General features: G+C 66.6%; 45 protein-coding genes (2 of these 45 only partly in view). 25 read left to right on the top strand and 20 right to left on the bottom strand.

Translation table 11 applies throughout. The annotated features are described in order from the left end of the window. From ACFFJ6_RS01290 to ACFFJ6_RS01250, 9 genes are all read left to right on the top strand, one after another. Positions 1-370, top strand: partial view of a Gfo/Idh/MocA family oxidoreductase gene (locus ACFFJ6_RS01290; RefSeq protein ID WP_378383543.1) — the 3' end only. Its footprint begins 590 nt before the window's first position; the window shows 370 of its 960 coding nt (coding positions 591-960); its start codon lies beyond the left edge, outside the window; the stop codon is at positions 368-370. Positions 371-625: 255 nt separating this feature from the next. After that, a complete protein-coding gene (locus ACFFJ6_RS01285; RefSeq protein ID WP_378383541.1) occupies positions 626-1,006 on the top strand; it encodes a hypothetical protein in 381 nt (126 codons plus the stop codon). Positions 1,007-1,107: 101 nt separating this feature from the next. Continuing rightward, on the top strand, positions 1,108-1,506 hold the full coding sequence (hisE, locus tag ACFFJ6_RS01280) for a phosphoribosyl-ATP diphosphatase (protein WP_378383539.1): 399 nt from the start codon (positions 1,108-1,110) through the stop codon (positions 1,504-1,506). Positions 1,507-1,578: 72 nt separating this feature from the next. Then, entirely contained in the window at positions 1,579-2,160 is a 582-nt protein-coding gene (locus tag ACFFJ6_RS01275; protein WP_378383537.1) for a YqaA family protein, read from the top strand. Between the two features lie 368 nt (positions 2,161-2,528). Then, the gene (locus tag ACFFJ6_RS01270) at positions 2,529-3,083 is read left to right on the top strand and encodes a hypothetical protein (protein WP_378383535.1); all 555 of its coding nucleotides are present in this window, start codon (positions 2,529-2,531) and stop codon (positions 3,081-3,083) included. A 132-nt stretch (positions 3,084-3,215) separates the two neighbouring features. Then, positions 3,216-4,187, top strand: a complete 972-nt coding sequence (locus tag ACFFJ6_RS01265) for an NAD(P)H-dependent flavin oxidoreductase (RefSeq protein ID WP_378383533.1) — start codon at positions 3,216-3,218, stop codon at positions 4,185-4,187. 148 nt (positions 4,188-4,335) lie between these two features. Further along, complete coding sequence (locus tag ACFFJ6_RS01260) at positions 4,336-5,109, top strand: thioesterase family protein (RefSeq protein ID WP_378383531.1); 774 nt, start codon at positions 4,336-4,338, stop codon at positions 5,107-5,109. 122 nt (positions 5,110-5,231) lie between these two features. Beyond that, a complete protein-coding gene (locus ACFFJ6_RS01255) occupies positions 5,232-5,471 on the top strand; it encodes a hypothetical protein (protein ID WP_378383529.1) in 240 nt (79 codons plus the stop codon). A gap of 144 nt (positions 5,472-5,615) precedes the next feature. After that, positions 5,616-6,371 carry a hypothetical protein gene (locus ACFFJ6_RS01250; RefSeq protein WP_378383527.1) on the top strand — a complete coding sequence of 252 codons (756 nt, stop codon included), beginning with the start codon at positions 5,616-5,618 and terminating at the stop codon, positions 6,369-6,371. A 1,074-nt stretch (positions 6,372-7,445) separates the two neighbouring features. Here ACFFJ6_RS01250 and ACFFJ6_RS01245 read toward each other — a convergent pair. Together ACFFJ6_RS01245 and ACFFJ6_RS01240 are read right to left on the bottom strand one after the other, a co-directional pair. Beyond that, on the bottom strand, positions 7,446-11,906 hold the full coding sequence (locus tag ACFFJ6_RS01245) for a cytochrome P450 (protein WP_378383525.1): 4,461 nt from the start codon (positions 11,904-11,906) through the stop codon (positions 7,446-7,448). A 42-nt stretch (positions 11,907-11,948) separates the two neighbouring features. Next, the gene (locus tag ACFFJ6_RS01240) at positions 11,949-13,466 is read right to left on the bottom strand and encodes a hypothetical protein (RefSeq protein WP_378383523.1); all 1,518 of its coding nucleotides are present in this window, start codon (positions 13,464-13,466) and stop codon (positions 11,949-11,951) included. A 490-nt stretch (positions 13,467-13,956) separates the two neighbouring features. Here ACFFJ6_RS01240 and ACFFJ6_RS01235 point away from each other — a divergent pair, with 490 nt between their 5' ends. Further along, positions 13,957-14,925, top strand: a complete 969-nt coding sequence (locus ACFFJ6_RS01235; RefSeq protein ID WP_378383521.1) for a S8 family serine peptidase — start codon at positions 13,957-13,959, stop codon at positions 14,923-14,925. Here ACFFJ6_RS01235 and ACFFJ6_RS01230 read toward each other — a convergent pair. The 5 genes from ACFFJ6_RS01230 to ACFFJ6_RS01210 form a co-directional block, all read right to left on the bottom strand. After that, positions 14,898-15,470 (bottom strand): DUF2478 domain-containing protein, encoded by a 573-nt coding sequence (locus ACFFJ6_RS01230; protein WP_378383519.1) that lies wholly within the window; start codon positions 15,468-15,470, stop codon positions 14,898-14,900. The genes ACFFJ6_RS01235 and ACFFJ6_RS01230 overlap by 28 nt on opposite strands. A gap of 144 nt (positions 15,471-15,614) precedes the next feature. After that, a complete protein-coding gene (gene modC, locus ACFFJ6_RS01225) occupies positions 15,615-16,745 on the bottom strand; it encodes a molybdenum ABC transporter ATP-binding protein (protein ID WP_378383517.1) in 1,131 nt (376 codons plus the stop codon). Beyond that, positions 16,742-17,428, bottom strand: a complete 687-nt coding sequence (gene modB / locus ACFFJ6_RS01220) for a molybdate ABC transporter permease subunit (protein ID WP_378383515.1) — start codon at positions 17,426-17,428, stop codon at positions 16,742-16,744. Before modB ends, modC begins: the two co-directional genes overlap by 4 nt. A 309-nt stretch (positions 17,429-17,737) precedes the next feature. After that, positions 17,738-18,544 carry a molybdate ABC transporter substrate-binding protein gene (gene modA, locus ACFFJ6_RS01215; protein ID WP_378385692.1) on the bottom strand — a complete coding sequence of 269 codons (807 nt, stop codon included), beginning with the start codon at positions 18,542-18,544 and terminating at the stop codon, positions 17,738-17,740. 99 nt (positions 18,545-18,643) lie between these two features. Next, positions 18,644-19,435, bottom strand: a complete 792-nt coding sequence (locus ACFFJ6_RS01210) for a TOBE domain-containing protein (protein ID WP_378385690.1) — start codon at positions 19,433-19,435, stop codon at positions 18,644-18,646. A gap of 99 nt (positions 19,436-19,534) precedes the next feature. Here ACFFJ6_RS01210 and ACFFJ6_RS01205 point away from each other — a divergent pair, with 99 nt between their 5' ends. Beyond that, positions 19,535-19,747: a TOBE domain-containing protein gene (locus tag ACFFJ6_RS01205; protein ID WP_378383513.1), complete on the top strand. Its 213-nt coding sequence runs from the start codon at positions 19,535-19,537 to the stop codon at positions 19,745-19,747. A gap of 204 nt (positions 19,748-19,951) precedes the next feature. Here the strand turns inward: ACFFJ6_RS01205 and ACFFJ6_RS01200 are convergent, their stop codons facing one another. Together ACFFJ6_RS01200 and ACFFJ6_RS01195 are read right to left on the bottom strand one after the other, a co-directional pair. Beyond that, positions 19,952-20,755, bottom strand: coding sequence for a DUF6662 family protein (locus ACFFJ6_RS01200; protein WP_378383511.1), 804 nt, complete (start codon positions 20,753-20,755; stop codon positions 19,952-19,954). A gap of 503 nt (positions 20,756-21,258) precedes the next feature. Next, positions 21,259-21,825 carry a DUF2478 domain-containing protein gene (locus ACFFJ6_RS01195; RefSeq protein ID WP_378383509.1) on the bottom strand — a complete coding sequence of 189 codons (567 nt, stop codon included), beginning with the start codon at positions 21,823-21,825 and terminating at the stop codon, positions 21,259-21,261. Between the two features lie 450 nt (positions 21,826-22,275). Here ACFFJ6_RS01195 and ACFFJ6_RS01190 point away from each other — a divergent pair, with 450 nt between their 5' ends. The 5 genes from ACFFJ6_RS01190 to ACFFJ6_RS01170 all read left to right on the top strand — a co-directional run bounded on the left by ACFFJ6_RS01190 (position 22,276) and on the right by ACFFJ6_RS01170 (position 35,209). Further along, a complete protein-coding gene (locus ACFFJ6_RS01190) occupies positions 22,276-27,264 on the top strand; it encodes a 2-oxoacid:acceptor oxidoreductase family protein (RefSeq protein ID WP_378383507.1) in 4,989 nt (1,662 codons plus the stop codon). Then, positions 27,261-30,089, top strand: a complete 2,829-nt coding sequence (locus ACFFJ6_RS01185; protein ID WP_378383505.1) for a sulfide/dihydroorotate dehydrogenase-like FAD/NAD-binding protein — start codon at positions 27,261-27,263, stop codon at positions 30,087-30,089. Before ACFFJ6_RS01190 ends, ACFFJ6_RS01185 begins: the two co-directional genes overlap by 4 nt. Positions 30,090-30,318: 229 nt before the next feature. Beyond that, positions 30,319-33,393: a DNA polymerase I gene (gene polA, locus ACFFJ6_RS01180; protein ID WP_378383503.1), complete on the top strand. Its 3,075-nt coding sequence runs from the start codon at positions 30,319-30,321 to the stop codon at positions 33,391-33,393. A gap of 322 nt (positions 33,394-33,715) precedes the next feature. Further along, on the top strand, positions 33,716-34,279 hold the full coding sequence (gene pyrE, locus ACFFJ6_RS01175) for an orotate phosphoribosyltransferase (RefSeq protein WP_378383501.1): 564 nt from the start codon (positions 33,716-33,718) through the stop codon (positions 34,277-34,279). 150 nt (positions 34,280-34,429) lie between these two features. Continuing rightward, positions 34,430-35,209 carry a DUF2865 domain-containing protein gene (locus ACFFJ6_RS01170; RefSeq protein WP_378383499.1) on the top strand — a complete coding sequence of 260 codons (780 nt, stop codon included), beginning with the start codon at positions 34,430-34,432 and terminating at the stop codon, positions 35,207-35,209. A gap of 37 nt (positions 35,210-35,246) precedes the next feature. Here the strand turns inward: ACFFJ6_RS01170 and ACFFJ6_RS01165 are convergent, their stop codons facing one another. Beyond that, complete coding sequence (locus ACFFJ6_RS01165) at positions 35,247-35,678, bottom strand: hypothetical protein (RefSeq protein ID WP_054163713.1); 432 nt, start codon at positions 35,676-35,678, stop codon at positions 35,247-35,249. A gap of 392 nt (positions 35,679-36,070) precedes the next feature. Between ACFFJ6_RS01165 and ACFFJ6_RS01160 the strand changes: the two genes are divergently transcribed. The 4 genes from ACFFJ6_RS01160 to ACFFJ6_RS01145 all read left to right on the top strand — a co-directional run bounded on the left by ACFFJ6_RS01160 (position 36,071) and on the right by ACFFJ6_RS01145 (position 42,540). After that, positions 36,071-38,587, top strand: coding sequence for a glycogen/starch/alpha-glucan phosphorylase (locus tag ACFFJ6_RS01160; RefSeq protein ID WP_378383498.1), 2,517 nt, complete (start codon positions 36,071-36,073; stop codon positions 38,585-38,587). Between the two features lie 258 nt (positions 38,588-38,845). Further along, complete coding sequence (locus tag ACFFJ6_RS01155; RefSeq protein ID WP_378383496.1) at positions 38,846-39,679, top strand: acyl-CoA thioesterase; 834 nt, start codon at positions 38,846-38,848, stop codon at positions 39,677-39,679. 89 nt (positions 39,680-39,768) lie between these two features. Then, a complete protein-coding gene (rocF, locus tag ACFFJ6_RS01150; RefSeq protein ID WP_378383494.1) occupies positions 39,769-40,755 on the top strand; it encodes an arginase in 987 nt (328 codons plus the stop codon). A 162-nt stretch (positions 40,756-40,917) separates the two neighbouring features. Continuing rightward, positions 40,918-42,540 carry an ABC-F family ATP-binding cassette domain-containing protein gene (locus tag ACFFJ6_RS01145; protein ID WP_378383492.1) on the top strand — a complete coding sequence of 541 codons (1,623 nt, stop codon included), beginning with the start codon at positions 40,918-40,920 and terminating at the stop codon, positions 42,538-42,540. 210 nt (positions 42,541-42,750) lie between these two features. Here ACFFJ6_RS01145 and ACFFJ6_RS01140 read toward each other — a convergent pair whose 3' ends face one another. Next, the gene (locus tag ACFFJ6_RS01140; protein ID WP_378383490.1) at positions 42,751-43,944 is read right to left on the bottom strand and encodes a DUF2125 domain-containing protein; all 1,194 of its coding nucleotides are present in this window, start codon (positions 43,942-43,944) and stop codon (positions 42,751-42,753) included. Positions 43,945-44,091: 147 nt separating this feature from the next. On the opposite strand from ACFFJ6_RS01140, the gene ACFFJ6_RS01135 reads away from it, so the two are divergent. After that, positions 44,092-44,670, top strand: coding sequence for a gamma-glutamylcyclotransferase (locus ACFFJ6_RS01135; protein WP_378383488.1), 579 nt, complete (start codon positions 44,092-44,094; stop codon positions 44,668-44,670). Positions 44,671-44,825: 155 nt separating this feature from the next. Here ACFFJ6_RS01135 and ACFFJ6_RS01130 read toward each other — a convergent pair whose 3' ends face one another. The 4 genes from ACFFJ6_RS01130 to ftsE form a co-directional block, all read right to left on the bottom strand. After that, positions 44,826-45,620 carry a lysophospholipid acyltransferase family protein gene (locus tag ACFFJ6_RS01130; RefSeq protein ID WP_378383486.1) on the bottom strand — a complete coding sequence of 265 codons (795 nt, stop codon included), beginning with the start codon at positions 45,618-45,620 and terminating at the stop codon, positions 44,826-44,828. Positions 45,621-45,632: 12 nt separating this feature from the next. Continuing rightward, the gene (locus tag ACFFJ6_RS01125) at positions 45,633-46,355 is read right to left on the bottom strand and encodes a YdcF family protein (protein WP_378385688.1); all 723 of its coding nucleotides are present in this window, start codon (positions 46,353-46,355) and stop codon (positions 45,633-45,635) included. Positions 46,356-46,511: 156 nt separating this feature from the next. Then, positions 46,512-47,492: a cell division protein FtsX gene (locus ACFFJ6_RS01120; RefSeq protein ID WP_378383484.1), complete on the bottom strand. Its 981-nt coding sequence runs from the start codon at positions 47,490-47,492 to the stop codon at positions 46,512-46,514. Then, positions 47,485-48,144 carry a cell division ATP-binding protein FtsE gene (ftsE, locus tag ACFFJ6_RS01115; RefSeq protein ID WP_378383482.1) on the bottom strand — a complete coding sequence of 220 codons (660 nt, stop codon included), beginning with the start codon at positions 48,142-48,144 and terminating at the stop codon, positions 47,485-47,487. Before ftsE ends, ACFFJ6_RS01120 begins: the two co-directional genes overlap by 8 nt. Before the next feature lie 144 nt (positions 48,145-48,288). Between ftsE and ACFFJ6_RS01110 the strand changes: the two genes are divergently transcribed. Both ACFFJ6_RS01110 and ACFFJ6_RS01105 read left to right on the top strand, forming a co-directional pair. Continuing rightward, complete coding sequence (locus ACFFJ6_RS01110) at positions 48,289-49,164, top strand: MJ0042-type zinc finger domain-containing protein (protein WP_378383480.1); 876 nt, start codon at positions 48,289-48,291, stop codon at positions 49,162-49,164. Between the two features lie 103 nt (positions 49,165-49,267). Then, on the top strand, positions 49,268-49,645 hold the full coding sequence (locus tag ACFFJ6_RS01105) for a response regulator (protein ID WP_378383478.1): 378 nt from the start codon (positions 49,268-49,270) through the stop codon (positions 49,643-49,645). 185 nt (positions 49,646-49,830) lie between these two features. Here the strand turns inward: ACFFJ6_RS01105 and ACFFJ6_RS01100 are convergent, their stop codons facing one another. Then, a complete protein-coding gene (locus ACFFJ6_RS01100; RefSeq protein WP_378383476.1) occupies positions 49,831-52,392 on the bottom strand; it encodes a TIGR02302 family protein in 2,562 nt (853 codons plus the stop codon). A gap of 156 nt (positions 52,393-52,548) precedes the next feature. Here ACFFJ6_RS01100 and ACFFJ6_RS01095 point away from each other — a divergent pair, with 156 nt between their 5' ends. Then, positions 52,549-52,929, top strand: coding sequence for a carboxymuconolactone decarboxylase family protein (locus tag ACFFJ6_RS01095; RefSeq protein ID WP_378383474.1), 381 nt, complete (start codon positions 52,549-52,551; stop codon positions 52,927-52,929). 27 nt (positions 52,930-52,956) lie between these two features. On the opposite strand, the gene ACFFJ6_RS01090 is transcribed toward ACFFJ6_RS01095, so the two are convergent. The 4 genes from ACFFJ6_RS01090 to argH all read right to left on the bottom strand — a co-directional run bounded on the left by ACFFJ6_RS01090 (position 52,957) and on the right by argH (position 57,475). After that, positions 52,957-53,523: a cytochrome b gene (locus ACFFJ6_RS01090; RefSeq protein ID WP_378383472.1), complete on the bottom strand. Its 567-nt coding sequence runs from the start codon at positions 53,521-53,523 to the stop codon at positions 52,957-52,959. Positions 53,524-54,488: 965 nt separating this feature from the next. Further along, positions 54,489-55,754, bottom strand: coding sequence for a diaminopimelate decarboxylase (gene lysA / locus ACFFJ6_RS01085; RefSeq protein ID WP_378383470.1), 1,266 nt, complete (start codon positions 55,752-55,754; stop codon positions 54,489-54,491). A gap of 6 nt (positions 55,755-55,760) precedes the next feature. Continuing rightward, positions 55,761-56,027 carry an LPS translocon maturation chaperone LptM gene (gene lptM / locus ACFFJ6_RS01080; RefSeq protein ID WP_378383468.1) on the bottom strand — a complete coding sequence of 89 codons (267 nt, stop codon included), beginning with the start codon at positions 56,025-56,027 and terminating at the stop codon, positions 55,761-55,763. 62 nt (positions 56,028-56,089) lie between these two features. Then, on the bottom strand, positions 56,090-57,475 hold the full coding sequence (gene argH / locus ACFFJ6_RS01075) for an argininosuccinate lyase (protein WP_378385686.1): 1,386 nt from the start codon (positions 57,473-57,475) through the stop codon (positions 56,090-56,092). Between the two features lie 125 nt (positions 57,476-57,600). On the opposite strand from argH, the gene tlpA reads away from it, so the two are divergent. Then, positions 57,601-57,671, top strand: partial view of a thiol:disulfide interchange protein TlpA gene (gene tlpA, locus ACFFJ6_RS01070; RefSeq protein ID WP_378383466.1) — the beginning only. Its footprint extends 595 nt past the window's final position; the window shows 71 of its 666 coding nt (coding positions 1-71); it begins with the start codon at positions 57,601-57,603; its stop codon lies beyond the right edge, outside the window.

Below are 57,671 nucleotides of genomic sequence, written 5' to 3'. Positions count from 1 at the left end.
CAACGCCGTGCAGGGCCCGATCCACAAGGATCTCGGCATCGCGATGGACATGTCGATCCAGCTCAAGGCCGCCAACGGCGCGATCTGCACGCTGTCGCTGTCGTTCAACAATGACGGCCCGCTCGGCACCTTCTTCCGCTACATCTGCGACAACGGCACCTACATCGCCCGCTACGACGATCTGGTGAACGGCAAGGAAGAGAAGATCGACGTTTCGAAGGTCGACGTCTCGATGAACGGCATCGAGCTGCAGGACCGCGAATTCTTCGCCGCGATCCGCGAAGGCCGCGAGCCGAATTCGTCCGTTGCCCAGGTGCTGCCCTGCTACCAGGTGTTGCACGACCTCGACCAGCAGCTCGCCCAAGGCTGAGCCTCAGCGCGTCATTGCGAGGAGCGCACGCGACGAAGCAATCCAGCCCGGAGCACGGAACTGGGTTGCTTCGCGGAGCCTGTCATCGGGCCGGCCAAAGGCCGAACCCAGTGGCTCGCAATGAGGAGGACAAATCTCTTCTGCTACTCCGTGACCCGGATCACGCCCGGGGCACCTGTTTCGGCGGGGAACCATCGGAAGCCCGTCAGGTTAGTTCCAGCATCGGCCGTTGCGTGGCCGGCGAGGAGGTAACCGATGTTCGAGCGTGGCATCAGGCGTTCCAGCGGCGTTCGCGCCGTGGCGATCGCGACCGTGGCGGCGATTGGGCTGGCCGGCTTGCAGCCGACCGTGGCCGTGGCTGCGCCCCAGGCAGCCGACAAGGCGCCGGCCATATCCCGGCACGACATCACCGATTTCAGCGCCCGCAAGAAGCGTTATGTGCGCCGGGGTGGCGGCGGCGGCAACGCTGCGGCAGCGGCGGCCTTTGCCGGCATCATCGGCACGGTGGGAGCCATCGCGGCCAGTCAGGCGCGCCGGGATTACTACGAGAACCGTTACTATGGCCCGGGCTACTATGGACCAGGCTACGGCTATTATGGTGGCGGACCGGGCTACGGCTATTATGATCCTTACTGATCACTTCCGCAGGACGGAAAGCTGCGCAGCTGCGGCTTTCCGTCTTTCGTACGTTGCGCTGAGTTAACGCCACCGACATCCAGTTGCGCTAGGCTGACCGAATGAGCGATTCGGTCGAACGGCTTTATCAGGCGGTGCTGGCGGCGCGGGATCTCGATCCGGCGACGTCGCGCACGGCGCGCCTGTTTCGCAGCGGCTCCGGCAAGATGGCCAAGAAGCTCGCCGAGGAGGCGATCGAGGTGGTCATCGACGCCATCAACGGCGACCGCGAGGCGGTGGTCCGCGAAAGCGCCGACCTGATCTACAATCTCACCGTCCTGTGGGCATCGGCCGGCGTGCGGCCCGAAGACGTCTGGCAGGAGATGAACCGTCGCGAAACCCTGCTGGGGATCGCCGAGAAGCTTCCCAAGCCGGGCGTGAAAGTCGCCAAGCCGACGCTGCGTCCCGCACGGCGGCCGATTGCCGCAATCGAGGCCAGGGCCGCCCGGAAGCGGCACTGATGGCCCCTGTTTCGGCCGGCCGTCATATTTGTGGCATGGACAAAGCGGCGCCGGGATGGTTGATCCCGGCCCATGCTGAGACGAATCTACGACTGGTGCATCGACGCCGCCCATAAGCCCTATGCGCTGTGGATCCTCGGAATGGTCTCCTTCGCGGAGAGTTCCTTCTTCCCGATCCCGCCCGACGTGATGCTGATCCCGATGTCGCTGGCGCGGCCGGAGCGGGCGTGGTTTTACGCCGGCCTGTGCACCGTGACCTCGGTCGCTGGCGGCGTGGTCGGCTATGCGATCGGCGCCCTGCTCTATGACTCGGTCGGCCATTGGCTGATCCAGCTCTACGGTTACGGCGACAAGGTCGAGGCGTTCCGCGCCGGCTATGCGCAATGGGGCGCCTGGATCATCCTGCTGAAGGGCCTGACCCCGATCCCCTACAAGCTGGTGACCATCACCTCCGGCTTCGCCGGCTACGACATCTGGTCGTTCATCTTGTTCTCGATCATCGCCCGCGGCGGCCGGTTCTTCATCGTGGCCGTCGTGCTCAACCGCTGGGGCAGCGTGATCCGCGAGCAGATCGAAAAGCGCCTGACGATGTGGGTGACGCTCGCCGCCGTGCTGCTGGTCGCCGGCTTCGTCATCGCCGCCCGGCTGGTGTAGTCCGCGTCTGACTACCTCGACCGGCTCGACATCATCGACGAAACGGTGGCCCAGTTGCTGGCCTGTCAGTTAACTAGCAAACCGGTTTGCGCGAAGATTCCACAGCGGTTGCCGGATAAGGCTCCAAGCTCATCGGCGCGGGGCACCGCCCGCGGCCCGGTGCGTCATTCCGGCCCAAACCGTTGAAGGGAGTGCGGCTTGTTCTGCGGTAAAGGGACGACGCGGCGTTCGGCGCCCGGCGACTCTCCGGTGCGGTTTGTGTCGCGCGACGCCTCGACTGCCTTACCCCCGTCAACACAGCCGCGTAAGCTACGCCGATGCTGCTATCGATCGCTCTATGTCCCCCCGCCCGTCTTCGCGGTACCCTCATGGCTGCGCTGGTCGTCGGGGTGGCCGGGATCCATCCCGCCTGGAGTCAGCCGTCGCCTCCCCCGCCCGAGGCGGCGCCTCCCCGTGAGAATCCGGGATTGGTCAATGAGATCGGCAAGCTGCTGAAAGACTCCGGTTCGCTGCTGACCGATCCTGGCTCGCTGCTGCCGAGTTTCGCCCGGCCGGACAATAAGCCTGACGCGCCGGCCGCCGTCCCGCCGCCGCCCGCACCCGCGGCTCAGCCCGCGGTGCCTGCGCCGCCAGCCGCGCCGGCCCAGCCGGCAGCTGTCCCACCAGCTTCCCCGCCGACCACGACGTCGCTGGTGCCTGCCATGATCGATGGTCGCCAGGTCTGCCCGAGCACGGCCAGCGGGGGAGCCGACTGCGCCACAGCCGCGACGATCCTGTGCCGATCGAAGGGCTACCAGCAGGGCCGCAGCCTCGGCGTCGATGCCACCGAGAAATGCTCGGCCAAGGTGCTGATCCCCGGCCGCGCCCGCGAGCCCGGGGACTGCCGGACGGAAAATTTCGTCACGCGGGCTTGGTGCCAGTAACGGACCGAAATTCTCCCGCGCTTGCGTCGAACCGCTGGGATTTGCGTAAAATCCGCCTTGCAGGCGTGTTCCTCAATTGCTTTTGTGTCGCCGCGGTTGCACCGCCAAACACAACAAGAGGAGACATCCGGAATGCCCATGCCTGCATTGTTCAAAGGCCGTCTGTCGATCCCGGTGATCGGCTCGCCGCTGTTCATCATTTCGACGCCCGATCTGGTGATCGCGCAATGCAAGGCCGGCGTGGTCGGCTCGTTCCCGGCCCTCAATGCGCGCCCGGCGGCGCTGCTCGACGAATGGCTGCACCGCATCAAGGAAGAGCTCGCCGCCCACGACAAGGCGCATCCGGACCGCCCCTCGGCGCCGTTCGCCGTCAACCAGATCGTCCACAAATCCAACAACCGGCTCGATGCCGATCTGGCGCTGTGCGAGAAGCACAAGGTGCCGATGCTGATCACCTCGCTCGGCGCCCGCGAGGAGCTGAACCAGGCCGCGCATAACTGGGGCGGCATCGTGTTCCACGACGTCATCAACCAGCGCTTCGCCCACAAGGCGGTCGAGAAGGGCGCCGACGGCCTGATCCTGGTCGCGGCCGGCGCCGGCGGCCATGCCGGCATGCAGTCGCCGTTCGCCTTCGTCACCGAGACCCGCTCCTGGTACGACGGCCCGATCGCGCTGTCGGGCGCCATCGGCAACGGCAAGGCGATCCGCGCCGCGCGCGTGCTCGGCGCCGACTTCGCCTATATCGGCTCGGCCTTCATCGCCACCACCGAGGCCAATGCGGTGCCGCGCTACAAGGAGATGATCACCACCTCCGGCGCCGACGACATCGTGTACTCGAACCTGTTCACCGGCGTGCACGGCAACTACCTGAAGCCGTCGATCGTCGCCGCCGGCATGGACCCGGACAATCTCGAACAGTCCGATCCGTCGAAGATGAACTTCGGCACCGACGAAGCCGGCGAGCGCGCCAAGCCGAAGGCCTGGAAGGAAATCTGGGGCGCCGGCCAGGGCATCGGCAGCATCACCGGCATCACTCCGGTGTCCGAACTCGTCGCCCGCTTCAAGCAGGAATACGACGCCGCCATCGACCCGCCGCTGGCGTAGTTCGGCCCTAACCGCCTCTCTGCCGTCATTGCGAGGAGCGAAGCGACGAAGCAATCCAGCTCCGTGCGCGGGGCCTCTGGATTGCTTCGCTACGCTCGCAATGACGGATCGGGAATCGCCTTGTCGCCTGACGCATTCGGATGAACTGATGGACGCGATCTACCGTATCGACGGCACTGCGATCGAGACCAGCGGCTATGCGGCGGGGCCGTGGGATCCGACGATGCAGCACGGCTCGCCGCCGTCCGCCTTGGTGGCGCATCTCGCCGAGCGAATGCCGACGCCGTCGCCGATGCATGTGGTGCGGGTGACGGTGGATCTGCTGCGGCCGGTGCCGGTCGGGCCGCTGACCTTCGAGACCGAGGTGCTGCGCGAGGGGCGCAAGATCCAGCTCTGCGGCGTGCGACTGAAATCGAACGGCGTCGTGGTGGTGAACGGCACCGTGCTGAAGGTGCGCAACTCATCGCCCGAGCTGCCGGACCATATCGAACATCCTGCGCTCGACGTGCCGCTGCCCGACGACTGCCCGCCGCTCGACGTCGGCTATACGCGCAACCCATTCGTCGGCGGCATGTCGCTGCGCAAGGTGCGCAACGGCTTCGGCTCGATCGGCCCCGGCGCAACCTGGTATCGGGCCGACCGGCCGCTGATCGAGGGCCTGCCGACCTCGCCGCTGATGCGGGCAGTGATCGCTTCGGACTTCAGCAACGCGACCTCGGCGGTGCTCGACTTCCGGCACTGGACGTTCCTCAACGCCGACCTCAACGTCTTCCTGGCGCGCCAGCCGGTCGGCGACTGGATCCTGCTGAATTCGGAGATGTGGCTGGGCCCGGACGGCGCCGGCACGGCGGCCTCGCGGCTCGCCGATCAGCAGGGTTATTTCGGCCGTGCGGTCCAGAACCTGGTGATCGAACAGCGCTGACCGCGGCGGCGGCTTAAGCGCGTATTAACCATCCGCGGACCAACAATAGGCCTGCCGCGCTGCGGTGGCCCGAGACCTCGTAGCAACCGCGCCGGCATCCCACGATCGAAGTGGACGCCGCGATGTTGTATTCGGAAAAGACCACCGCCTCTCTCGACGAGATCAGGCTCCGCGTCGCACGGGCCCTGAACCGCAATCCGATGTGCCGCGACGTGCGGTTCGAAATCGTCGCCACGCCGCGCACCCGCAAGGGCGGCAACTGGACCATCACCATCCAGTCGGTGGCGCCCGACGCCTTGTGGGAAGCTTCCGAAATCATCTCCGACATCCAGGAAGCCTACGAGCTCAACGTCGCGGCCTGACGGGCCGCGCAGCGCCTTCGGACGGAACCCGCCGCCCCCCAGTGGCGCCGGCCTGCTCCCGCACGGCAACCCGGAGGGGCTGCCGGGCCATATTTCCTCTGCATTTATGAGCGACACAAAGCGCCGCTCGCGACGGAGACGATCTTGACCAAAGCAGCGACCCTTCTGGCCATGTTGTGCGTATTGATCGCCGGTACGGCCGCAGCAAGCATTCTGACGCGCGCCAGCGTCCCGGCGGCTGGCCCCGGCTTTGCCGGCGCGACCATCGAGATCCCGGTCGCGAACCGCGAGAACAAGGCCGACAAGCTGTTTCTCGCCTCGCTATCCGACGACACGGAGCCGACTGGCGCAGACGCCACTGCCGCGCAGACGACCGAGGACGCCGCACCGGCTCAGGAAGCGGCCGCGTGGGCTGATCCCGGCGAGCCCGCACCGGCTCCGAAGCCCGTGCAACTCGCTTACGCGGCGGACGACGCTGGCGGTCCGACGATCACCGCCGTGCCCGAGGCTGCCGCCAAGTCCGGCGAGCCCGTCACCAAGCTGCCGCCGGTGATCGCCACCGCGCCGGTGCAGAAGCCCAAGCCCGCCAAGCCGAAGCCGCCGGCCCTGCTCAGCGATGCGCAGATCTCGCAGATCAAGGGCCGGCTCAATCTGTCGTCGTCCCAGGAATACTACTGGCCTTCGGTCGAACAGGCGCTCCGCGCGATCGGCCGAAAACTGCACGCCGCACGCTACGTCGCCGAGAACGGTCCGCCGCCGATCGATCCGGACAGCGCCGAGGTCCAGCAACTGAAGTACGCGGCAATGCCGCTGCTGTTCGGGATGCGCGAAGACCAGAAGCAGGAAGTCCGCAAGCTCGCCCGCGCGATGGGCCTCGAACAGGTCGCGCAGGCGATCTGAACGCGGCCGCATCTTCAGGCCAGCATCCACCTAAGCCGACCTCCATCCTAAGCCGTCATCCCCCGCCTCCCAAGCCGTCATCCCCCGCAAAAGCGGGGGGATCCAGTATTCCAGAGCGTCCGCGGCGAGCGTTCGGCGGATCAACGGGCGCTCTGAAATACTGGGTCGCCCGGTCGAGCCGGGCGATGACGTGGAGAGTGGTGCGAGCGCACTGCGCTATCGCGACGTCCGATTCACTTATCAAACAGCCACGGCCAATCCTTCTCGCGGCTCCGCTGAGCCCGAGTTGTGCACCCGTCGCTTCACAGCGAGGGGTGGGGGCGCGCCGGTCGGCGCGGATAGTTGGTGGTTCTCGCGATGGTTTTGCGAACCATCGCGCAACGCCTTCCGGCGCGCCCACCGCGGCGGTTTTAGGCTTTCAGGCCCGTGCTTCCGGGGACAGGCAAGGGTAATGAAACCCCACGGATCCGGCGGATTACGCCGCCTTCACCTGCCCCCGTCCAGCGAACTAACAAGTCGCAGAGCCTCGTAGTAGGCCCGGACGGGTACCCGAAGCCTCCCGGACGCGCGGGTGCGAACCGCAACGCGCAGGACGCCGCGTCCGTTCGACTGCGCCGGCGCAATGCCGGCTTTGTCGAACCATCGTTCCGAACCGGTTGCCCGGCCCGCCGATCTGTCCCGCTTGTACGACGCCTCGCGAAGCGCCCCTCACGGATAGGACGGCGCGGACTATAATCATAGTAGGAATTTTGTCAAGGAACGCTGGCAGGTTTTCGCTGCTTCGTCCATCCGGCCGACTGAGGCGAAGACCTCTCGTTCGTCATTCCGGGGCGCCGCGGAGCGGCGAGCCCGGAATCCATAACCACTGACGTTGCGGTTTTGGCAGATGCCCGCCCCACTGTGCCTGAACACTGACACGGTGGTTATGGATTCCGGGTTCGCGCAGCTTCGCTGCGCGCCCCGGAATGACGAACGCTAGGCTGGCGCGCGGCGCGCTGTGCGGGCCGATGCGCCAATCCTCGATTGCGCTTCGCTCCATCGAGGGTACCGGCTACTTCGCGCGTGACAATGCCCTCACGCCAGATCGATCAGGTACTGCAGCGCCGACCGGCTCGGCATGAAGAAGTAGCCGCCGCCGGTGACGGTGACGTAGCTGTGGATGCCGTGCAGGGTCAGCGGACCGGCGGCGGTCGGGATGGTGAAGACGCGGCTCTCCGCCGGATCGTCGGGCGACGACGAGATGATCGGATCGGGCTCGCCACTGAGGCCGTGGAACGACGGCGACGACACCCAGGACTGCTGCACCAGCTCGAATTGCCGCTCGACATCGGCGCAGACCGCGACGAACAGCAGTCCCTTCTCCGGCTTGCCGCCCTCGCCGCCGCGCTCGAACGAACGGCCGCGGCGCAGCAGCCGGTGCCGCGCGGTGAGCTGCTGCTGGGTCGGATCGTCCGGCTGCAGGCTGTCGCGCGGATTAGCGCGGCGGATATGCGCGCCGAACGGACAGTGAAGCCCCTGCGGATCGTCCTGGCCGTAGCTGAAATCGTTGTCGCGGTCGTACGGATGCCGCGCGTCGCTGCGCGACTTCTTGCGACGGGTGTTGAAGCTGGTCGAGTTCGGCTGATCGACCAGCGGCACGCCGTTGCGCCAGCGGCCCATCATCTTGGCGGCGACCCATTCGGCGGTCGGCCTCTCGCCGATCACCGCGGCGAGGTCACGATACTTCCCGAGTTCATCCGCCTTCGTCTGGGTGAAGGCGCGGAAACCGTCGACGTCCTGGACGAATTCGCGGATCGCCAGGAAGGTGCCGTTGCGACCGAAATCGCGCACCGGCCGCGCCGGCGTATCGGAGCGGAAATTCGGAAACCGGCTCGGCAGTTCGTCCGGCAGGATCGGCAGATGATTGGCCGGATCGGTGTCGCTGGCCACCGTCGCGCTCGGCGGGAAGTAACCCTGGTTGTTGCGATAGCCGAGGATGAACTCGCCGGGCTCGACGATGTCGCGCGCCGGCACGCCCTTGGCGAAGCGCTGCGTGCCGCGGATCACCGGCTGCGAGATGCCGTCGACGAAACCGAAATGCTCGTAGTCGAGCGAAGTGATGCGCTTGCGTTCACCGTTCTCCTCCTCGATCTCGACCGTGACCGGGCTGGTCTCGACGCTGTCGAGCAGCGCGGCGCGGCCGCCGAGCAGATCGAGATGCCGGTCGAGCGCGGCGCGGCAGACCTCCGCGCTGGTACCATAGATGAACAGCGTCGCGTCGGCGGCCGCGACCTTGTCGTGACCGTCGAGCGCGGCGTCCGCCCAGCGCCAGTAGTCCGGCCGCGACGAGCCGGTGTCGCGCAGGATGTTGGCGCGCTGCGACATGCCGATGTTGAAGGCGGTCGGGAAGGTCGTCAGGCCACTGCCGACCGCATCCGGCGCGAGGCCCAGCCGCGCCAGCCCCGAGGCCGAGAACGCCACGAAGGTCGCGACATTGTCGGGCGCGTCGCCGCCGTTGAACGGGCGATCGCCGAACGTGATGGAGCCGACCGCCGGGCGCGACGCCTCGCCGGACCCGTGCAACAGCCCGGCTTCCGGCATGATCGCACGCAGCCAGGCTTTGCCGGCGTTGCGATCATCCGGCAGACGCAGCAGCGCCGTGACGGTGTAGGGCAACTGGCCCATGCCGCGGAACACCAGCGCCTGCACCTCGGGCGTCTCGATCGCATAATCCGGCCGGGTCATTGAACCGAAACAATCCAGCCACGCCCGCGCCGCGCTGTCGGTCGAGGCACGGACCAGGCCGTCGTGGATCATCGCGTTGCGGCGGATCTCGTCGGTGGTGAGCTTCGGGTAGCGGTTGAACCAGAACTGCGTCGGTACCTGCTGGCGGCGAACCCAGCGCTTGAAGCGGTCGCCGTCCTGGGCTCCGTCGTAGATCAGGAAGCGCGTGCGCGGAAAGCCGACGCCGTTGCTCCAGGCCGCCGACTGGCCGGCATGCGCTTTCATCACGAAGTCTTCGAGATAGCTCTCCCAGCTGCCGTCGTAGTTGGCGAGAAAGATCAGCTTGTCGGTGCCGGGCGGCCTGAACCATTTGGCCTTATGGATCGTCCCCATGTTGAGCACGAAGCCGGGGCGATAGAAGTTGGTCACCAGCTCCTTGATGCCCCACAGCGACAGCGCCAACGTCAGCTTGCGAAACCACCCGGGCTTGAGCGCGGTGACCGCGGTGATGTGATTTTGTACGAAGCCAGGATGATTTTCGCTGGCGGCGATCTCGCGGACCTTGGCGAGATCGGGATCGCTGTCGTCCGGAACGTCGCGCGACTCGTTGTATCGCAACAGCAGAAGGAACAGGCCGCCGAGCGCGGCAAGCTTCAGCGCCACGATCAGCAGGCCGCCGACCAGCGCCAGCCCGATGCGCCCCGAATAGGTCGCGTCCGAGTACGGCTCGATGGCGAAGTACACGGCCTGACTGGCGATCAGCACAAGACCAAGGATGATCGCCCAGATCCAGCGGAAGGTGGTCGAATTGGCCATCGCCAGCAGCGACTCGGTGCCGGAGCGCGGCACCCAGTCGGAGATCTGCAGCCGCCGCCGGCTCGGCCGGATCAGATAGCTGGTGAAGGCGGCGCCACGGGCGAACAGCGCCTGCAGCCGCGCCTTGCGGGGTGAATCAGGCGACTGGTCGATCAGCCGCTTCAGCTCGGGATCCTGCTTGATCAGCTTGCGAACATAGCCGAGCGCCACCATGGCGCGGCTACCGAGGCAGGCGTGGTTCTCCAGATACTCTTCGAGCGCATCGGTCGCGAATTGCGCCAGCTCGCGCTGCCGCACGATGTCGGCGACCGCGAACTCCGGCGTGCCGTTGAAGTTGAGCCCGATCGCGCCCCACGGCCGGGTCTGCAGATCGAGCATGTTGTCGCGCAGGATGTCGAGCAGCGGCGTACCGGCCGGCGCATCCACCTGGGCGAAGATCGGCGACAACCAGTCGGCCGCCACGTCCACCACGCTGCGCAGGGCCAGCTCGGGCGAGCCGTCGACGTTGAGTTCGAGCAGCAGATGCGGCGACGGCTGATCCGGCGCGCCGGCATCGATCAGCGTCATCGACGCGAAGTGAATGACATTGGTGGACGACAGCGCCGCCACCATGTCCGGCCTTGCCGGATTGCCGAGCGCCTCGATCTGCGCGCGCAGCGCCGCGAGATCGGCCTCGGCGCGCACCGGCGCGCAAATGATCACCATGTTCTGCGCCTGTGGCGCCACAGCAGGCTCGAACTCCATGTCGAGCCGGCGCGGGAACGGACCGACCCAGCCGATCGCGCCGTCGCTGCCGGCGACCGGGCGCAGGTTCGGCTGCTTCAACAGCACGCGAAACACTTCACCGATCTGCGCGATCGCCACATGCATGCCGAGGCAGGCATGGGCGCCGTCGCCGAACATCAGGCTCGACGGGTTGGGCCGATCGGCGCGGAATTCGCCCGGCGACACGAAGGCGCGCTTGTCGCGTAGCGCCGACATCGTCGCCACCATCAGCACCGAACCCGCCTTGACGTGTTTCTGCCGCTTGGTGTTGTGCGCGATCACGCCGTCGCGCCGCGCGTAGCGCCATTGTCCTGGCGCCAACGCCGGATTGAGGCGGCCGGCCTCGAGCAGGATGGCTTCCAGACCGGCAACGTCGTCCGCCTGCGCGCGGGCGATCGCGTCCTGCCAGACCTTCGGGCGGCGCAGCAGTTCGTCGAGAATCTTGCCGGCAGCCAGCGTATTGGTCGGAATGAAGCCGGTGACCAGGCCGACCACGATGGCGCGGATCTCGCCTTCGGTCACGGCCCCGTCGTTGAGCTGGCCGACCAGGCGGCCGATGACCGTCTCGGCTTCCGGCACGGCCTTGGCCCGGGCGATGGCGCGATCGATCACCTCGCGAATCTGCGCCGCGCCGTTCAGCGCCAGTTGCCGCGTCGCCTCGTTGCCGAACGGATCGGCGAACAGCAGCGCCGAGATCGACATCGCCCATTCGGCGAAGGCGTCCGGATTTTCCGGGTCGAGGCCGAAATAGCCGCAGCAGGTCTCGGTCGCGACCCGCGTCATCAGATCCTTCATCACGTCGATCCGGCCGCCGGAGCCGTCGATCAGGATCTGCGTATAGTGCGCGGCGAGCGTGCGGATGCGATCGAGGTCGGCCGGGCGCAACACGCTGCGGATGATCGCGTTCTGCCGGTCATGCTCCGGGCCCTCGAGCCCAAGTACGAAGTTAGTGCCGCCGGCCAGCTCGGTCATCTCCAGCCCGTACGGCACCTCGAACAGATCCGGCTTCGCCAGCACCTCGCGCACGTCGCTGTCGCGCGTGACGATCACCAGCCGGCCGAATTGCGGATTGGGCCAGAACTCGCGGAAGAGATACAGCGATCCGCGCATCACCGCCGCGAACGCCTTGGTGGTCCAGCGCTTCACCGTGGTGTCGGCGCCGAGGTCGTTCAGGTCGAAGGGACGTGGAGTTGATGGTGCGGCGGCGGATTGGGCTTTCTTGATCGCGTCATAATACTTGAGCGTGAGCATCCATCACCTCAAACAAAAACTTAAAAAAATGTACGTCGCCGGTCAGTGCGGCAGAAACTGCTCGGAGCCCTCCGCGGTGTCGCGCTCCAGCCAGTTCGCCTCCCGGCCCGGCACCATTTTCAGGCCTTCGACGAAATGGTCAATCCATGTTCTTTCAACGAAGGGCAGCCAATCGAGATACTGCTTCGAAAAATTCGGCTTGACAGCAAGTAGCTCGTCTGCCGCGACGCGCGCCACACCAACATTGCCGCTGCGGACCAGCGCGTTGATCTTGAGCACGTGCGCGTACCAATAGGCCGGTCGGCGCGCCAGCGACAGCGACGCGTGCTCGATCGCTTCGCTCCAGCGCCCCAGCATGGTGTAGGACAACGCCAATTCGCCGAGCGCGTAGAACAAATTGGGATCGTTCGAGCTGAGCCGGAGCGAGGCCTTGAGGTGATCGATCGCCTTGGCCGGTTCGCCGCCGAGATTGTAGCAGCCGCCGAGCTGGGCGTGCGCCAGCGTCAGGCTTGGGTTGAGCACGATCGCTTGCTGCAGCAACGTTTTGGCTTCGTCCTGATGGCGCAGCCACATCTCGGCGATGCCGGCCAGCATGAAGCCGCGGCCGTCGTCGGGATCGGCAAGGCACGCCTGCTGGGCGAGCTTGCGCATCCGCAGCACCTGATCCTGCGGCTGCCGCCCCGCCCAGATCGACCACGCCAGCGCCGACGTCGTCTGGATCAGCGCCTCCGGCGAGGTCGGATCGAGCGCCAGCGCCTCCGCGAAGAGCTTTTGCGCCATCTCGGAATCGGTGCGCGTCAGGCGGTTGAGATGCCAGCGCCCGCGCCAGATCAGATCGCTGACTCCGAGCGTGTCCTGGCGCTTGTTGCGAATGCGGATCTGCTCGGCATGCTCGATCCGGCTTTCGAGCTGCGCCACCAATTCGTTGACGAATTGTTCGAGCTCGTCGCGCAGCTCCGGCGATTGCAGCGTGAAGCGGCGCGACCAGATCGCGTAGCCGGTCGCCGCCTCGGACAGGCTGGCCGAGACGCCGAAGGATTCGTAGGCGCGATACAGATGCCCTTCGACCAGATAATGCGCGCCGAGCCGCTGTCCGATCAGCTTGCGGTCGATCGCCTCGGAGAAGGAGAAGCTCGAGCTGCGCGCGATCACCGGCAGCCAGCGGATGCGCGACAGGCCCACGATCAGCTCCTCGCTGATGCCTTCGGCCAGATAGTCCAGCGTCTCTTCGCCCGTCACGTTGGTGAACGGCAGCACGGCGATCGCCTGGTTGCCGCTGAACCCGATCGGCGGCTGGCTGGTGTCGACGATGTAGCTCGGCAGCGCGCTCGCCACCGGCGCGGCGGATGCCACGCGCGGACCGCGCGTCAGCACCGCTCGCTGCTCGCGCAGCCATTCGCGGAAGCCGGCTTCGCCGGGGATGTCGAGGCCTTCGAGAAACTCACCGCTGTGCAGGGGATTCGGAACCGGACCGAGCGCATCGATGTCGATCAGATCGAGCCGCAGGCGAACGCGATCTCGGTCGCTGACCAGCAGTTCGACGCCGCCGACGTTCAGCACCTTTCGCAGGTTGGATAGTTCACGGCGGAGACTCCCCGCCGCCTCCGCATGGCGCCGCGTCCCCCACAAACGATCCTGTAACCAGCCGCGGGTTCGCTCGCCGTCACGCGACATCGCCAGCATCGCGATGACGGCCGTCCCCTTTTTGCTCGAAATTTCGATGCGCTCCCCCGTCCGGGGAACCAATTGGAACGGCCCCAGCAGGTTCATCGTGAAAAGCGCGGACCTCGCAGTCATACCTTCAGCCACCTGAATCCAACCTAGGATAGCATTTTTCACGCACGGATCACGCCGTTTTCACGCCTGATGGTCCTCGATAAGAAGACGAAGAGGGTGGCGATAAGGAAAATACACTGTGTGCTGTTCCGCAGGGCGAAATTCTTCGGAAGAGCATCAGGAGAGGCCGCCGGTCGCTGGGCAGAACGCCAGCGTCCCGCATGCGAGTAGTTCGCGTGATGACGTGCGGCGACGTGAGTGCGGGCGGGGTGTGATGGTAGGGGTAGTTGGCGCAGAATTCCAGCAGGAAATTCTGTTCGCATTCGGCGGCGGCGACGCCGAGATCACTATCGCGGTATTGGATGGTCCAGTCGACCGAACCCACGATTGCTTTCGCGGAGCCCGCTTGGTGCCGCTTGATACCGCCGCTGCGCGTCAGTGCGCGGACGGACCGGCGACGGCGCAGGGCACGCATATCGCCAGCCTGATCTTCGGCCAGGCTTGTAGTTCGGTGGAGGGCGTGGCGCCGCTGTGCCGTGGGCTGATCGCGCCGATCTTCCGCGACGACAGGCCGGTGTGCACGCAAGCCGACCTCGCCCAGGCGATCGACATGGCCGTCGAGCACGGCGCGCACATCATTCATATCAGCGGCGGAGTGTTCGAAGGACGGCGCCAGCCGACCGAGGCGCTGATCGCTGCGGTGGACCGGTGCAACGCGGCCAACGTCCTGATCGTCGTCGGCGGCGCCCGCGACAGCTGCGGCAGCCTGCTGCTCCGATGCGGCGCGGCCCGGCTGCTGCCGGTCGGCGCCATCGACAGGCGCGGACGCCTGATCGGAGGCGGCGACATCAGCCTGCGCGACATCGGCATCACGGTGCCGGGCGCTGCGCTGATCGGCGCTGCGCTCGAAGGCAGCAACAGGGCGCGCCGCGGCGCAAACTATGCGGCGGCGCTGATTGCCGGCGTGGCCGGCCTGCTGCTCGGTGCCCAGAGCCAGCACGGCCAGACGCCCGATCCAGGTGCGGCGGGGGAGGCGATCCTGAACAGCGCGACGCCACGGATGGCCGACCGCGCCCAGGAGTGCCAACGCGCCTGGATCGGGCGCGCCAATATCGAAGCCGCAGCGGCTCGTCTCACCGGCGTGCTCCAGGATACGTCCGCGGTCTCGCCGTTCGGGCTGTGGCATCGGACCCAGACGAGTTCGCGACGGTCAGATCACGCCGCGTTTCGGCCGCGGGCCTGACCCTGCCACCAGGCTTCCAGCGCATCCGCCTCCGGCGGCAACGACACTGACAGGCCGCCCGCGAAGTCATCCCAGACGGCTTCGGCTTTCGGCGTGACCACGCAGGCGACCGGTACGCCGGCCGCGACCGCAGCCTGGAAGGCCGACATCAGACCGCCGCGCTGCGCCTCCTGGCCACCGAACCGGCTCAGCACGACGAGCTCCGGCTTGCCGGCAAGCGCGCGTTCGACCGCACCGGCAGCGAGCGCCAGCGACGACGAGTTCAGATTGCAGGCCTGCGATCCCGAGCCCAGATCCTGATGCATCGCGTAGCGGTCGCCGGTGGCGACGTCGATCAACTCGCTGCGGCATTCGCAGCCCTCGTGGCCGCCGCCGTGAGCATCGTGGCCGTGGCCGGTGTCTTCCGGCGGCACGATGACGCCCACGATCGCGACGCCCTCGGCCTTGCGGCGCAGCGCAAAGGCGGTCAGCACATCGGCGGCCGGCGTGCCGGGCCCGCCACGCACCGCCGCGATGGCCATCGAGTGATTGTTTTCGAACGACATTGTCTCATCTCCTCCAACACGAGCGGGCGCGCGGCGTCGCAGTCCCGACACGACTGGTAATCGTGTAGCTGACCGGAATGCGCATCGGCGCTGTTGAGAACTATGCGAACGGCGTGCCGCGCGGCCGCGGGCGGCGGCGAGTTGTTACTTCGGCGGCTCGCTGATGGCACGCTCGGGCGCCAGCGCGACGCCCTTGACCTGCGCGAACACGTCGAGCCCTTCGGCGAGCGCCAACTGATCCCAGGATCGCCGCGTCACACGGGCCAGCAGCCGCGCGCCGTTGCCGGCCGGCCCGAGCGCCAGCACGACCAGGACTTCGTTGGGACCGATCGCCGAAGTGGAGACGATCCGCACCGCCAGCGCGTTGAGGATCGACGTCTCGCGCGGCGCTTCGCGTGACAGGCTGACATCGCCGGCCGCGATCCGGATCCGGCGGCGCTCGCCGGCGGGCACCGGCGCAGACGGCACCAGCAGCTTGCCGCCGTCGAGCCGCAACGTCAGCAGCCCGTATGCGGCATCGTAGGAGTCCGACGTCGCGTCGACATTGACCGCGGCGTCGCGCGAGGTCGCGAGCGGCAACGCCGGATTACTTTGCAGCTCCGACAACGGGCCGACGCCGATCACCCGCCCGGCCTGCATCAGGACCAGATGATCGGCCAGTCGCTCGATCTCGGCCATGTCGTGACTGACATAGATCACCGGCAGCAGCAGCCGGGCGTGGAGCCGCTCCAGGAACGGCAGGATCTCGTCCTTGGTGAGCCGGTCGAGCGCCGACAGCGGCTCGTCCATCAGCAGCAATTTCGGCTGCGACAGCAGCGCGCGGCCGATCGCGACGCGCTGACGCTCGCCGCCGGACAGATTGCGCGGCGCCCGCGGCAGCAGCCGCGCGAGGCCGAGCAGCTCGATCACTTCGTCGAATGCGATGTCGCCGGGCAACGACCCTGCTTTGCGCTTGGGCGCGCCGTACATCAGATTGTCCCGCACCGTCAGGTGCTGAAACAGGCTGGCTTCCTGAAACACGTAGCCAATCGGTCGCTGATGCGGCTTGAGGAACGTCGTGTCGTCCTGCCAGACATCGCCATCGACTTCGCACAGGCTGCCTGGCAGATGCTGCAACCCGGCGAGACAGCGCAGCACCGTGGACTTGCCGCAGCCCGACGGGCCGAACAGGCCGGTGATGCCGATCGCCGGCACGCTGAACGAGGCATCGAGCGCAAAGCCGCCGAGCCGCCCGCGGAATTCGCCACGAATGCTGCGCGGAGAGATCGCCCTCATCCGCGAAGCCGTGCAGTACGCTTTTCCAACATCATCATCGTCAGGATCACCACGAAGGCGAACGCCGCCATGCCGCCGGCGAGAATGTTGGCCTCACGCCATTGCGAGGTCTCGACGTAATCGTAGATCGCCACCGACAGCACCTTGGTGCGTCCCGGGATATTGCCGCCGATCATCAGCACGATGCCGAACTCGCCGACCGTGTGGGCGAAGCCGAGCACGGCGCCGGCGAGAAAGCCCGGCCGCGCCAGCGGCACCGCCACCGTCCAGAACGTTTTCAACGGCGAGGCACGCAGGGTCGCGGCGACTTCCAGAGGCCGGTCGCCGATCGCATCGAACGCGTTGCGGATCGGCTGCACCACGAACGGCATCGAATAGATCACCGAACCAAACACCAGGCCGCCAAAGGTGAACGCCAGCGTGCGCCCGCCCCACAGCCCGGCGATCGCACCCCCCGGCCCGTCCGGCCCCATCAGCACCAGCAGATAGAAGCCGAGCACGGTCGGCGGCAGCACCAGCGGCATCGCCACGATGGCGGCGACGCCTTCCTTCCACGCCGCCTTCGACCGCGCCAGCCACCACGCGATCGGCGTTCCGACGATCAACAGGATCACCGTGGTGATCACTGCAAGTTCGACGGTGAGCCAGACCGGCTGCCAGATGTCGGGGGGAAGGCCGGTCATTGGTGCGCCATGAGTCCGGCGCAAGGCGCTGGCACCTCGCGATCTTCACCGTCCCCTTGAGGGGGAGGGTCGGCGGGCCTCGCATCGCGAGGCACGCCGGGGTGGGGTGAGCCGCGGGTACTGCGGATGAAATCTTCGCCACCCCACCCCGCTCGCTGCGCGAGCGACCCTCCCCCTCCAGGGGAGGGTGATGCCCGCAGCGCTCCCGAACTCGCACTCGCGACCGCCCTGCCGCACGCGAGCGAAGCGCCGTGCACTAAGCTGCAGTGCTTCGCAATGACGGGAAGGAGCGCTTGCATGCGGCGTCGCTCAGCTCGCCTTGCCGGGGGCGACTTCGTAGCCGAACTTCTCGATGATCGCGCGCGACTCCGGGCCCTTCAGGAAGTCGATGAAGGCCTTCGCCGCGACATTGGCTTCGCCCTTCTTCAGCAGCACGGCATCCTGGGTGATCGGCTTGTACAGGTTCTGCGGCACCAGCCAGCGCGAGCCATCCTTGTCGGCGATCACCTGCGACAACGCGACGAAGCCGACTTCGGCGTTGCCGGTCTGCACGAACTGATAGGCCTGGGTGATGTTGGCGCCCTCGACGAGCTTCGGCTTCAGCTCGGCGTCGAGCTTCAACGCCTGCATGGTCTCGACCGCGGCGGCGCCGTAAGGCGCGGCGACCGGGTTGCAGATCGAGATCTTGGCGAACTTGGCGTCCTTCAGCGTCTGCTCGCCCTTCACCACGCCGGGCGACTTGCTCCACAGCACCAGCTTGCCGATCGCGTAGGTGAAGACGCTGTCCTTCACGCCGAGCCCTTCCTCGGCGAGCTTCTTCGGCCGCGCCGAGTCGGCCGACAGGAACACCTCGAACGGCGCGTCCTGGGTGATCTGGGTGTAGAACTGGCCGCTGGCGCCGAACGACAGCACCAGATCGTGCCCGGTCTTGGCCTTGAACGCCGCCGCGATCTCCTTCACCGGCTCAGTGAAATTCGCCGCCACCGCCACATTCGTCGAACCGGCGAGAGCGGTGTTAGCAGACAGCGCGACAGTGAAAGCGCCGAGCAGCGCGAATTTGAGGACGTGTTTCAAGGCATGACTCCTAAGTGTGGACGATGAACTCTCAGCCGTCATTGCGAGGAGGCGCAGCCGACGAAGCAATCCAGCCACTTGCACGGTGCTCCTGGATTGCTTCGTCGCTTCGCTCCTCGCAATGAAGCGGATGCATGGGGATCAATCGATGGCAATGATGACGTGGGCGGCGTCGAACAGCGCGCAGGCGGCATCGCCCTGCGACAGCTTCATGTCCTCGGCGCTGCGCGCGGTGATCGAGGCGGCGAGAGTCTTGTCGTCGCCGATGTCGAGCACGATCTCGGCATTGACGGCGGAAATGTCGGCACGCCGCACCGTGCCGCGGACGCAGTTGCGCGCCGACACCAGCGGCGCCTCGGCGCCCGGCGAGATCAGCACGAACGGCGCCTTGATCAGCACGATCACTTCACGGCCGACAAACAGGCCCAGACTGCGCACGCTCTCGCTGGTCAGCAGCGCATAGATCGTGGTCTCGGCCGAAACCGCGACGGCGACTTCGGCGCTCAGCGTATCCGACCTGATGTCGGTGATCGTGCCGCGAAGGGCGTTGCGGGCGCTGGTTTTCATGAAGAATCCGGAGACGAGATTGATCGGGGAAATGCCGGTGCCGGCGAGATCGGGCTCCAGGCTGCGGAACACCCGCGCCATCTCGGCTTCCAGCCGGCCAAAGGCTTCGATCACCCGCGCGCCGGTCGGCGTCAGCGCCGCGCCGCCGCCGGCCTTGCCGCCGGTGCGCGTCTCCAGCAGCGGCCGGCCGAACATGTTGGTCATCGCGTCGAGCGCGTCCCACGCGGCCTTGTAGCTGAGACCCGCGGCCTTGGCGCCGGCGGTGATGCTGCCCTCGCGCGCGACCGCCTGCAGCAGACGGATACGCTCCCGGCCGACGCCCGAGATGTCCTTCGCCTTAAGTGTAATCGTCGCCTCGATCGGCATCGACATAAGAAGGGCTCGTCCTCGGTCTGTTTTGGTCATATAGCCGATCTATATAACGCTAACCCTGATCGGGCGCGTTCGCAACTAGGAGATTCGGCTATGAAGATCAGCGCACGCAATCAGCTCAAGGGCACCATCATCGACATCCTGAAGGGTGCGACGACATCGCACGTCCGCATCGATATCGGTGGCGGCGCCATCGTCACCGCGGCGATTACCAACGAGGCGGTCGAAGAACTTGCCCTCGCCAAGGGCCAGCCCGCCACCGCGGTGATCAAGGCGTCCGATGTGCTGGTCGCGATCGGCGACTAAGCGACCCCGAAATCGCCCCCTCCCCCAACCGTCATGCCCGGCTCGTCCCCGGGCATCCACGTGTTTCTGGCGGTGCCCGGCGCAAAGAACGTGGATGCCCGGGCCTTCGCCGCGCCGAAAGGGGCGCCGGCCCCGCAGGCGGACGAAGCCCGGCCACGACGAGAATTGTGAGCCCACCGCTCGTGTCGGCCCTCGACGCAGTGCTCAGAACAGATAGTTGAAGCGCAGCATCGCCTGGTGGCGCTCGAAATCGTCAAGGTCGAGGTGCTGATGGTCGTGCGCCGCCTTGCCGGCGACCTGGGTGCTGAAGGTACCCGACAGCCCGACATTGTGGGCGAGATGCGTCGAGAAGGTCGGGCCGAGATAGACCGCGTCGCCGACGAAGCGATCGAGGCCGAGACCGTCGTAAGCCCGCAGATAGCGGGCCTCGACGCCGACGATCAAATCCGGGCCGACCTTGTAAGACAGCGCGGCATTCACGGCGAGTTCGGAATCGCGGCACCATTCGTTGCTCAGCTCGCGCGACGCGCCGGCCGAGAACCAGAGATTGACGGTCGCGAACAGCGTGTCACGGATCAGCTCTTTATCCATCAGCGCGGCTAACTCGCTGCCGTAGGTCTGGATGTCGAGACCGGTGAGTTCGTCGACACGATTCCACGCCGGCGCCGCGTGCAGCGTCAGGCCGAACGGCATCACGTCGCGATCGAGCACCTTGTAGCGGAATTCCATCGACGCGCCGGCCAGCGCGGTGCGGCGATTATCGATCATACCCGGCACGCCATTGGTCTGCGTCGAGGCGAAGCTCACGCCCGGCGCGACGCGAAAGTTGTCGGTCAGCACGAACTTGACCTGCGACAGCACACCGATGCCCGTGTAGGAGCCGAAACGCTTACCGAACCGGCCGATATTCTCGATCTCAAGCTCGATCTCGCCCTGCTTGCCGATGTCCGAGCCCATGCTGAAGCCGAAGATGTGCTCGGTGTCGACGCGATCATCCCCTGGCTTCACATCGTGTGAGGCTTCACGCGGCGAAGCGCCGCTGGACGCAGTCGGGCCGCTGGACAACCAGATTGGCGCATCGCCAGCCCTCGCGACCACAGGCAACGCGGCACCAGCCAGCAAGGTGGCAAACAAGACCTTGAAATGAATTTTTGCGAGGCATTCCCGCGCCGCACGCATCGTCCGCAACATTCGACCCCCGTACACAAGCAATTAGTTACGGGAACTAATTGCAACTGATGGTAGCCGCCGGTCAAAGCGTTTGTTTTATAGGATCAGTAAGTTAGGCGGCGCCCAGTTTTGACGAAAGACAATGACAGGGTAGTTAGCTACCCGAATATTCGCGCCGTCAGTATATTGATACTAGCTTGGCGGCGAGCTGCGCACACTCGGCGGTCGTCGATCCGACGAGAGCGTCGCCGCTCCGTCCACAGCAGCGGCAGTCGACAGCAACGCAAGGCGGCAGACGATACCGCCAACCAGCTTGGTCGAATGCGCCGGGCGATGCGGACCTACTTGAAAACTTCGCAGACGGTGGTGTGCGCCGGAGCGTTGCCGCGGCCGCGGGCCGAGAGGCTCGCCCACCAGCCATCCAATGCGCGGCGATCGCAGCGTAGCCGCACGCTCATGCCGTCGGCGAAGCGGATCCAGGCGTCGAAACGCTTCGCCGGCACCGCGATCACCACCGGGATATCGGCGCTGATCGCGCGGACGATCAGATGCAGAAGGCCGCGGCCTTCGCTTTCCTGCTGACCGAAGCGGTTGATGATGACGAGATCGGCGCCCTCGTCCATCGCCGATCCGACGCGGCCGCCGGCGGCGAGCAACTGACCGGGATCGAGCCGGCAGCCGGTCGCCGCTGCGCCGAGGTCCTGATACAGCGACACCTGCTCGCCACTGGGCAGCAGCGTCGCCGCCAGCCGCGGCGCGCCATCGAGCCGCTCGCCGAATTGCACCAGACCGACGGCGCGGGCCCCTCGCGCATTTAGATCATCGGCGAAGGCGCGCAGCAGCGCATCCGGATCGTCCCCCGGCTCGTAGACCAGTGCCGCCAGATCGCATTGTGAATCGAAGGTCATCGGTCCTCCGCCGGCTGCGCCGACTCTCCCCACGCCTTCTCATTTGAAGTGCCCGGATCGGCCGTCATATAGGTATGTATATAACGATCGAGGCCCTGGAACAATTTCTCCTTTAGATGCAACGCAGCACGCCAGAATTCCGGCGGCCGTATCATTGAACCTGCGGATGCTTCGCAGAACCGATCTTGTAATTAAATTTCCAAAACGACCACAAAAGCTTTGCTTTTGATGCGCGTCAAATCGGGTGTTCCACGCCCATGCTAGTGCACCGCACACAGGGCTACGGCTTTACCACCGCGGAGGTTGAGCCCCGCCGGTAGCCACTTCTGAAGACCAAGACGAGTGTCGCCGCCCGCTGCAAGGGCAGCCGCCGCGGCCAGGAAACGCTGTTCTCCGGCACAGCCGCGACGCGCATCGCTGCGCCACCAGTCATAGAGATGGACACGACCCATGAACGCAAAATATCCCGGCATTCCCTCCGTCATTCATGGCAACGGCGCGGTGGCGCAGGTGATGGGTCATGTCTGCGGCGGCGTCATCGGCTACCCGATCACGCCCTCGACCGAGATCTCCGAGATCTACGAAGCGTTTCGCTCCTCGGGCGGCTGCAACGTCTGGGGCAAGCACCCGTTCTTCTTCGAGCCCGAGGGTGAGCACTCGGCGCAGTCCGGCGCGCTCGGCGCGGCGCTAACCGGCGGCAAGTTCATCTCCAACGCGTCGTCGAGCCAGGGCATCCTGTACGGGCTGGAATCGCACTACGTCACCGTAGGCAAGAAGGTCGGCGGCTTCGTGCTGCAGGTCGCCGCGCGCGTGGTGTCGAAGCACTCGCTCAACGTGATGGCCGGCCATGACGACGTCTATGCGCTGCTGTCGTCGGGCTACACCATCCTGTTCGGCTCCAATCCGCAGGAAGCCGCCGACCTCGCGGCGATCTCCTACAAGGTGGCCGCGACCTCGTTGATCCCCGTCGCCAATGCGATGGACGGCTTCGCCACCTCGCACATGCTGTCCGAAGCGCTGATGCCGGAGCCTGAGCTGCTGCGCGACTTCCTCGGCGACCCGGCCGGCCGCATCAAGTGCCCGACCGTGGCGCAGGAAATGCTGTTCGGCGCCAAGGGCCGCGTGTTCCAGCTCAAGCAATATCTGCTGCGTCACGACACCGACTTCGTCGCGGCCGACCTCGCGGCGCTCAAGAAGTTTCTGGACGACAATGCCGACGCGATCGAGGCCGACAATGACGGCAAGATCGTCGCCGAGACGCTCGCTTACGTGCCGGAAGAACTGCGCGGCCCGTGGAAGCGGCAGTGGATCAACGCGCCCGAGAAGGGCACGCGGCAGCTGGTGCCGGCGCTGGTCGACATCGATAATCCCGGTCTCACCGGCGGCGTGCAGAACCAGCCGGACTTCCAGGCCGGCGCGGTCGACCACCGCACCCACTTCGTCAATGCGGTGCCGCGTTTCGTCACCGAAGCGATGGCGGAATACGCCGCGCTGACGGGCCGCGAATACAAGCCGGTGATGACTTACATGTGCGACGACGCCGAGCACGTCGTGGTCGGGCTCGGTTCGGTCACCGACGACGCCGAAGCGGTCGCGGCGTACTTGCGCTCGCAGGGCAAGAAGGTCGGCGTGGTGTCGATCAAGATGCTGCAGCCGTTCCCGGAAGCCGAACTGGTCGAGACGTTGAAGGGCAAGACTGCCGTCACCGTGCTGGAGCGCTCGGACGTCACCGCGCTGACCCAGTTCGTCACCCAGGCGCTGTGCAAGGCGCGCGAGAACGGCGACGCCGGCGTGCGTCATGCCGGCATCCCGGCGCTCGACAAGCTGCCGAAGATCACCACCGCGATCTTCGGCCTCGGCGGCCACGACCTGCAGCCGCGCGACCTGATCGCCTGCTACGCCAATATGGAGAAGCCGGACTCGGCGCCGTTCGTGTATCTCGGCACGCGATTTTTCACCGAGAATGCGTCGCCGCGTATGGAGGCGCTGCAGAACCGGCTGAAGGCGGCCTACCCGGAAACGCGGTACATGGCGCTGGAAACGGGGCCGAACCCGAATCTGCTGCCGCCGTCCGCGTTCCGCATCCGCTTCCACTCGATCGGCGGCTACGGCACCATCGCGTCCGGCAAGCTGCTCACCGACATTCTTGCCGGCGCGCTCGACATGCATTCGAAGTCGGCGCCGAAATACGGCTCGGAAAAGAGCGGCGCGCCGACCAACTACTACATCACGCTGTCGCCGGAGCCGGTGAAGATCACCAACGCCGAGCTGGAGGACGTCGAGATCGTGATCTCGCCGGACCACAAGGTGTTCGTCCACACCAACCCGCTGCGCGGCCTGGTCGAGGGCGGCACCTTCATCCTGCAGACCAACCTGACGGCGCTGGAAGTGTGGCGTGACCTGCCCGCCAAGGCGCGGCAGACCATCCGCGACAAGAAGATCAAGTTCTACGTGATCGACGCCTTCGCGGTGGCCAAACGCCACGCGCCGACCGCCGAACTCGAAACCCGCATGATGGGCATCGCCTTCATCGGCGCGGTGTGCGGCAATGTCGATCGCGTCGTGGCCGACGCGTCGCAGGAGGCGATGCTCAACAAAATCCGCCAGCAGATCTCGAAGAAGTTCGGCGCCAAGGGCGGAGACATCGTCGAAGGCAACATGGCGGTGATCCGCGAAGGTCTCGAGGCGACCCACAAGGTCGACGTCGACGCGCCGGAATTCAGCGAGGACGCCATCAAGGCGGCGCCGAAGGCGAGGCGCGACGCTTCGATCTCTGCCTCGATGTGCCGCGCCGCCGCGCCGGCGCAGGCGTCGGGCTTCCTCGATCCGGAGTACTACGACGACGTGCTCGCCGGCCCGTTCCGCGACGGCACCATCGCGGACGCGCCGGTGCTGCCGGGCATCGGCATGTTCATGCCGGCGGGCTCCGCCGCCGCCAAGGACAAGGGCCTGTTCCGCCGCAACGTGCCGGAGTTCAAAGCCGACCTGTGCACCGGCTGCATGGAATGCGCGCTGGTCTGCCCCGACGCCGCGATTCCGAACGCAGTGCACGACATCCACGAACTGCTCGGCACCGCGATCAAGCAGCTCGACATCGCGCCCGCCCAGCAGGATGCGCTGCGGGAGAAGGTGCCGGCGCTGACCGAGGCGATCCGCGAAGTCTATCGCGGCGGCAAAGACGACAAGCCGTTCGCCGAAATCGTCGCGCAGGCCGCGGAGGCGCTGAACGTCGACAACGCCACGCTGAACCGCAACTTCGGCAAGCTGTCGGCGGCGCTGTCGGTGTATCCGGTGGCGCGGACGCGGCCGTTCTTCGATGCGATGGAGAAGAGCCAGCCGGGCTCGGGCGGCCTGTATTCGGTCAGCGTCGATCCGTGGAAATGCTCGGGCTGCCTCGAATGTATCGACGTCTGCGGCCCCGGCGCTCTGGTCGATCGCGAGCAGGACGAGCCGATGCTGGAGCAGCTGCAGGCCCGGTTCGAATTCCTCAGCCGCACGCCCAACACCCCGGCGCGGTTCACCGAAGGCGCCACCAAGCCGGAAGGTGAGACCAAGCGGCTGATGCTGGATCGCGCCAATTACTACGCGACCACCGGCGGCCACGGCGCCTGCCGCGGCTGCGGCGAAGTCACCGCCATCCGCCTGGTCACCTCGACCAATCACGCCATCCATGACAAGCGCCGCAAGGACCACACCCGCGAGCTGGAAAGCCTGATCGATCAGCTCACCGCCAAGCGCGCCGAGGTGGCCTCCGATGCGGCTCGCGTAGCACGAATCGACGCGACGCTGCAGACGCTGGAGAAGCGGCTCTACAACTACGAGAGCGGTCCGACCGGCAACGGCCCCTCCGGCATGGTGATCGCCAATGCCACCGGCTGTTCGAGCGTCTATGCGTCGACCTTCCCGTTCAACCCCTACACCGATCCGTGGGTGAACAGCCTGTTCCAGGACACGCCGGCGGTGGCGAAGGGCATCTTCGAAGGTCTCACCGCCAAGGCGACGGAAGATTTCCGCGCGCTGCGCGTGGCGAAGCTGGAGCTGGACGACGCCTACGACGCCGCCAAGCACGACGGCTACTTCCGCTATTTCGGCTGGAGCGAATTCACGCCGGAAGAACGCCAGATGCTCCCGACCGTGCTGAGCATGGGCGGCGACGGCGCCACCTACGACATCGGCTTCGGCGCGCTGTCGCGGCTGCTCGCCACCAAGACCCCGATCAAGGTGGTGGTGCTGAACACCGGCGCTTACTCCAACACGGGCGGCCAGACCTCGACCGCCAGCCTCACCGGCCAGGACAGCGACCTGTCGCGGTTCGGCGTCGCACAGCACGGCAAGCAGGAATCCCGCAAGGAGCTCGGCCTGATCGCCTCGTTCCATCCCAGCGTGTTCGTGGTGCAGACCGCGACCGCGCTGCAGGGCCACTTCCTCAAGAACGTGATGGAGTTCCTCAACCACACTTCGTCGCCGGCGGTGCTCGACGTCTACACGCCGTGCCAGGCCGAGCACGGCATCGGCGACGCCGTCGCCAATCGCCAGGCGCGGCTCGCGGTGGAGAGCCGGATGAATCCGGTGTTCGTCCACGATCCGCGCAAGGCCGGCAAGCTGGAGCGCGCGTTTTCGCTCGACGGCAATCCGGAGCCGGACCAGGACTGGGCCTCGAAGTCGATCGAATACATCGACGAGGCCGGTGCGACGCAGCTGCTCAAGACCAAGCTGACGCCGGCCGACTTCGCCCACACCGAAGTCCGCTTCCGCAAGCAGTTCAAGCCGCTGAAGAAGGATGCCGACGGCCTGCCTATCGACGAGTACGTCGCGCTCGACGCCGCCGCCCGCGCCGGCAAGACGCCGTTCATCTATGCGACCGACGCAGACAAGAAGCTGGTCAAGCTGTCGGTCGGCGAGACCGTGGTGGCGCTGGTCGAAGAGCGGCGCAAATACTGGCGCACGCTGCAGGTGCTCGCCGGCTTCGACGTTCGCGCGCTCGACGACAGCCACCGCGTCGAACTAGAGGCGCTGCAGCAGCAATATGCCGAGCAGGTCAAGGCGCGCGAATCCTCGCTCGACCAGATCGCGCGCGGCATGAGCGAACTGGCGGCGTCCTCCAACGCACCGGCCGCGAACGGCTTCGCGGCGCTGATGAACGGCTTCGCTCCGGCTCCGGCCGCGGCGGCGCCGAGCAACGGCGCCAAGGCGGCCAACGGCAACGGCGGCGAGCCGATCCACATCGACGATGCGGACTTGGGCAAATGCACCAACTGCAAGAGCTGCTACCAGGACGTGCCTGAAGTGTTCGAACTCACCAAGATCGTGGTCGGCGGCGCCTCCAAGGACGTCGCCCACGTCATCCCCGGCGTGTTCGGCAAGCTCAAGGTGACGCCCGAACTGTCGGCCAAGCTGAGCCGCGCGGCGGCGAACTGCGACGCGGAGATCATCCGATGAGCGGCCTCACCGTCTCCAACGACGTGCTACGCTATCAGCAAGCGCGCAGCGCGCTGGAAAGCTCCAAGACCGAGCTGGAGGAACTGCAGGCCAGCGAAGCGGTCGGCGTGTTCCAGAAGCAACTCGCGCTGCTGCAGAAGCGCCTGGTCAACGATCCGGCGTCGCTGCGCAACATGTTCATCGCCGACGGCACCCAGGCGATCGTCTGGGAATTCCAGCAGCCGGAGCTGGGTGAAGCCTTCACCAGCACGCTGTGGAATCTGCTGGCGCGCGGCGACGACATGTCGATCATCCTGCAGCGCTTCATCTGGGCGCTGCCGCTGAAGTTCAAGCGCAAGTTCATCAAGGCGATCGACGTGCATCTGCGCGGTCGCTACCCGATGTTCGAGAAGCTGTCGGAAGGCTGGCCGGGCGAAGCGTTCATCCCGCCCTACATCCGTCCGGCGGAAGAGCGCGCGATCGACTTCGAACTCGTCAACCAGGGCTATCTCGGCTACCAGTCGATCGGCTATTCGCTGCGGGAATGCGAGCTGTTCGTCTGGCTCGAGGTGATGCGCGACAAGCAGTGCGACGACAAGCCGTGCGAACTCGGCGTGCTGATCCAGGGCAAGAAGGAAGCCAAGGGCGGCTGCCCGGTGAAGATCCACATCCCCGAGATGCTGGACCTGCTTGGCAACGGCAAGCATCGCGAAGCCTTGGAGCTGATCGAGAGCTGCAACCCGCTGCCGAACGTCACCGGCCGCGTCTGCCCGCAGGAACTGCAGTGCCAGGGCGTCTGCACCCACACCAAGCGGCCGATCGAGATCGGCCAGCTCGAATGGTACCTGCCCGAGCATCAGAAGCTGGTCGATCCGAACGCCAACGCGCGCTTCGCCGGCCGCATCTCGCCCTGGGCCGCGGCCGTGAAGCCGCCGATCGCGGTGGTCGGCTCCGGCCCATCGGGCCTGATCAACGCTTACTTGCTCGCGGTCGAAGGTTTCCCGGTCACGATCTTCGAGGCGTTTCACGACCTCGGCGGTGTGCTGCGCTACGGCATTCCGGAATTCCGCCTGCCCAACACGCTGATCGACGACGTCGTCGAGAAGATCATCCTGCTCGGCGGCCGCTTCGTGAAGAATTTCGTGGTCGGCAAGACCGCGACGCTCGAAGACCTCAAGGCCGAAGGCTTCTGGAAGATCTTCGTCGGCACCGGCGCGGGTCTTCCGACCTTCATGAACGTGCCGGGCGAGCATCTGCTCGGCGTGATGTCAGCCAACGAATTTCTGACCCGCGTCAACCTGATGCGCGGCCTGGATGATCGCTACGAGACGCCGCTGCCGGAGGTGAAGGACAAGAACGTGTTCGTGATCGGCGGCGGCAATACCGCGATGGACGCGGCGCGCACCGCCAAGCGGCTCGGCGGCAACGTCACCATCGTGTATCGCCGCACCAAGAGCGAGATGCCGGCCCGCGTCGAGGAGCTGCATCACGCGCTGGAGGAAGGCATCAACCTCGCGGTGCTACGCGCGCCGCGCGAATTCATCGGCGACGATCATACCCATTTCGTCACCCACGCGCTGCTCGACGTCAACGAGCTCGGCGAACCGGACAAGTCCGGCCGCCGCAGCCCGAAGCCGACCGGCGAAATCGAGCGCGTCCCGGTCGATCTCGTGATCATGGCGCTGGGCAACACCGCCAACCCGATCATGAAGGACGCCGAGCCCGGCCTGAAGACCAATAAATGGGGTACCATCGAGGTCGAGGAAGGCTCGCAGCGCACCTCGATCAAGGACGTCTACACCGGCGGCGACGCCGCGCGCGGCGGCTCCACCGCGATCCGCGCGGCCGGTGACGGCCAGGCGGCGGCGCGCGAGATCGTCGGCGAGATTCCGTTCACGCCGGCCGAGATCAAGGACCGCGTCGCCCGTGCGGCGAAGTACACCGAGCTCGGTCAGATCGCGCAGACCATCGTGGGCAAGGTGCCGCTGGCCGGCGGTATCGTCGAGTTCACCGTGCGGGCGCCGATGGTGGCGCGCTCGGCGCAGGCCGGACAGTTCGTCCGCGTGCTGCCGTGGGAGAAGGGCGAGCTGATCCCGCTGACGCTGGCGGATTGGGACGTCGAGAAAGGCACCATCGATCTCGTCGTGCAGGGCATGGGCACCTCGTCGCTCGAGATCAACCGCATGGCGATCGGCGACGCCTTCACCGGCATCGCCGGCCCGCTCGGCCGCGCCTCCGAGCTGCATCGCTACGACGGCAACCAGACCGTGGTGTTCTGCGCCGGCGGCGTCGGCCTGCCGCCGGTGTATCCGATCATGCGCGAGCACCTCCGGCTCGGCAATCACGTCACGCTGATCTCCGGCTTCCGCGCCAAGGAGTTCCTGTTCTGGACCGGCGACGACGAGCGCGTCGGCAAGCTCAAGCAGGAGTTCGGCAGTCAGCTGTCGCTGATCTACACCACCAATGACGGCAGCTACGGCGTCAAAGGCTTCGTCACCGGCCCGCTCGAGGAGATGATGAAGGCCAATCAGCAGGGCATCGGCCGCAGCATCGCCGAAGTCATCGCGATCGGCCCGCCGCTGATGATGCGCGCGGTCAGCGACCTCACCAAGCCCTACGGCGTCAAGACCGTGGCCAGCCTCAACTCGATCATGGTCGACGCCACCGGCATGTGCGGCGCCTGCATGGTGCCGGTGACGATCGACGGCAAAATGGTGCGTAAGCACGCCTGCATCGACGGCCCGGAAATCAACGCCCACATCATCGACTGGGACAAGTTCCTCCCCCGCTTCAACGCCTTCAAGGCGCAGGAACTGGAGAGCAAGAAGAAGCACGGGTTCGCGTAAGCGGGACCTATCTTCTGTCATTCCGGGGCGCGCGGAACGCGCGAGCCCGGAATCCATAACCACCGCCGGGGGTATGGATTCCGGGCCTGCGCGCAAGCGCTCATCCCGGAATGACGAACGATGGTGTCTTCGAGTGGCCGGATTCGCCCGGCCTCTTTCGTTGGCGTCCCCGGCGGATCTGGGGCTGGAAAGGGGTGTCAAAAGCCCCCGGACCCCTTAAGTTGCGGCCATGCCGAAAAGCCCGAAGCCAGCCGCCGCACCGTCCGCACCCACGCCCCCTGCCCCCGTCGGCGTCAAGCCGCCGGGCAAGGGCGACCATATCTTTCTGGTCGACGGCTCGTCCTACATCTTCCGCGCCTATCACGCGCTGCCGCCGCTGAACCGCAAGTCGGATGGGCTGCAGGTCAATGCCGTGCTCGGCTTCTGCAACATGCTGTGGAAGCTGCTGCGCGACATGCCGCCGGACAACCGGCCGACGCATCTGGCGATCATCTTCGACAAGTCGGAGCACACCTTCCGCAACGAGATGTATCCCGACTACAAGGCGCACCGGCCGCCGGCGCCGGACGATCTGATCCCGCAATTCGCCCTGATCCGCGAGGCGGTTCGGGCGTTCGACCTGCCGTGCCTGGAACAGTCCGGCTTCGAGGCCGACGATCTGATCGCCACCTATGTGCGCGAGGCCTGCGAGCGCGGCGCCACCGCCACCATCGTGTCGTCCGACAAGGACCTGATGCAGCTCGTGACCGACTGCGTCACGATGTACGACACGATGAAGGACCGCCGCATCGGCGTGCCCGAAGTGATCGAGAAATTCGGCGTGCCGCCGAACAAGGTGGTGGAGGTCCAGGCGCTGGCCGGCGACAGCGTCGACAATGTGCCGGGCGTGCCCGGCATCGGCATCAAGACCGCCGCGCAGCTGATCACCGAATATGGCGACCTCGACACGCTGCTGGCGCGTGCCGGCGAGATCAAGCAGCCGAAGCGGCGCGAAGCGCTGATCGAGAACGCCGAGAAGGCGCGGATCTCGCGCAAGCTGGTGCTGCTCGACGATCATGTGAAGCTCGACGTGCCGCTCGACGAACTCGCGGTGCACGAGCCGGACGCGCGCAAATTGGTGGCGTTCCTCAAGGCGATGGAATTCACCACGCTGACGCGGCGCGTCGCCGACTATGCGCAGATCGATCCGTCGGATGTGGAGGCGGAGACGGCGCTGAAGTCCGCCGTTCCGCCGCTTGCGAAGAGCGGAAGTGCTGCTCCAAGCGGCGACCTTTTTTCGGGGCAAGAGCCCTCACCCCAACCCTCTCCCGCAAGCGGGAGAGGGAGCGCGCCGCAAGCGGGGCCAGGTGGTGCGCCGAATGCAGGCCGCGGCCGTGATGGCAAGCCGGGCGTCGTGCTGTCGCCGGAAGCGCTGGTCGCCGCGCGGGCCGAGGCCGCTCGCAAAGTCCCGGTCGACCGCGCTGCGTACAGGACGTTGCGCAGCATGGATGAGCTGCACGGCTTCATCGCACGCGTCCACGGCACCGGCGTCGTCGCGCTGGAGGCGGCCGCGACCTCGATCGATCCGATGCAGGCCGAGCTGATCGGCCTCGCGCTGGCGCTCGGGCCGAACGACGCCTGCTACATCCCGCTCGCCCACAAGCAGAGCGGTGATGGCGACGGGCTGTTCGCCGCCGGCCTCGCACCCGACCAGATCGGGACGCGCGATGCGCTGGACGCGCTGAAGCCGATCCTGGAATCCGCCGGCTTTGCCAAGGTCGGCTTCGCGATCAAATTCGCCGCGGTGCTGCTGGCGCAGCACGGCATCAGCTTGCGCAACATCGACGATCCGCAGCTGATGTCCTACGCGCTCGACGCCGGCCGCGGCAGCCACGCGCTGGATGCGCTGAGCGAGAGCAATCTGGGCCACACGCTGCATACGCTGACCGAGCTGACCGGCACCGGCAAGGCCAAGATCGGCTTCGATCAGGTGCCGATCGACCGCGCCACCGCCTATGCGGCCGAGCGCGCCGACGTCGCGCTGCGGCTGGCGCGCGTGCTGAAGCCGCGCCTCGTCGCCGGTTCGATGACCGCGGTGTACGAAACGCTGGAACGGCCGCTGGTTGGCGTGCTGGCGCGGATGGAGCGACGCGGCATTTCGATCGACCGCAGCGTTCTGTCGCGGCTGTCATCCGACTTCGCCCAGACCGCGGCGCGGATCGAGGCCGAGATCCGCGACCTCGCCGGCGAGGACATCAACATCGGCAGCCCCAAGCAGCTCGGTGACATCCTGTTCGGCAAGATGGGCCTGCCGGGCGGCAGCAAGACCAAGACCGGTGCATGGTCGACCTCGGCGCAGGTGCTCGACGAACTCGCCGAGCAGGGCCACGAATTCCCGCGCAAGATTCTCGACTGGCGCCAGGTCAGCAAGCTGCGCTCGACCTACACCGACGCGCTGCCGACCTACGTGCATCCGCAGACCCACCGCGTTCACACCACCTACGCGCTCGCCGCCACCACCACGGGGCGGCTGTCGTCGAATGAGCCGAATTTGCAGAACATCCCGGTGCGCACCGAGGACGGGCGAAAGATCCGCCGCGCCTTCGTGGCGACGCCCGGCCACAAGCTGGTGTCGGCGGACTACTCGCAGATCGAACTACGCCTGCTGTCCGAAGTCGCCGACGTGCCGGCGCTTCGGAAAGCGTTTCAGGAAGGCATCGACATTCATGCGATGACGGCGTCGGAGATGTTCGGCGTCCCGGTCGAGGGCATGCCGTCGGAAATCCGCCGCCGCGCCAAGGCGATCAATTTCGGCATCATCTACGGCATCTCGGCGTTCGGCCTCGCCAACCAGCTCGGCATCCCGCGCGAGGAGGCCGGCGCCTACATCAAGCGCTACTTCGAGCGCTTCCCCGGCATCCGCGCCTATATGGACGAGACCCGCGATTTCTGCCGGGCGCATGGCTATGTCGAAACGCTGTTCGGCCGCAAGTGCCACTACCCGGACATCAAGGCCTCGAACCCGTCGATCCGCGCCTTCAACGAGCGCGCCGCCATCAATGCAAGGTTGCAAGGCTCCGCCGCCGACATCATCCGCCGCGCCATGGTGCGGATGGAGGACGCGCTCGCCGAGAAGAAACTCAGCGCCCAGATGCTGCTGCAGGTCCACGACGAACTGATCTTCGAAGTGCCCGAAGACGAGGTCGCCGCGACGCTGCCGGTGGTCCAGCATGTGATGCAGGACGCGCCGTTCCCCGCGGTGCTGCTCAACGTGCCGCTGCAGGTGGATGCACGGGCTGCGGACAATTGGGACGAGGCGCATTAATGGCAGCCTTCGTTGTGACGCACTGATCCGCAGCAGACACTGAGCAACCTCTCCCGCCTGCGGGAGAGGTCGGATCGCGCAGCGATCCGGGTGAGGGCACTCCTCTCCGCGCGGGCTGCGTCAGTGCCTGGGGCGCCCTCACCCCAGCCCTCTCCCGCGAGCGGGAGAGGGAGCGCGCTGTGCCAGATGGCGCGCCACGATCCACTTAGCTGGTGACCGAGGCTCTTCCCCCGTTGATACCCTCCCCGCGCCGCTGGCATCGGGGGGCTGTGGGGGCTAGATTGCGGCGTTTTCCTTAAAGCCAGAGCCAGAGAGTCCGCCCGTGTCCAAATCCGCGTCCCGCGCCCGCCTTGCCGAAATCATCCGCACCCGGTCGTTCGGCCGCGGGGAGATCACGCTCGCGTCGGGGCGCAAGAGCGACTTCTACTTCAATCTGAAGCCGACGATGCTCGATCCCGAGGGCGCCGCGCTGCTGGCGGAATTGACCTACGAGACGCTGCGGGACGAGAAGGTCGATTATGTCGGCGGGCTCGAGATGGGCGCGGTGCCGCTGGCCGGCGCGATCGCGCAGCTGTCCTGGCTGAAGAACCACCCGATCGCGGCGTTCTTCGTGCGCAAGAAGCCGAAGGAGCACGGCGCCAAGCTTTCGGTCGAAGGGCTCGCCAAGGGCGAGAGCCTGGCCGGCAAGCGCTGCGTGATCGTCGAGGACGTCACCACTACCGGCGGCTCGGCCATCAAGGCGGTCGAGGCGGTGAAGGAATCCGGCGCCGAGATCATCCTGGTGCTGACCATGGTGGATCGCGAGGAAGGCGCCACTGAAGCCTTCGCCGAGGCCGGGCTGCCGTTCCGGTCGCTGTACAAGGCGAGCGAATTCCTCAAGACCTGACAGGTCCCGCGCGGCGGCGCGGTGCGGCGGAAACCCGGCGTTTACCATCCCGACTTAATGTGCACGTGTCGCGGCTCGGCCGCAGCACGATCGCCTCGGGTGGAGTGAGCGTTGCGTCAGGTCCTTGAAATGCTGCGCCGCGGACGGCCCATGGTGCTCGCTGCCGCTCTCGCGCTGGGCGGTCCGGTCGCGCTGCATTCGCACCCCGCCTCGGCCCAGAACATCCTCGAAATGCTATTCGGCGGCGGTGCTCCGCAGCGGCCGCAGCAGCGCGGCGCCCCGCCGCAAGCCAATTTCTTTGCCGATCCGTTCGGCCTCAATCAGCAGCAGGCCGCGCCGCCCCCGCAGCCGCGCCAGACCGTCTCCGGCGGCGGGCCGGCGTTCTGCGTGCGGCCCTGCGACGGCAAGTATTTCGCCCTGCAGGTGCGCGGCGGCATGACGGCGGCGCAGATGTGCACGATGTTCTGCCCGGCCGGCAACGCCAAGGTCTATTACGGCAGCAATATCGACTACGCGACCGCATCGAACGGCCAGCGCTACCCCGACAGCGAAAACGCCTACGCCTATCGCAAGGCGCTGAAGGCGGACTGCACCTGCAATGGCCGCGATCCGGCCGGGCTGGCGCAGATCGACCTGTCGCAGGACACCTCGCTGCGCCCCGGCGACATCGTTGCCACCGCGACCGGCCTCGCTGCATATAACGGCATCCGGCTTGGCGCCGAGCAGACGCCCGACTTCACCCCGGTCGCCGACTATCCGGGCCTGACCGCCCAGCTCCGCGCCAAGCTCGGCGAGATGAAGGTCGCGCCGGTGAACGACCAATTGGCCGACCAGGCCCCGCCGGCTCTGCGTGACACGCTGCAGCCGGCTACGGCCCCGAAGCCGGCAACAGGCCGGCGGGCTGCAGCGGCCACGCCCGGCCTCGACTAGCTGAAGCGGATCGCTGGCCGGCTGGAGCGTCCTCGCCTCACCGCGCCACGATCACGCCGATCACATTCGGTGCGGCCAGATACGCTTCCTCGATCTTGGCCCTGGCGGCAGCTCGGTTTTCCGGCGTCAGCAGGCCGCGCTTCTCGGCCAGGATCATCCAGCAATAGCCCCACCAGTCGGTCAGCATGCCGCTGTCGTCGACCAGATCGTAGCCGTGCTCGGCCGCGAAGATCCGCGCGCTGCTTTCGTCGAGCGTATCGAGCCAGGCGAGATCGTCGGCCGCGAACATCTCGTCGCACAGATCGTCCGGCGAATAGCCCCAGATCGACTGGCACACGGTGTTGAACTCGCGGTCGAGCTGGTCGTCGTCGATCCATTGCCGGCGGGCGAGCTGATGCAGCCGCGACAGCGAACGCGAGAAATCCGCGATCCGCGTCAGCGCCATCTGATCGAACGCAATCGTCGACATGTAGCCCTCACAAGCTGGAGAGACCCAATATATCGGCGCGCCACGCACCGAATCAGGATGATATCTCAGTAGTTTACAAAAATGTTCTTAATTTGTTCTGATTGGCTTGTGCATCACCGACTGCATCTGCCGGCCTAGCCCCGCCGCCCCGACGGCGATCCGCCGCGGTGTCTGCGGCCCCCGTTCATCCTGCAGCCATCCGGCTTACGGCATGCTCCGGATACAATCAGCCGTCGAACTGATTCAAGGCTGCAAACACGTCGTGTGGGTCGCCCCTCGGCGTTGTGCACAAAACCAAGGCAGCGCGCCGCATCGATGCACTCGTCACGGGTTTCGATCGAGCGCTAATGTTTGTATGCTCAGAATCCGCTAAACCTTTGTAGGATCGCCACTTGACCGTGCAGCCCCTGCCAGAAAAATTTCAGTTGCCGCAGCCGCCGATCGATGAGCTGGCGCTCACCGAGATCAAGAGCGCGATCCTGGCGAAGCTGACGCTCGCGATCGGCAAGGAGGCGACCCAGGCGACCAAGCACGATTGGTACAAGGCCTCGGCGCTGGCGCTGCGCGACCGCATCGTCCACCGCTGGCTGGTGTCCGAAAAGGAGAGCTACGACGCCGGCCGCAAGCGGGTGTATTATTTGTCGCTCGAATTCCTGATTGGCCGGCTGTTCACCGACGCGCTCAACAATATGGGCCTGCTGGCGCAATATGCGGCCGCACTCGGCGACCTCGGCGTCGGCCTGAACGACCTGCGCAAATGCGAGCCCGATGCGGCGCTCGGCAACGGCGGCCTCGGCCGGCTCGCCGCCTGCTTCATGGAAAGCATGGCGACGCTGGACATCCCGGCGTTCGGCTACGGCATCCGCTACGATTACGGCCTGTTCCGCCAGATCATCAATCACGGCTGGCAGCAGGAATTCCCCGACGAGTGGCTGAGCTTCGGCAACCCGTGGGAGCTGCAGCGGCCGGAGGTCGTCTATCAGGTGATGTTCGGCGGGCAGATCGCCCAGGTCACCGACGCCAAGGGCCTGACCCGGACGGTGTGGACGCCGGTCGAGACCGTGCAGGCGGTCGCCTACGACACCCCGATCGTCGGCTGGCGCGGCGAGCACGTCAACGCGTTGCGGCTGTGGTCGGCCCGCGCGCCCGACCCGATGCTGATCGACGTGTTCAACACCGGCGACTATCTCGGCGCCACCGCGCACGAGGCCCGCGCCGAGGCGATCTGCAAATTCCTCTACCCGAACGACGAGAGTGCCGCCGGCCGCGAACTGCGGCTGCGCCAGGAATACTTCTTCGTCTCCGCCTCGCTGCAGGACCTGATCCAGCGGCATCTGGATTCGGACGGCCAGATCCGCAGCCTCGCCAAGAAGGCCGCGATCCAGCTCAACGACACCCACCCGAGCCTCGCCGTCGCCGAGCTGATGCGGCTGTTGGTCGACGTCCACAATCTGCGCTGGGACGACGCCTGGGACATCACCCGCGCGACGCTGAGCTACACCAACCACACGCTGCTGCCCGAAGCGCTGGAAACCTGGCCGCTCGACCTGTTCCAGCGCACGCTGCCGCGGCATCTCGACATCATCTACCGCATCAACGAAGCGCATCTGGCGCTGGCCGAGCAACGCTGCCCCGGCGATATCGAATTCCGCGCCTCGGTGTCGCTGATCGACGAGAAGGCCGGCCGGCGCGTCCGCATGGGCCACCTCGCCTTCATCGGCTCGCATCGCATCAACGGCGTGTCGGCGATGCATTCCGATCTGATGAAGGAGACCGTGTTTCACGATCTCAACCATCTCTATCCGGACCGCATCACCAACAAGACCAACGGCATCACCTTCCGGCGCTGGCTGACGCTGGCCAATCCGGGATTGACCGATCTGGTGCGGATCGCCTGCGGCGACGAGGTGCTCGACGATCCGAGTCGGCTCGAGCGGCTCGAGGCCTTCGCGGGCGATGCCGCGTTTCAGCAGCAGTTCCGCACCGTCAAGCATCGCAACAAGATCGCGCTGGCGAGGCTGATCAGCGAGCGCAACGGCGTCCGGGTCGATCCCGGCGCGCTGTTCGATGTGCAGATCAAGCGCATCCACGAATACAAGCGCCAGCTCCTCAACGTGCTGGAGACCGTGGCGCTGTACCACGCCATCAAGGATAATCCCGGCGCCGACTGGGTGCCGCGCGTCAAGATCTTCGCCGGCAAGGCTGCGGCGAGCTATCGCTACGCCAAGCTGATCATCAAGCTGATCAACGACGTCGCGGAAGTCGTCAACAACGACGCCTCGATCGGCGGCAAGCTCAAGGTCGTGTTCCTGGCCGACTACAATGTCAGCCTGGCCGAAGTGATCATCCCGGCGGCCGACTTGTCGGAGCAGATCTCGACCGCCGGCATGGAAGCGTCCGGCACCGGCAACATGAAGCTGGCGCTCAACGGCGCGCTGACGATCGGCACGCTCGACGGCGCCAATATCGAGATCCGCGACCACGTCGGCGCCGAGAACATCGCGATCTTCGGCATGGAAGCGCTCGAAGTCGTGGCACGCCGCTCGCAAGGCCTCGACGCCACCGACGTCATCAGCCGTTCGCCGCAGCTCGACCGCGCCATCCGGGCGATCGACTCGGGCGTGTTCTCGCCCGACGATCCGGCGCGCTTCGCCTCGGTGGCGCACGCGCTGCGACACCTCGACCACTACATGGTCAGCGCCGATTTCGACGGCTACTACGAAGCCCAGCGCGGCATCGACGCCCGCTGGCGCGCCGGCTCCGCATGGACTCGCGCCGGCATCCTCAACGTCGCCCGCATGGCCTGGTTCTCGTCCGACCGCACCATCCGCGAATACGCCGAGGACATCTGGGACGTGCCGACAAGGCCGGCGACACAGCCGTCGCCGGCACGTCAGGCGAAGGGCTGAGGGCCGCGAGGTCGATCGAACTTTGCGCCGAGCACAGCGCGGCGGGTGAGGGCACTCCGCTCCGCGAGTCGCTGACTCATTGCCTGGGGCGCCTTCACCCCAGCCCTCTCCCGCCAGCGCGAGAGGGGGAGCGCTGCGGCTCGGGGCGGCTCATTGCGCAACCCATGCCTTCACATGACGCCCGACAGCCATTGCGCGATGGCACCGCGCAAGGCAGATTGTGCGGCGCAAAGAGCAAGAACAAAAAAGGGAGCGATCATGGACGCCAAGGTCGAACACAGCATCCATCCGTTCGACGCCGCGACCCGGGTGGACCAGCGCGACGGCCGCTGGCAGGGCGCGACCAGTGACGATTACCACGCCTTCGTCGGCCAGTTCGGCGGCGCCACCGCGGCGACGCTGCTGCGCGCACTGATGCTGCAGCCGGAACGCGCCGGCGATCCCCTCGCCTTCACGGTCAATTTCTGCGCGCCGATCGCCGCCGGCAGCTTCGATCTGACGCCGCGCCTGATCAAGGCGACGCGATCGACCCAGCATTGGGGCATCGAATTGACGCAGGCCGACGGCGACGTGGCGGTATTCGCCACCGCGGTGTTCGCGCAGCGCCGCGAAACCTGGACGCATCGGCCGACGACGATGCCGCAGACGCCGACCTATCACGATGCGCCGGTGTACTCGCGCGCCGGCGTCGCGGCCTCGTGGGTCCGGCAGTTCGAATTCCGCTTCGTCGAAAACGAGCCGAACTTCGGGTCGGGCGAACAGTCCGGCCCCGCCAGCCCGCACACAAAGGCCTGGATGAGCCACGCGGTGCCGCGCGAGCTCGACCTGTTGTCGCTGTCGGCGATCGCCGATGCTTTCTTCGCCCGCATCTTCCACGTGCGCGGCGAACTGCTGCCGATCGGCACGGTGTCGATGACCACGTATTTCCACGTCGATGCCGCCGACCTCGCCGCCGAACCGGTCACGGCGGTGCTGGGCGTTGCCGACGCCAGCGTGTTTCACAAGAGCTTCAGCGACCAGACTGGGGAACTGTGGTCGCCGGGCGGCAAGCTGCTGGCGACGACGCATCAGATCACCTATTTCAAGGCCTGACCGAACGCGCGGCGACGTGGTGTCGTCACGTGCCGCTGTTACGTCGTGAGCTGAACCCGCCCCGTCGCTCCCGCTCGAAAGGCGCCGCCATGACGCCGTCCAGCTCGATACTTCCGCCCGATCCTGCGCGCCGCGTCGCGCTGCTCGGCGTGCCGATCGAGATTGGCGCGGGCTTGCGCGGCACGCTGATGGGGCCGGCCGCGCTGCGCACCGCCGGGATTGGCCGTGTCCTCGAACAGCTTCGCTTCACGTTCGAAGATCACGGCGACATGCCGCATCCGCCGGTGACGCGCGGCGATGCTCCGGTGCCGGCCAACGCCAATTACTACGGCGAGGTCCGTAGCTGGGTCGGGGCGATCTCGGCACGTGCCTACGAGCTCGCGCAGTCGGGCGCGGTGCCGCTGTTCATGGGTGGCGACCACAGCCTGTCGATGGGATCGATCAACGGCGTCGCGCGCTACTGGGAGCAGCAGGGCAAGCCGCTGTTCGTGCTGTGGTTCGATGCCCATGCCGACTACAACACGCCGGCGACCACGCTGACCGCCAACATGCACGGCATGTCGGCCGCGTTCCTGTGCGGCGAGCCCGGCCTCGATCATCTGCTGGGCGACGAGCCGCGGGTGTCGATCCCGCCGAGCCGGCTCGATTTGTTCGGCATCCGCTCGATCGATCCGCTGGAGAAGGACCTGGTGCGGGCCCGCGCGATCCCCGTAGTCGATATGCGGGCGATCGACGAGTTCGGCGTCGGCGTGCTGATCCGCCGGGTGATCGACCGCGTCCGTGCCGCCGGCGGCGTGCTGCATCTGTCGTTCGACGTCGACGTGCTAGACCCGTCGGTCGCCCCCGGCGTCGGCACCACCGTGCCGGGCGGCACGACATATCGTGAGGCGCATCTGGTGATGGAGCTGCTGCACGATTCCGGGCTGGTGCGCTCGGTCGACGTGGTCGAGCTCAACCCGTTCCTCGACGAGCGCGGCCGCACCGCCCGCGTCGCCGTGGAGCTGATCGGCAGCCTGTTCGGCATGCAGATCAGCGACCGCGTGACGCCCAGCAACGCGCTGCTGCCGGAGGGGTAGAACGCCCCATCGTTCGTCATTGCGAGGAGCGAAGCGACAAAGCAATCCAGCTCTGTGCTCGGCGCCTCTGGACTGCTTCGCTTCGCTCGCACTGACGGAGTCTGGCGGACACGGCCACTTTCGGCTAAACGCGCCGCAGCCTTTTTATCGTCCTGTGAGCCCATGATCCGTCTCGACAACATCTCCAAGCAGAACGGCCACCAGATCCTCTACATCGAGGCGTCCGCGACGCTGCTGCGCGGCGAGAAGATCGGCCTGGTCGGGCCCAACGGCTCGGGCAAGACGACCCTGTTCCGGATGATCAAGGGCACCGAGACGCCCGACGAGGGCCAGGTCTCGGTCGATCGCGGCCTGACCATCGGCTATTTCAGCCAGGACGTCGGCGAGATGAGCGGCCGCAGCGCGGTGGCCGAGACTATGGAGGGCGCTGGCCCGGTCAGCGAAGTCGCGGCCGAGCTGAAGCAGCTCGAGGACGCGCTCGCCGATCCGGACAAGGCCGACGAGATGGAGCAGATCCTCGAGCGCTATGGCGAGGTGCAGCACCGCTTCGAGGAGCTCGACGGCTACGCGCTGGAAGGCCGCGCCCGCGAGGTGCTGGCCGGCCTGTCGTTCACCCAGGAGATGATGGACGGCGACGTCGGCAAGCTGTCCGGCGGCTGGAAGATGCGCGTCGCGCTCGCGCGCATTCTGTTGATGCGGCCCGACGTGATGCTGCTCGACGAACCGTCGAACCATCTCGACATCGAAAGCCTGATCTGGCTCGAGCAGTTTTTGCGCGGCTTTGAAGGCGCATTGCTGATGACCTCGCACGATCGCGAATTCATGAACCGCATCGTCAACAAGATTATCGAGATCGATGCCGGCACGCTGACCAGCTACACCGGCAACTACGAATTCTACGAGCAGCAGCGCGCGCTCGCCGACAAGCAGCAGCAGGCGCAGTTCGAGCGCCAGCAGGCGATGCTCGCCAAGGAAGTCGCCTTCATCGAGCGCTTCAAGGCGCGCGCCTCGCACGCCGCGCAGGTGCAGAGCCGGGTCAAGAAGCTCGACAAGATCGAAAAGGTCGAGCCGCCGCGCCGCCGCCAGACCATCGCGTTCGACTTCCTGCCGGCGCCGCGCTCGGGCGAGGACGTGGTCAGCTTGAAGCGCGTATCCAAGCGCTACGGCAGCCGCGTGATCTATGACGGACTCGACTTCCAGATCCAGCGCCGCGAGCGCTGGTGCGTCATGGGGATCAATGGCGCCGGCAAGTCGACGCTGCTCAAGCTGGTCACCGGCTCGACGCCGCCCGACGACGGCAGCGTGGCGCTCGGCGGCAGCGTCAAGATGGGCTACTTTGCGCAGCACGCGATGGATCTGATCGACGGCGAACTCACCGTGTTCGCCTCGCTGGAAGAATGGTTTCCGCAGGCCGGCCAAGGGTCCCTACGCGCGCTCGCCGGCTGCTTCGGCTTCTCCGGCGACGACGTCGAGAAGAAATGCCGTGTGCTGTCCGGCGGCGAGAAGGCGAGGCTGGTGATGGCCAAGATGCTGTACGACCCGCCGAACTTCCTGGTGCTCGACGAGCCGACCAACCATCTCGACATCGCCACCAAGGAAATGCTGATCAAGGCGCTGTCGGACTTCGAGGGCACGATGCTTTTCGTGTCCCACGACCGGCATTTCCTCGGCGCGCTGTCGAACCGCGTGCTGGAGCTGACGCCCGACGGCATCCACAAATACGGCGGCGGTTACACCGAGTACGTCGCAAGGACCGGCCACGAGGCGCCCGGGCTGCATAGTTAGTAGTTAGCAGAGTGCTCCCGCTTGCGGGGCTGTCACCTCTCCCGCTTGCGGGAGAGGTCGGATCGCGCAGCGATCCGGGTGAGGGCACTCCCCTCCGCGAGTCGCTAAGTCCCTGCCTGGGGCACCCTCACCCCAACCCTCTCCCGCAAGCGGGAGAGGGAGCGCGCTGCAGATCGCGGCCGCGCTTACTTCAACAGATCACCAAGATCATCAAAACAGCGGCTTCATCTGCGCGACCTTGATCGGGCCGAGCATCACGGCGCCGTCGACGAAGCGCAGCGGGACCGCGCGGGCGGGGCGGCCTTCCAGCGTCGCCTCCTGGCCGAGCGCGTTGATGCCGGCGGCGACGCCGACATTGGCGTTCTGGCGGACGACGCGGCCGAGGCCCGGGATGGCGCGGTCGAGTGCGCCCAGCACGTTGTTGACGTCATTGGCGCGCACGCCCGGCGCCAGCCGATCAAGCGTCGATTGCGACACGCCCTCCTCCAGCACCTTGTCGATGCCGAGCTTGGGGATCACCTTGTCGAGCCCCGCCACCACCATCTGCAATTCGCCGTCGACATTGCCTGCCGGCGTCAGGCCGAGCGCGCCGATCGCGGTCGCGATCATCTCGCCTTGCTGAATCCGCGCCTGGGTGATCTCGATCCGGCCGCCGGCGGCCTGCAGTTCGCGGAAGCGCTGTGGCCATGGCTTGGGGCGGAAGTCCTTCAGCCCGCTCAGCACCACCCGCAGATGCGCATCGAACAATTCGGCGAGCAGCGGATGCACGTCCTGCACGCTGGCGCCCTCGAACTGGAAATCGGTTTCGATCCGCGGTGCGGCGCCGGCCGGGCCTTCGAGCTGACGAGCGTGCATCTCGACGTGACGGGCGCGGGCCAGCGGCAGCGGTGTGGCGCCGCCGAGCCGGTCGAGCGCCGGCGCCTCGAACACCAGCGAGACGCGCTCCGGCGGGCCGGGCAGCCCGGCTGCGCTACTGCGCGCGCTCACCCAGTTGAGCTGCAGCGACGGCGGCTGGCCGCGATCGGCGAAGATCGCCGGCCCCTTGAACTCCGCGATCAGCAGGCTCGGCTGATAGATCTGCGACACCACCAGGATCTCGGCGAGCTTGGCCGTCACCGGCGTTTGGCTGGCCACCTGTTCGGCGGTCTGCGAGGTCAGCGCCACGCTGGCGTCGGTGCAGCGCACCTCGAGGCGGAACGGGAAGCCGGCGATCGAGCGATCGCCACAATCATAGGCGCGGCCGGCCGCCGCCTCGCGCGCGCGCCAGGAATCGACGATGCGGTCGACCTGCGCGACGGAGAAGAACCAGAAGCCGCTCCAGGCGATGGCGGCGACGAGCAGCAGCGCGGGCATCAGGAACAGCGGCCACAGCCGGCGGCGGGTAGGAAGCGTGTGTTCGGTCATCGTGCCTACTTAGAGAGTGCCCCCGAAAAGGCAAATCGCCGGACGCGGCGCATCGCCGTCATGCTTGTCCGTCACGCGAAAGCGCTGACATCGGCCGTCCCAATGCAGTAGAGACGGAATTTGTCATTTGCGCGAAGCCTGACCGTCATGTCCGCCAAGAACCTGTCTGATGCCGAGCTTGCCGAAGGCGACCTGTGGGTGTTCGGCTACGGCTCGCTGATGTGGCGGCCGGGGTTCGATTTCGTCGAACAGGTGCCGGCGCGGCTGATCGGCGAACATCGGGCGCTGTGCGTCTATTCGTTCGTCCATCGCGGCACGCCGGAGCAGCCGGGCCTGGTGCTCGGGCTCGACCGCGGTGGCGCCTGCCGCGGCATCGCGTTCCGGGTCGCCGACAAGCACCGGATGCAGACCGTGGCGTATCTGCGCGAACGCGAGCAGGTCACCAGCGTGTATCGCGAGGTCAAGCGTTCGGTCTGGCTGGAGGACGACGCGCGGCGACGGATCAGCGCGCTCGCCTATGTGGTCGATCGCGGCCACGCCCAATACGCCGGCCGCCTCACCCCGGCAGAGCAGCTCCGGCTGGTCCGCCAGGGTCACGGCCGCTCCGGCGCCAACCGCGATTACGTGCTGTCGACCGTGCATTCGCTGGAAGCCCAGGGCTGCCGCGATCCCAGCCTGCATCGCCTCGCCGAAGCCCTGCGCGACGAAACGCCGCCGCATCGTTGATAGCCTCTCCTGCTTGCGGGCGAGGTCGACGCGCATAGCGCGGCGAGTGAGGGCACTCCGCTCCGCGAGCCGCCGAGTCAGTGCTTGGGGCGCCCTCACCCCAGCCCTCTCCCGCAGGCGGGAGAGGGAGCGCGCTGCGGTTGGGGAGAGGCGAATTACTGATTGCTGGCGGTGCGGTCGGGCACGACGGTCGCTGTGCTCGGCACGCCGCCGAACAGCGCTTCCTGCTCGAGCCGCCCGGCTTCGATCAGGCGGTTACTGGCGGTTTCGATCTGCTCGCTGACGAGGTCGATGAAGTCGCGTCGCGACATTCCGGCCGGCAGCGGATCGAGGAATTCGACCATGATCGTGCCGGGATAGCGCATGAACTGCCGGCGCGGCCAGAACAGGCCGGAATTCAGCGCCACCGGCAGACACGGCACGTTGCAGTCCGCATAGATCTGGGCGATGCCGGCCTTGTAGTGCGGCGGCGCACCGACCGCGGTGCGGGTGCCCTCAGGGAAGATGATCAGCTGCCGGCCGCGATTCACTTCCTCGCTGGCGCGGCGCGCCATCTCCATCAGGATGCGGCCGCCCTTCTGGCGATTGATCGCGATCATGTCGGCCTTGATCAGGAACCAGCCGAAGAACGGAATCCAGGTCAGCTCGCGCTTGAGAATGTACAGCGGCGCATCGAAGAACTGCAGCAGCGCGAAGGTCTCCCACATCGACTGATGCTTCGGCGCGACGATCAGGGGCCCCGCCGGGATTTTCTCGACGCCGCGGAATTCGACTCTGGTGCCGCAGACGACACGCATCAGCCAGATGCTGCTCTGGCCCCACATCTTCGCGACCTTGATCAGCGCGCGGCGCGGCAGCAAGAAAGTCGGGATCGCCACCAGGATCCAGAACACCAGCAGCAGATAGAACAGCACGTTGAAGATCAACGAGCGGATGAAAATACGCGTCATCAAACGATCCGGTCAGTTGGCGAGCGCCGTCGTAGGCCTGCGGACTGCCGTCTCGGGCGCTTGCTCCGGCGACTCGGGCGCAATCTCGATCCCCAGCCGCGCCAGCCGCACCCGCGCCTCGACGGCGAGATATTTGGCGTATTCGGATAGCAGCAGCCGCATCGTCGCGCCACTGCTCCACCACACCTCGTCGCGCCACTTGTCGCCGATCACCGAAAACGGGATCAGCTCGATATCCGGCATGACGTGCGACATTTCGGCGATCGCGCGGGGCATGTGGTAATTCGACGTGACGACGATCAGCGAGCGGAAGCCGCGTTCGGTGGCCCAGCGGCGGGTTTCGACAGCGTTGCTGCGGGTGTTGACCGCGGAGCGGTCGAGATCGACGCAGCAGCCGAACCAGTCCTTGCTCTCCGGCACCGAGCGCGAAATGTCGCTCGCCCCATTGGTCCGGTGCACGCCGGAGATCAGCAGCCGCTTGCCGTAACCCGACGCGAGCAGCTCGACGGCATCGGACACCCGCGATGAGCCGCCCGTCAGCACCACGATGCCATCAGCCACGCGGGACGGCTTCGACTCCTCCACCCGGAGCTGCATCAGGAACGCCACGAAGCCGCCCGTCAGCATCACGCCCAACGCCAGCACCGCCAGAACGGCGGCGCGAACAAGACCGAATCGGCGCCGCGGCGTAGCCTGGGGCCGGTCGGTGAGGGGCTGGGTAGAACGCGGCTGCATCGGATGCCGGTATAACCTCGATTGCGAACGATCGATGCGGCTTCCTTCGTCGGACATCGCGGTCCCCGGAGCCGTTCGGACTCTAGTGCGTTTTCGGGCGAAAGGGAGTCCGCCGGGCGGTCAAATTGGGCCGGGACGGGACCGGGCGCGGTGTCGTCATTCGATCGAGTTCAGCGTGCTGAACAGCGTGCGGCGCGACGCCAGCGCGGTGATCGCCGCGATCAGAACCGCTTGCCCGGCCAGCGCCAGATAGCCGGACGGCCGCAGCGAGAAGGTTCCGAGCAGCGCAGCGAACTGGTCGCCGACCGGCGTGCCGGAAAACCAGGTCGCCACCGATTCCGAGAAGCCGAACACGAACACGGCGGCGCCGCCGCCGATCAGCCCGCCCTGCAGGCCCAGCATCAGGAAGTGGCGGAAGAAGCGGTCGGCGATGAAGCGATCGCTGGCGCCGACGAAATGCAGCACTTCGACGATCGGCCGGTTGGCCGCCATCGCGCCGCGGGTGGCGAACGACACCGAGATGATGGTGGCGACGATCACCAGCGCCAGCACGCCGATGCCGGCAAACACCGTGGCGCCGGTCATCGACCGCATCCGTTCGATCCAGGCGCGGTGATCGTCGACCGTGGCGGCCGGCGCCGCCTGTGCGACCCGGCGCCGCAGATCGTCGAGATCGAGCGCGGTGCCCGGCGCGATCCGCGCCACGATCACCCGCGGCACCGGCAGGTCGTCCAGCGACAGGCCGCTGCCGAGCCACGGCTCCAACAGCTTGGCGGATTCCTCTTTGGTGAACGGCCGCACCTCGACGATGCCGGGCTGGTTGCGCACCACCTCGGCGACGGTGGCGGCGTCGCGTTCGAGGCTGCGGCCCTGCACCGAGCGCACCTGCACGGTCAGTTCGCTGGCGACGTCGGACTGCCATTCGGCCGCCGAGGCGCTGATCAGCAGCACCACCCCGGTCGTCATCGACGCCAGGAACGCCATGATCGCCACCACCGCGACCAGCGCCCGGCCGGCGATCGAGGCGCGCGGCACGATCGGCGACTGGTTACGCGCGCGGGCCGGCACCTGCGGGCGTTCGTCGCCGAGGTCGACCATCGCGTCGCGCGGATCGGTATATCGCGGCGGCTTATTCATAGATGTGCAGCCGCCCCTGATGCAGCACCAGGCGACGCGCCTCGTACTGGTCCATCAGGTTGATGTCGTGGGTGGCGATGATGACGGCGGTGCCGGATTTGTTGAGCTCGATGAACAGCCGCAACAGCCGTCGGCCGAGCGTCGGATCGACATTGCCGGTCGGCTCGTCGGCGAGCAGCAGTTGCGGCCGGCCGATCACCGCGCGGGCGATGGCGGCGCGCTGCTTCTCGCCGCCCGACAGCACCGGCGGCAGCGCGTCCATGCGGTCGCCGAGACCGACCCATTTCAACAGGTCGATGACCTCCTTGCGGTAGCTCGACTCGTCGCGCCCGGTGACGCGGAACGGCAGCGCGACGTTCTCGTAGGTCGTCATGTGGTCGAGCAGCCGGAAGTCCTGCAGCACGATGCCGATACGCTGACGCAGCGCCGAGACCTCGTCCTTCGTAAGCAATGAGACGTCGCTGCCGAACAGGTTCACCAGACCGCGCGTCGGCCGCAGCGACAGGAACAGCAGGCGGAGCAGCGAGGTCTTGCCGGCGCCCGAGGGGCCGGTCAGGAATTGGAAGGAATGCGCCGGGATCGCGAAATTGAGATCCCGCAGGATCTCGGGACCGAGCCCGTAGCGCAGGCCGACATTTTCGAAGCGGACCACGATTCAGCTCCGATACTCACCGGCGCAGCGGGACAGGGCATGCCGCGCCAACTGCCCCTGCGGAGGTTGTGAGGCGGTTATGGTTTCCGATTCGTTAACGGACGCCGGATAGGCTCGGGCGAGGAACATAGCCAGCGATTCGTCATGCATATCGTTTGCCCACATTGTACGACATCCTATGCGATCGATCCGGCGAAACTCGGCGACAGCGGCCGGACCGTACGCTGTTCCCGCTGTAAGGAAGTGTGGCTGGCGCGCCCGGAAGATGTGATCCAGACCGACGCACGTGTCGCGGCGATGACGGTCGAGGACAAGCGCCCGGCCGACGATCTGGCAGACGATCCGGGCTGGGGCGTGGCCGAGGACGAACAGGATACTCCCGTCGTCGACAGCCCGCCGATCGCCGCCGAAATCCCGACGCCCGAAGAGCGGGACGTGTTTGCCCGCGCGCCGGAGCCGGAGATCGAGGCCGACCCGGAGCCGCTGCGCAAGAACCGCTCGTTCGGCACGCGACGGCAGCGCGGCTTCAAGGCGCTGATCGCGCCGCTGAAACAGGATCCGATCGGCACGCTCAAATCGACCCTGAACGCCTCGACAGCCTGCGCCGCATTCGGTTCGCTCGCACTGGGGCTCCTGATCTGGCGCGCCGACGTGGTGCGGATGCTGCCGCAGACCGCCACGTTCTATCGGATGGTCGGCTTCGAGGTGAACCTGCGCTCGCTGGCCATCAAGGACGTCAAGGTCACCCGCGAGACGGTGGAATCGAAGCCGGTGCTGGTGATCGAGGGCATGATCATGGGCCTCGGCCGCAAGCCGGCGGATTTGCCGCGGCTGCGCTTCGTTGTGCGCGACGACCACGGCACCGAAATCTACGCCTGGAACGCGGTGCTGGAGCAGACCGTGCTACGCCCCGGCGAGCAGGCCTGGTTCCGGTCGCGGCTGGCGTCGCCGCCGCCCGAAGCACGGACCATCGACGTGCGCTTCTTCAACCGGCGCGATATCGCCACCGGCGGCGCCTAGAGTTTGCGTTCGGAGTGAATCGAGCCGAGCTCCCGATCGTTGTTATCAAGCGTTGCTCGACGCCGACCGGCCGCAGCGACGGCCGTAAGCCTGGGACACTGGTATGTCGCGAATCCTGATCGCCGATGACGAAGAATCGATGCGCCTGCTGGTGGGGCGGGCCATCGCGATGGACGGCCACGACATCACCACAGCCGAGGACGGCAGCGAGGCGCTGGAAATCCTGGTCGAGAACGACGGCCGGTTCGATCTGCTGCTGACCGACATCAAGATGCCGATCATGGACGGCATCGCGCTGGCGCTCGCGGCCGCGCGCGACTTTCCCGAACTCACCATCCTGCTGATGACCGGCTACGCCGACCAGCGCGAACGCGCCTCCGGCCTCGACGCCATCGTCCACGACGTCGTCACCAAGCCGTTCTCCGTCGCCGACATCCGCACCGCGGTCGCGGACGCGCTCGCGGCGAAGAAGACGAGCTGATCGCCAGTACTTGCCCCGACCGCAGCGCGCCCCCTCTCCCGCGCGCGGGAGAGGGCTGGGGTGAGGGCGACGCGCACAATGACTCAGCGCCTCGCGGAGCGGAGTGCCCTCACCCGGATCGCTGCGCGATCCGACCTCTCCCGCAGGCGGGAGAGGTGCGCCGTGCTCAGGGTTAGCTCATCGCCCTAATAATCCTTCAGCAGCCGCTCGATGTAGTCGAGTTCGATCTGCGGGCGGTTGGTGTCGCCGAGGCGGCGGCGGAGTTCTTCGAGGATACGCCGGACGCGCTGGACGTCGATCTCGCCGGGGATCTTCACCGACAGATCGTCGCCGAACTCGCGGCCCTTCAGCGGGCGGCCGAGCGGATCGGTGTCGTTGCCGCTGCTCTGCTGCCGGCCGGGACGATTACCAGGACCGTCGCCCGGACCGGGCTGATCGCCCTGCTGCATCGCTTCGGCGAGCTTCTGCGCGCCCTTGCGCAGCGCGTCGAGCGCGCGGCCCTGCGAGTCGACGGCGCCGTCGGCATTGCCCTCGCCGAGCCGGCCTTCGGCATCGCCCATCGCGGAGTCCGCCTGGTCGAGACCGCCGTCGCCATCGCCCTGCTCGCCTTGCTGCCCTTGTCCCTGCTGGCCCTGCTCGCCTTTCTGGCCGCGCTGGCCCTGCTGCTGGCCCATGCCGCGCTTGGCGAGTTCCTGCTGCAGCTTGCGCAGCCGGTCCTGCAGATTCTGCTGATCCTGCTGCAGGTCGCCGAGATTCTGCTCGCCCTTCTGGCCGCGCATGCGATCGCGGCGCTGATCCTGGCCCTGCTTGAAGGTCTTGTCCCGCAATTGCTGCTGCTTGCGGATCATGTCGCTCAGCTCGTTCATCGCCTGCTGCATGTCGTCGTCGCCGCCCTGGCCGGGCTGCGCCATCTGCAGGTTCTCGAGCATCTGGGCGAGCTGTTCGAGCAGTTGCTTGGCCGCCTCCTTGTCGCCGGAGCGCGACAGCCGCTCCATGCGCTCGATCATGGCGTTGAGGTCTTGCTGCCGCATCACCTTGGTGTTCGGATCGAGCGGCCGCGCGAGCTGCTGCGGATTGTTCTTCATCTGCTCGGCGAGCTGGCGCATGTAGTTGTCGAGCGCGGCGCGCAGGTTCTCGGTGAGCTTCTTGATCTCCTCGTCGGAGGCGCCGCGTTCCAGCGCCTGCTTCAGCGCATCCTGCGCGGCGCGCAGCGCCTTCTCGACGTCCGACGTGTCGCCGTCCTCGATGCTGAGGGCGAGCGACCACAGATTGGCGACGACCTCGCGCAGCTGCTCGTCGGTCCGGGCGCGCTCGAGCTGATCGGCGATGGTGTAGAGACCGAGATACTGGCCGGCGTCCGGCGTGAACGCTTCCGGCGCGATCATCAGCGCATCGAGCGCGGTGTAGACGTCGCCGTTCTTGTTCGCATCGAGCGCCAGGATGCGGCGCTGCTCGATCAGGGCGCGGGCGAGCGGCTTGGTGAACAGCCGCTCGGGCAGCCGCATGGTGTGCGGCTCGCTGCGCCCCTCGTTGCCGGCCTCGTCCTTGGCCGTGAGGGTCAGCGTCACCTCGGCGCCCGCATAGGGATCCTCGCTGAGATCCTTCACGGTCTGACCGACGCCGGCGCGGGTGCGCGCGTTCGGCAGCGTCAGCGGGAATTGCGGCGGCTCGAACAGCGGCCGTGGCGTCCCGGCCTTCTGATCGGTCGCCGACACCACCGGCGCGATCACCCCGTAGGCTGCGACGACGCCGTAGTCGTCCTCGATCTTGTAGGAGAGCTGCAGCGAGCCGCGGGCCTGCCGCTCCGGGTCCTTGGCCAGCGCGATCGACGGCGCGTGATCGGGCGTCGCCTTGAACGACCATTTCGGCTGGCCCGAGGGCGCACGCACCTGGGCAGTGCCGTCGCCGGTGATCTTGAAATGCCGCTCGCTCGTGCCCTTGGGCGCCTCGGCCTCGCCCTTGGCTTCGACAACGCCGCCGCTGATCGCGACGTCGAGATCACCGCCGCTGGAGCGGACCAGCAGGGTCGAGCCGGCTGGCACCGGCAAGGCCGCATCGCTCGCGGCGAGGTCCTTGTTGGCAGCCGACAGAATGATCGGCGGCTTGTTGGTATAGACCGGCGGCGTCACCCAGGCGTCGACGCGAACATTCGGGCCTGCAAGAGCGCCGTTCCAGTCGAACGCCGCCGCGACGCGCGCGCTGCGTTCCTCGCCGGCGGCCACGAAGGTGGCGACCAGCAGCACCGCCACCAGCGCGCGCAGGCCCCACGGATCGTGCTTCGGCAGCCGCGGAGCCGGCAGGCCGGCACGGATGCCGCGCAGCGCCGCCAGCGTCCGCTCGCGCTGCACCCTCCACAGCGCCAGCGCGACCGGATCGGTCGAGGCCAGCGTGTCGGTGAGCGCGGTGGCCGGGCGGTGCTTCAGGCCGGTGTTGCGGTCGAGCCGGGCGAGCGCGTCGTCGCGGCTCGGCCAGCGAAACTTGAGAGCCGGGTAAAGCGCGACCAGCGCCAGCACCACGAACAGCGCAAGCCCGACCATGCGGCCGCTGAACGGCAACGCCAGCCAGAGGCCGGCCCAGGACGCTGCGAGGAACAGTCCGACGACGCTCAGCAGCCGGACCAGCAGCGGCCAGCTTCGCTCCCAGGCGATCGCGAAGGTTGCGCGCCGGAGGGCCGTGTCCAATCGCAGCCGCGCCAGCGCGTCTGGATCCTGCGGGGTCTGCGACGGGTCGGGGCTGCGTCCGTTCAACAAGCTCTCCGGGTTGTACGTACAGCAGCCTACCACAGCGGCGGCAATGAGGCACCTGACAGCAGCAGCCGTCATCCCCGTGTCGCAGCACACGAATGCGTGACGGCACGGACGGCAGCCCATAACGTCGCCGCGCATCAACCAGAAGGATCGACGATGGACAAGACGACCCACGACAAGGGGCTGGACATCCGCAAGGCCGTGCTCGGCGAAGCCTATGTGGAGAACGCGCTGAAGACCGCTGACGACTTCAACAAGCCGTTCCAGGACCACGTCACCGAATATTGCTGGGGTGCGATCTGGGGCCGCGAGGACCTGCCGCGCAAGACCCGCAGCATGCTGAACCTCGCCATGATCGCGGTGCTCAACCGGCCGCACGAGTTGCGCGCGCATCTCAAGGGTGCGCTGACCAACGGCGTCACCCGGGACGAGATCCGCGAGATCTTCATGCAGGTGGCCTGCTACGCGGGGATGCCGGCGGGCGTCGACAGCTTTCGTATCGCCCGCGAAGTGTTCGCCGAACTCGACAAGACCTGAGACAGGTCAGCGCCGGCGTGCAGGCCGCTACATCATCCGCGGCAGCACGTCGGCCTTGGGGTTCTTGTCGAAGAAGCGGTGCTTCAACGCACCTGCGATGTGCAGGACCACCAACCCGAGCAGCGTATAGGCCAGCACCTTGTGCAGGAACTGAAATACCCGAAATGCCGTGTCGTTCTTCGGCAGCAGCTCCGGCACATGCAGGCCGAAGAACGTCACGCCGTCGCTGTGGGCGTAGGTACTGGACATCGCATAGCCCATCAGCGGCACGATCAGGACGAGCGCGTAGATCGCCACATGGACCACATGGGAGAGCACGCGCTCGTGCGTCGGCAGGTCGGCCGGCCCGGGCAGCCGCGACGTCGCGCGGATGCCGAGCTGCACCAACACGATCAGCAACACCAGCAGGCCGAAGGATTTGTGCAGCGGATACAGCGCGCCGAAGCGCTCCGCGGCCTCGTCGTCGAGCGACGTCATGAACCAGCCGACCGCGATCAGCCCGAAGATCAGCAGCGCGCGCAGCCAATGCAGCACGCGGAGCGAGGTCGGGTATTTGTCGACCGGCACGGTTGTCGCGGGCTCAGCTTGGGTCATCCGTGGTCCTGAATCGATTGCCGGGCGGGCGCGCCGCCGAGGCAGCGACGTGTTGAGCGGGAGACCGGTGGCGAATCTAAGGCTCGCGCACCGCGTGCACGGGCCAGTTCCGCGCACCGGCGCGCGCGTTAAGGTTGATCGGTTAGGTTAAGCGGGGGTTTCAATTGCCGCGCCGCGTAACACCGATAGGTTGAACCTGTCGCGCGTACCCGCCGGACGCCGCACGTTCCCGGCGGGATTGCAAACGTGCGATCGGGACCGCCAGTCTTTTGTCCGCCGCGTGCTGGCGGTCCCACTTCTAGCTATAGGCTGGCCGCAGCGACCGATTGAGTGGAAGGCAACGCGTACAGAGGTATTTTCATGACCAAACGAGTAATCGTGACTTGCGAGCAAGGCTACTTCGACGACCTAGTTGTGTACCTTTTCGCCCTCCAGAACTTTGTTCACGCGGTGGAGGTCTATAATAGCGGCACAAGTGCTCCTTGGCCGGAAGAAGACACCTCTATAATGGACGCCAAGCAGGCAAACATGCGCCTTTGCTGGCACCCAAGCCGAATGGCCTCCATAATTTGCAAGAATAGCTGGCCACAATCCATTGAATTTCACGAAGAGCCGAATCCCCTTGAGGAAGCCGGCTCCCTAGAACTTGGAGCTATAGGACGACTACTCTTCAGCTTCGGACAAGCGCTAATCATCAATTACTACGAGCGAAACCTTGACGAAATAAAAGCGCACTACGGCAGCGCGCCCGCGGATTGGCCCACTATTTGGAATTTCGCCAGAGTAGTCCGCAATGCAATGTCACACGGCGGACACCTAAACTTCGAAAATCTGAAGGCCTCACCCGTGAGCTGGGGAAGCTTGACTTACTCCCCCTCGGACAATGGCCGTCTAATCTTACATACAGATCTTTGGCCGGGCGACCTATATTATCTTCTGCGCGATATGGAAAACTCTCTCCCAGCTCACAGCCACGGCGCCGGCTGATCCATCGCGATCAGTTGCTCGACCTCGATGCGCGGACGCACGACCGCGTACTGATCGTCCTTGACCAGCACTTCGGGCACCAGCGCGCGGGTGTTGTACGTACATGCCTGGACCGCGCCGTAGGCGCCGGCCGTCATGATGGCGATCAGGTCGCCGGCCTTCAGCTCGGGCAGCTTGCGGTCGAGCGCCAGATAATCGCCGGTCTCGCACACCGGGCCGACGACGTCGGCGGTGATCGTCCGGGCGCCCGGCGCCGGCTCGGCCACCGGCAGGATCTCGTGATACGCCTCGTACAGCGTCGGCCGGATCAAATCGTTCATCGCGGCGTCGATGATCACGAAGGTCTTGCCGTCGCCGTGCTTCACATAGATCACCTGCGCGACCAGGATGCCGGCATTGCCGACGATCATCCGGCCGGGCTCAAACAGCAGCGCGCAGCCGAGATTGTGGGTGACGCGCTTGACCATCTCCGCATAGGCGAACGGCTCCGGCGGCGCGTCGCGATCCTCGTAGTACGGAATGCCGAGGCCGCCGCCGAAATCGACGTGGCTGATACTGTGCCCGTCGCCGCGCAGCACATGCACGAACTCGGCGACGATGCGGAACGCCGCTTCCATCGGCGCCAGGTCGATGATCTGGCTGCCGATATGCACATCGACGCCGCTGATCTGGATGCCCGGCAGCTTGGCGGCGCGGGCATAGACCTCGCGCGCATGCGCCAGCGGAATGCCGAACTTGTTCTCGGACTTGCCGGTCGAGATCTTGGCGTGGGTGCCGGAATCGACGTCCGGATTGACCCGGATCGAGATCTTGGCGGTGCGGCCGGTCTCGACCGCGAGCCGCGACAGCAGTTCGAGTTCAGGCTCGGACTCGACGTTGAGGCACTTGATGTCGTGCGCCAGCGCCGCACGCAGCTCGGCCTCGGTCTTGCCGACGCCGGAGAACACGATCTTGCTCGGCGGAATGCCGGCCGCAAGGGCGCGTTGCATCTCGCCGCCCGACACCACGTCGGCGCCAGCGCCGAGCCTGGCCAGCGTCCGCAGCACCGACTGGTTGGAATTCGCCTTCATGGCGTAGCACACCAGCGCGTCGGTGCCGGCGAAGGCCTCGCTGAAGACGCGGTAGTGCCGCTCCAGCGTCGCGGTCGAATAGCAATAGAACGGCGTGCCGACCTCGCGCGCAAGCACAGCAAGGCTGACGCCTTCGGCGTTCAGCACGCCGTTGCGGTAGTCGAAATGGCGCATTGCGGATCAGTCCAGCAGCGAGTCGAGGATGATGCGCTTCTTCTGGCCCTTGCCAGCGACGGGCGGCGCGTTGGTGCCGTAGGACGGGTCGAACACGTCACCCTTCGCGGCCGGCGCAGCTGGCGACGACGCCGACGCTGCAGGCGAGCCGGGCGTATCGGCGGCCCCCGCCGGAAGATCCAGTCCGCCCTTGCGACCGCAGCCCGCGAGGGCCAGCGTCGCCGCGGCGATCACAACAAGCGCCCATCGCGATGGGCCGGCAGTGCGGTTCACGTCGAAATCCCCAATTGCGGCCGCATCCTACAGAGAACGCCCGGCCGTGGCGAGCCCCTGCTTCAACCCGCTTTTCGCTCTTTTTCGAGGCGCTTGAGCCAGCTCTTGGCCTGAGCGCGCACGTTTTTCGGCGCCGTGCCGCCGTAGGAGGTGCGGCTCTTCACCGAGGAATCGACGCTCAGCACCGCCAGCGCGTCCTTGGTGATGCGCTTTTCAACGGCCTGCATCTCGGCCAGCGGCAGCTCGTGCAGCGCGACGCCGGCCTTCGCGGCGAGCCCGACGATCCGACCCGTGACGTGATGCGCATCACGGAACGGCATTTTCAGCGTCCGCACCAGCCAGTCAGCGAGGTCAGTGGCAGTGGCATAGCCCTCGCCGGCGGCGGCCCGCATCTTGTCTTGCTCGGGCACGATGTCGCGGACCATGCCGGTCATCGCCCGGATCGCCAGCGACAGCGCCGCAAAGCCCTCCATCGCACCCTGTTTGTCTTCCTGCATGTCCTTCTGATAGGCGAGCGGCAGGCCCTTCATCACGATCAGCAGGCCGTTGAGCGCGCCGATCACCCGCCCGGTCTTGGCGCGGACCAGCTCGGCGGCATCGGGATTGCGCTTCTGCGGCATGATCGACGAGCCGGTGGTGAACTTGTCGGAGAGCCGCACCAGGCCGACCAGCGGCGAGGTCCAGATCACGATTTCCTCGGCGAAGCGCGACAGATGCACCGCGCAGATCGAAGCTGCCGACAGCGTCTCCAGCACGAAGTCGCGATCCGACACCGCGTCGAGCGAATTGGCCATCGGCCGGTCGAAGCCGAGCTTGGCGGCGGTGGCGTGGCGGTCGATCGGGAACGAGGTGCCAGCCAGCGCGGCCGCGCCGAGCGGACTTTCGTTGAGCCGCTTGCGGGCATCCTGAAACCGGCCGCGATCGCGCGCCGCCATCTCGACATAGGCCATCAGATGATGCCCGAAGGTGACCGGCTGCGCGGTTTGCAAATGCGTGAAGCCCGGCATCACCGTTTCGGCGTGCTCCAGCGCCCGTTCGGCCAGCGCCTGCTGGAACGCCGCCAGCGCCGCGTCGGTCTGGTCCAGCACATCGCGGACATAGAGCCGGAAGTCGGTCGCCACCTGGTCGTTGCGCGAGCGCGCCGTATGCAGCCGCCCCGCGGCCGGGCCGATCAATTCGGACAGCCGGCTCTCGACATTCATATGAATGTCCTCGAGCGCCCGCTTGAAGGTGAATTTGCCGGCGCCGATCTCTGACAGAATCGTGTCTAGACCCTTGCCGATATTTTTCGCATCGTTCGCGGTGATGATGCCCTGCGCGGCGAGCATGGCGGCATGGGCCTTGGACGCCGTGATGTCCTGGGCGTAGAGATGCCGATCGACGTCGATCGAGACGTTGATCTCTTCCATAATGGCGTCGGGGCTCTCGGCGAACCGGCCGCCCCACATCTTGTTGCCCTGTCCGCCGCTCTTCTGCCCGCCGCTCACTGTCCGCTCACGATCATGCCCGCCTCAACTTTGCCTCACCCCCACCAGCCTGCGATCCTGTGCGGCCTGCCGAGTCCGAGTGCCCGATGACTGATACCCGACCCGATTCCGTCCCGCCACGCCGCAAGGGGCGCAAAACGCTGATTCTGGCCGCGAT

Source organism: Rhodopseudomonas telluris (genome assembly GCF_042432815.1).
Taxonomy (GTDB): Bacteria; Pseudomonadota; Alphaproteobacteria; order Rhizobiales; family Xanthobacteraceae; genus Rhodopseudomonas; species Rhodopseudomonas telluris.
This window is presented reverse-complemented; position numbering and strand designations above follow the sequence as displayed.

Coding starts and splice junctions, on each gene's coding strand:
- ACFFJ6_RS01285 (WP_378383541.1), top strand. CDS start 626: ATGTTCGAGCGTGGCATCAGGCGTTCCAGCGGCGTTCGCGCCGTGGCG.
- hisE (WP_378383539.1), top strand. CDS start 1,108: ATGAGCGATTCGGTCGAACGGCTTTATCAGGCGGTGCTGGCGGCGCGG.
- ACFFJ6_RS01275 (WP_378383537.1), top strand. CDS start 1,579: ATGCTGAGACGAATCTACGACTGGTGCATCGACGCCGCCCATAAGCCC.
- ACFFJ6_RS01270 (WP_378383535.1), top strand. CDS start 2,529: ATGGCTGCGCTGGTCGTCGGGGTGGCCGGGATCCATCCCGCCTGGAGT.
- ACFFJ6_RS01265 (WP_378383533.1), top strand. CDS start 3,216: ATGCCCATGCCTGCATTGTTCAAAGGCCGTCTGTCGATCCCGGTGATC.
- ACFFJ6_RS01260 (WP_378383531.1), top strand. CDS start 4,336: ATGGACGCGATCTACCGTATCGACGGCACTGCGATCGAGACCAGCGGC.
- ACFFJ6_RS01255 (WP_378383529.1), top strand. CDS start 5,232: ATGTTGTATTCGGAAAAGACCACCGCCTCTCTCGACGAGATCAGGCTC.
- ACFFJ6_RS01245 (WP_378383525.1), bottom strand. CDS start 11,906: ATGCTCACGCTCAAGTATTATGACGCGATCAAGAAAGCCCAATCCGCC.
- ACFFJ6_RS01235 (WP_378383521.1), top strand. CDS start 13,957: ATGGTAGGGGTAGTTGGCGCAGAATTCCAGCAGGAAATTCTGTTCGCA.
- ACFFJ6_RS01230 (WP_378383519.1), bottom strand. CDS start 15,470: ATGTCGTTCGAAAACAATCACTCGATGGCCATCGCGGCGGTGCGTGGC.
- modC (WP_378383517.1), bottom strand. CDS start 16,745: ATGAGGGCGATCTCTCCGCGCAGCATTCGTGGCGAATTCCGCGGGCGG.
- modB (WP_378383515.1), bottom strand. CDS start 17,428: ATGACCGGCCTTCCCCCCGACATCTGGCAGCCGGTCTGGCTCACCGTC.
- modA (WP_378385692.1), bottom strand. CDS start 18,544: ATGACGGCTGAGAGTTCATCGTCCACACTTAGGAGTCATGCCTTGAAA.
- ACFFJ6_RS01210 (WP_378385690.1), bottom strand. CDS start 19,435: ATGCCGATCGAGGCGACGATTACACTTAAGGCGAAGGACATCTCGGGC.
- ACFFJ6_RS01205 (WP_378383513.1), top strand. CDS start 19,535: ATGAAGATCAGCGCACGCAATCAGCTCAAGGGCACCATCATCGACATC.
- ACFFJ6_RS01195 (WP_378383509.1), bottom strand. CDS start 21,825: ATGACCTTCGATTCACAATGCGATCTGGCGGCACTGGTCTACGAGCCG.
- ACFFJ6_RS01190 (WP_378383507.1), top strand. CDS start 22,276: ATGAACGCAAAATATCCCGGCATTCCCTCCGTCATTCATGGCAACGGC.
- ACFFJ6_RS01185 (WP_378383505.1), top strand. CDS start 27,261: ATGAGCGGCCTCACCGTCTCCAACGACGTGCTACGCTATCAGCAAGCG.
- polA (WP_378383503.1), top strand. CDS start 30,319: ATGCCGAAAAGCCCGAAGCCAGCCGCCGCACCGTCCGCACCCACGCCC.
- ACFFJ6_RS01170 (WP_378383499.1), top strand. CDS start 34,430: ATGGTGCTCGCTGCCGCTCTCGCGCTGGGCGGTCCGGTCGCGCTGCAT.
- ACFFJ6_RS01165 (WP_054163713.1), bottom strand. CDS start 35,678: ATGTCGACGATTGCGTTCGATCAGATGGCGCTGACGCGGATCGCGGAT.
- ACFFJ6_RS01155 (WP_378383496.1), top strand. CDS start 38,846: ATGGACGCCAAGGTCGAACACAGCATCCATCCGTTCGACGCCGCGACC.
- rocF (WP_378383494.1), top strand. CDS start 39,769: ATGACGCCGTCCAGCTCGATACTTCCGCCCGATCCTGCGCGCCGCGTC.
- ACFFJ6_RS01145 (WP_378383492.1), top strand. CDS start 40,918: ATGATCCGTCTCGACAACATCTCCAAGCAGAACGGCCACCAGATCCTC.
- ACFFJ6_RS01140 (WP_378383490.1), bottom strand. CDS start 43,944: ATGACCGAACACACGCTTCCTACCCGCCGCCGGCTGTGGCCGCTGTTC.
- ACFFJ6_RS01135 (WP_378383488.1), top strand. CDS start 44,092: ATGTCCGCCAAGAACCTGTCTGATGCCGAGCTTGCCGAAGGCGACCTG.
- ACFFJ6_RS01130 (WP_378383486.1), bottom strand. CDS start 45,620: ATGACGCGTATTTTCATCCGCTCGTTGATCTTCAACGTGCTGTTCTAT.
- ACFFJ6_RS01125 (WP_378385688.1), bottom strand. CDS start 46,355: ATGCAGCCGCGTTCTACCCAGCCCCTCACCGACCGGCCCCAGGCTACG.
- ACFFJ6_RS01120 (WP_378383484.1), bottom strand. CDS start 47,492: ATGAATAAGCCGCCGCGATATACCGATCCGCGCGACGCGATGGTCGAC.
- ACFFJ6_RS01110 (WP_378383480.1), top strand. CDS start 48,289: ATGCATATCGTTTGCCCACATTGTACGACATCCTATGCGATCGATCCG.
- ACFFJ6_RS01105 (WP_378383478.1), top strand. CDS start 49,268: ATGTCGCGAATCCTGATCGCCGATGACGAAGAATCGATGCGCCTGCTG.
- ACFFJ6_RS01095 (WP_378383474.1), top strand. CDS start 52,549: ATGGACAAGACGACCCACGACAAGGGGCTGGACATCCGCAAGGCCGTG.
- ACFFJ6_RS01090 (WP_378383472.1), bottom strand. CDS start 53,523: ATGACCCAAGCTGAGCCCGCGACAACCGTGCCGGTCGACAAATACCCG.
- lysA (WP_378383470.1), bottom strand. CDS start 55,754: ATGCGCCATTTCGACTACCGCAACGGCGTGCTGAACGCCGAAGGCGTC.
- argH (WP_378385686.1), bottom strand. CDS start 57,475: ATGTGGGGCGGCCGGTTCGCCGAGAGCCCCGACGCCATTATGGAAGAG.